Source organism: Solwaraspora sp. WMMD792 (assembly GCF_029626105.1).
Classification (GTDB): Bacteria; Actinomycetota; Actinomycetes; order Mycobacteriales; family Micromonosporaceae; genus Micromonospora_E.
On record NZ_JARUBH010000009.1, the window covers coordinates 2,994,771 to 3,051,493 of the forward strand.

General features: G+C 71.4%; 54 protein-coding genes and 1 CRISPR repeat array (2 of these 55 cut by a window edge). Of the genes, 17 read left to right on the forward strand and 37 right to left on the reverse strand.

Annotated elements, in window-relative coordinates; genetic code table 11:
- The 5 genes from csb2 to O7629_RS14575 all read right to left on the reverse strand — a co-directional run.
- On the reverse strand, window positions 1-315 hold the 5' end (the start) of the coding sequence (gene csb2, locus O7629_RS14555) for a type I-U CRISPR-associated protein Csb2 (RefSeq protein WP_278169790.1). Its footprint begins 1,212 nt before the window's first position; the window shows 315 of its 1,527 coding nt (coding positions 1-315); it begins with the start codon at window positions 313-315; its stop codon lies off the left edge, out of view.
- Window positions 312-1,547, reverse strand: a complete 1,236-nt coding sequence (gene cas7u, locus O7629_RS14560) for a type I-U CRISPR-associated RAMP protein Csb1/Cas7u (protein WP_278169791.1) — start codon at window positions 1,545-1,547, stop codon at window positions 312-314. The genes csb2 and cas7u overlap by 4 nt, the downstream gene beginning before the upstream one ends.
- 97 nt (window positions 1,548-1,644) lie before the next feature.
- Window positions 1,645-4,869, reverse strand: coding sequence for a DUF87 domain-containing protein (locus tag O7629_RS14565; RefSeq protein ID WP_278169792.1), 3,225 nt, complete (start codon window positions 4,867-4,869; stop codon window positions 1,645-1,647).
- Window positions 4,866-5,570 carry a hypothetical protein gene (locus O7629_RS14570; protein WP_278169793.1) on the reverse strand — a complete coding sequence of 235 codons (705 nt, stop codon included), beginning with the start codon at window positions 5,568-5,570 and terminating at the stop codon, window positions 4,866-4,868. Before O7629_RS14570 ends, O7629_RS14565 begins: the two co-directional genes overlap by 4 nt.
- Before the next feature lies 1 nt (window position 5,571).
- Window positions 5,572-6,537 (reverse strand): DUF559 domain-containing protein, encoded by a 966-nt coding sequence (locus tag O7629_RS14575; RefSeq protein WP_278169794.1) that lies wholly within the window; start codon window positions 6,535-6,537, stop codon window positions 5,572-5,574.
- 451 nt (window positions 6,538-6,988) lie between these two features.
- Between O7629_RS14575 and O7629_RS14580 the strand changes: the two genes are divergently transcribed.
- Entirely contained in the window at window positions 6,989-7,816 is an 828-nt protein-coding gene (locus tag O7629_RS14580; protein WP_278169795.1) for a DUF5753 domain-containing protein, read from the forward strand.
- Entirely contained in the window at window positions 7,813-8,007 is a 195-nt protein-coding gene (locus O7629_RS14585; protein ID WP_278169761.1) for a DUF397 domain-containing protein, read from the forward strand. The genes O7629_RS14580 and O7629_RS14585 overlap by 4 nt, the downstream gene beginning before the upstream one ends.
- 58 nt (window positions 8,008-8,065) lie before the next feature.
- A CRISPR array of direct repeats spans window positions 8,066-8,890; the repeat unit is 36 nt; unit sequence GCCTCAATGAAGGGCAGCTCCCGAGAGAGCTGCGAC.
- Window positions 8,891-9,144: 254 nt separating this feature from the next.
- Here the strand turns inward: O7629_RS14585 and O7629_RS14590 are convergent.
- Window positions 9,145-9,351, reverse strand: coding sequence for a hypothetical protein (locus O7629_RS14590; protein WP_278169796.1), 207 nt, complete (start codon window positions 9,349-9,351; stop codon window positions 9,145-9,147).
- Window positions 9,352-9,665: 314 nt separating this feature from the next.
- On the opposite strand from O7629_RS14590, the gene O7629_RS14595 reads away from it, so the two are divergent.
- Entirely contained in the window at window positions 9,666-9,803 is a 138-nt protein-coding gene (locus O7629_RS14595; RefSeq protein ID WP_278169797.1) for a hypothetical protein, read from the forward strand.
- Between the two features lie 48 nt (window positions 9,804-9,851).
- Here the strand turns inward: O7629_RS14595 and O7629_RS14600 are convergent, their stop codons facing one another.
- Window positions 9,852-10,418, reverse strand: a complete 567-nt coding sequence (locus O7629_RS14600) for a Uma2 family endonuclease (protein ID WP_278169798.1) — start codon at window positions 10,416-10,418, stop codon at window positions 9,852-9,854.
- A 284-nt stretch (window positions 10,419-10,702) separates the two neighbouring features.
- On the opposite strand from O7629_RS14600, the gene O7629_RS14605 reads away from it, so the two are divergent.
- Window positions 10,703-11,419: a GntR family transcriptional regulator gene (locus O7629_RS14605; protein ID WP_278169799.1), complete on the forward strand. Its 717-nt coding sequence runs from the start codon at window positions 10,703-10,705 to the stop codon at window positions 11,417-11,419.
- 87 nt (window positions 11,420-11,506) lie between these two features.
- On the opposite strand, the gene O7629_RS14610 is transcribed toward O7629_RS14605, so the two are convergent.
- Complete coding sequence (locus O7629_RS14610; protein ID WP_278169801.1) at window positions 11,507-11,926, reverse strand: hypothetical protein; 420 nt, start codon at window positions 11,924-11,926, stop codon at window positions 11,507-11,509.
- A gap of 58 nt (window positions 11,927-11,984) precedes the next feature.
- A complete protein-coding gene (locus O7629_RS14615) occupies window positions 11,985-13,367 on the reverse strand; it encodes an aspartate aminotransferase family protein (protein WP_278169802.1) in 1,383 nt (460 codons plus the stop codon).
- A 251-nt stretch (window positions 13,368-13,618) separates the two neighbouring features.
- On the opposite strand from O7629_RS14615, the gene O7629_RS14620 reads away from it, so the two are divergent.
- Window positions 13,619-14,707 (forward strand): phosphotransferase, encoded by a 1,089-nt coding sequence (locus O7629_RS14620; protein ID WP_278169804.1) that lies wholly within the window; start codon window positions 13,619-13,621, stop codon window positions 14,705-14,707.
- 83 nt (window positions 14,708-14,790) lie between these two features.
- On the opposite strand, the gene O7629_RS14625 is transcribed toward O7629_RS14620, so the two are convergent.
- The 12 genes from O7629_RS14625 to O7629_RS14680 form a co-directional block, all read right to left on the reverse strand.
- A complete protein-coding gene (locus O7629_RS14625) occupies window positions 14,791-16,266 on the reverse strand; it encodes an aldehyde dehydrogenase (RefSeq protein ID WP_278169806.1) in 1,476 nt (491 codons plus the stop codon).
- A 456-nt stretch (window positions 16,267-16,722) separates the two neighbouring features.
- Entirely contained in the window at window positions 16,723-17,802 is a 1,080-nt protein-coding gene (locus O7629_RS14630) for a DUF6346 domain-containing protein (RefSeq protein WP_278169807.1), read from the reverse strand.
- Between the two features lie 101 nt (window positions 17,803-17,903).
- Entirely contained in the window at window positions 17,904-19,229 is a 1,326-nt protein-coding gene (locus O7629_RS14635; RefSeq protein ID WP_278169808.1) for a hypothetical protein, read from the reverse strand.
- 65 nt (window positions 19,230-19,294) lie between these two features.
- Window positions 19,295-20,791, reverse strand: coding sequence for a CoA-acylating methylmalonate-semialdehyde dehydrogenase (locus tag O7629_RS14640; protein WP_278174530.1), 1,497 nt, complete (start codon window positions 20,789-20,791; stop codon window positions 19,295-19,297).
- A 5-nt stretch (window positions 20,792-20,796) separates the two neighbouring features.
- Window positions 20,797-22,122, reverse strand: coding sequence for an aminotransferase class III-fold pyridoxal phosphate-dependent enzyme (locus O7629_RS14645; protein ID WP_278169809.1), 1,326 nt, complete (start codon window positions 22,120-22,122; stop codon window positions 20,797-20,799).
- Between the two features lie 184 nt (window positions 22,123-22,306).
- Window positions 22,307-22,582 (reverse strand): hypothetical protein, encoded by a 276-nt coding sequence (locus O7629_RS14650; protein ID WP_278169810.1) that lies wholly within the window; start codon window positions 22,580-22,582, stop codon window positions 22,307-22,309.
- 77 nt (window positions 22,583-22,659) lie between these two features.
- Window positions 22,660-23,307, reverse strand: coding sequence for a transaldolase family protein (locus tag O7629_RS14655; protein WP_278169811.1), 648 nt, complete (start codon window positions 23,305-23,307; stop codon window positions 22,660-22,662).
- Entirely contained in the window at window positions 23,304-24,824 is a 1,521-nt protein-coding gene (xylB, locus tag O7629_RS14660; RefSeq protein WP_278169812.1) for a xylulokinase, read from the reverse strand. The genes O7629_RS14655 and xylB overlap by 4 nt, the downstream gene beginning before the upstream one ends.
- 1 nt (window position 24,825) lies before the next feature.
- A complete protein-coding gene (locus O7629_RS14665; RefSeq protein ID WP_278169813.1) occupies window positions 24,826-25,515 on the reverse strand; it encodes an SIS domain-containing protein in 690 nt (229 codons plus the stop codon).
- Window positions 25,516-25,546: 31 nt separating this feature from the next.
- A complete protein-coding gene (locus tag O7629_RS14670) occupies window positions 25,547-27,109 on the reverse strand; it encodes a sugar ABC transporter ATP-binding protein (RefSeq protein ID WP_278169814.1) in 1,563 nt (520 codons plus the stop codon).
- Between the two features lies 1 nt (window position 27,110).
- Window positions 27,111-28,103: a substrate-binding domain-containing protein gene (locus O7629_RS14675; RefSeq protein WP_278169815.1), complete on the reverse strand. Its 993-nt coding sequence runs from the start codon at window positions 28,101-28,103 to the stop codon at window positions 27,111-27,113.
- A 46-nt stretch (window positions 28,104-28,149) separates the two neighbouring features.
- Window positions 28,150-29,235 (reverse strand): ABC transporter permease, encoded by a 1,086-nt coding sequence (locus O7629_RS14680; RefSeq protein WP_278169817.1) that lies wholly within the window; start codon window positions 29,233-29,235, stop codon window positions 28,150-28,152.
- Window positions 29,236-29,421: 186 nt separating this feature from the next.
- On the opposite strand from O7629_RS14680, the gene O7629_RS14685 reads away from it, so the two are divergent.
- The 4 genes from O7629_RS14685 to O7629_RS14700 all read left to right on the forward strand — a co-directional run bounded on the left by O7629_RS14685 (window position 29,422) and on the right by O7629_RS14700 (window position 32,911).
- Window positions 29,422-30,399, forward strand: coding sequence for a sugar-binding domain-containing protein (locus tag O7629_RS14685; RefSeq protein WP_278169819.1), 978 nt, complete (start codon window positions 29,422-29,424; stop codon window positions 30,397-30,399).
- A complete protein-coding gene (locus O7629_RS14690) occupies window positions 30,396-31,040 on the forward strand; it encodes a hypothetical protein (RefSeq protein WP_278169820.1) in 645 nt (214 codons plus the stop codon). Before O7629_RS14685 ends, O7629_RS14690 begins: the two co-directional genes overlap by 4 nt.
- 109 nt (window positions 31,041-31,149) lie before the next feature.
- Window positions 31,150-32,508 (forward strand): hypothetical protein, encoded by a 1,359-nt coding sequence (locus O7629_RS14695; RefSeq protein WP_278169822.1) that lies wholly within the window; start codon window positions 31,150-31,152, stop codon window positions 32,506-32,508.
- A 58-nt stretch (window positions 32,509-32,566) separates the two neighbouring features.
- Window positions 32,567-32,911, forward strand: coding sequence for a hypothetical protein (locus tag O7629_RS14700; RefSeq protein WP_278169824.1), 345 nt, complete (start codon window positions 32,567-32,569; stop codon window positions 32,909-32,911).
- Window positions 32,912-33,002: 91 nt separating this feature from the next.
- On the opposite strand, the gene O7629_RS14705 is transcribed toward O7629_RS14700, so the two are convergent.
- The 4 genes from O7629_RS14705 to O7629_RS14720 are packed head-to-tail and all read right to left on the reverse strand — an operon-like array spanning window position 33,003 to window position 37,117.
- Entirely contained in the window at window positions 33,003-33,404 is a 402-nt protein-coding gene (locus O7629_RS14705) for a carbonic anhydrase (protein ID WP_278169826.1), read from the reverse strand.
- Window position 33,405: 1 nt separating this feature from the next.
- Window positions 33,406-35,181: a sulfate permease gene (gene sulP / locus O7629_RS14710; RefSeq protein ID WP_278169827.1), complete on the reverse strand. Its 1,776-nt coding sequence runs from the start codon at window positions 35,179-35,181 to the stop codon at window positions 33,406-33,408.
- Window positions 35,178-35,765, reverse strand: coding sequence for a rhodanese-like domain-containing protein (locus tag O7629_RS14715; protein WP_278169828.1), 588 nt, complete (start codon window positions 35,763-35,765; stop codon window positions 35,178-35,180). The genes sulP and O7629_RS14715 overlap by 4 nt, the downstream gene beginning before the upstream one ends.
- Before the next feature lie 23 nt (window positions 35,766-35,788).
- Window positions 35,789-37,117: an MBL fold metallo-hydrolase gene (locus O7629_RS14720; RefSeq protein WP_278169830.1), complete on the reverse strand. Its 1,329-nt coding sequence runs from the start codon at window positions 37,115-37,117 to the stop codon at window positions 35,789-35,791.
- A gap of 161 nt (window positions 37,118-37,278) precedes the next feature.
- On the opposite strand from O7629_RS14720, the gene O7629_RS14725 reads away from it, so the two are divergent.
- Complete coding sequence (locus O7629_RS14725) at window positions 37,279-37,548, forward strand: metal-sensitive transcriptional regulator (protein ID WP_278169831.1); 270 nt, start codon at window positions 37,279-37,281, stop codon at window positions 37,546-37,548.
- A 70-nt stretch (window positions 37,549-37,618) separates the two neighbouring features.
- Here O7629_RS14725 and O7629_RS14730 read toward each other — a convergent pair whose 3' ends face one another.
- The 3 genes from O7629_RS14730 to O7629_RS14740 all read right to left on the reverse strand — a co-directional run bounded on the left by O7629_RS14730 (window position 37,619) and on the right by O7629_RS14740 (window position 41,659).
- Window positions 37,619-38,287 carry a peroxiredoxin gene (locus O7629_RS14730; RefSeq protein ID WP_278169832.1) on the reverse strand — a complete coding sequence of 223 codons (669 nt, stop codon included), beginning with the start codon at window positions 38,285-38,287 and terminating at the stop codon, window positions 37,619-37,621.
- A gap of 42 nt (window positions 38,288-38,329) precedes the next feature.
- On the reverse strand, window positions 38,330-39,745 hold the full coding sequence (locus O7629_RS14735; protein ID WP_278169834.1) for a rhodanese-like domain-containing protein: 1,416 nt from the start codon (window positions 39,743-39,745) through the stop codon (window positions 38,330-38,332).
- A gap of 165 nt (window positions 39,746-39,910) precedes the next feature.
- Window positions 39,911-41,659 carry a PucR family transcriptional regulator gene (locus O7629_RS14740; protein ID WP_278169835.1) on the reverse strand — a complete coding sequence of 583 codons (1,749 nt, stop codon included), beginning with the start codon at window positions 41,657-41,659 and terminating at the stop codon, window positions 39,911-39,913.
- A 57-nt stretch (window positions 41,660-41,716) separates the two neighbouring features.
- On the opposite strand from O7629_RS14740, the gene O7629_RS14745 reads away from it, so the two are divergent.
- On the forward strand, window positions 41,717-42,505 hold the full coding sequence (locus tag O7629_RS14745; protein ID WP_278174531.1) for an RNA methyltransferase: 789 nt from the start codon (window positions 41,717-41,719) through the stop codon (window positions 42,503-42,505).
- Window positions 42,506-42,550: 45 nt separating this feature from the next.
- Here O7629_RS14745 and O7629_RS14750 read toward each other — a convergent pair whose 3' ends face one another.
- The 3 genes from O7629_RS14750 to O7629_RS14760 all read right to left on the reverse strand — a co-directional run bounded on the left by O7629_RS14750 (window position 42,551) and on the right by O7629_RS14760 (window position 45,122).
- Complete coding sequence (locus O7629_RS14750; RefSeq protein WP_278169837.1) at window positions 42,551-43,306, reverse strand: hypothetical protein; 756 nt, start codon at window positions 43,304-43,306, stop codon at window positions 42,551-42,553.
- A gap of 170 nt (window positions 43,307-43,476) precedes the next feature.
- A complete protein-coding gene (locus O7629_RS14755) occupies window positions 43,477-44,616 on the reverse strand; it encodes an SPFH domain-containing protein (protein WP_278169838.1) in 1,140 nt (379 codons plus the stop codon).
- A 47-nt stretch (window positions 44,617-44,663) separates the two neighbouring features.
- Window positions 44,664-45,122, reverse strand: a complete 459-nt coding sequence (locus O7629_RS14760; RefSeq protein WP_278169839.1) for an NfeD family protein — start codon at window positions 45,120-45,122, stop codon at window positions 44,664-44,666.
- A gap of 174 nt (window positions 45,123-45,296) precedes the next feature.
- On the opposite strand from O7629_RS14760, the gene O7629_RS14765 reads away from it, so the two are divergent.
- Complete coding sequence (locus O7629_RS14765) at window positions 45,297-46,595, forward strand: serine hydrolase domain-containing protein (protein WP_278174532.1); 1,299 nt, start codon at window positions 45,297-45,299, stop codon at window positions 46,593-46,595.
- Window positions 46,596-46,653: 58 nt separating this feature from the next.
- On the opposite strand, the gene O7629_RS14770 is transcribed toward O7629_RS14765, so the two are convergent.
- A complete protein-coding gene (locus O7629_RS14770; protein ID WP_278169840.1) occupies window positions 46,654-47,478 on the reverse strand; it encodes a DUF3097 domain-containing protein in 825 nt (274 codons plus the stop codon).
- Window positions 47,479-47,599: 121 nt separating this feature from the next.
- Between O7629_RS14770 and O7629_RS14775 the strand changes: the two genes are divergently transcribed.
- Window positions 47,600-48,391 (forward strand): hypothetical protein, encoded by a 792-nt coding sequence (locus tag O7629_RS14775; protein ID WP_123602363.1) that lies wholly within the window; start codon window positions 47,600-47,602, stop codon window positions 48,389-48,391.
- A 31-nt stretch (window positions 48,392-48,422) separates the two neighbouring features.
- Here the strand turns inward: O7629_RS14775 and O7629_RS14780 are convergent, their stop codons facing one another.
- The 4 genes from O7629_RS14780 to O7629_RS14795 form a co-directional block, all read right to left on the reverse strand.
- Window positions 48,423-49,202 carry an HAD-IIA family hydrolase gene (locus O7629_RS14780; protein WP_278169841.1) on the reverse strand — a complete coding sequence of 260 codons (780 nt, stop codon included), beginning with the start codon at window positions 49,200-49,202 and terminating at the stop codon, window positions 48,423-48,425.
- On the reverse strand, window positions 49,199-50,239 hold the full coding sequence (locus O7629_RS14785) for a ferrochelatase (RefSeq protein ID WP_278169842.1): 1,041 nt from the start codon (window positions 50,237-50,239) through the stop codon (window positions 49,199-49,201). The genes O7629_RS14780 and O7629_RS14785 overlap by 4 nt, the downstream gene beginning before the upstream one ends.
- Before the next feature lie 52 nt (window positions 50,240-50,291).
- Entirely contained in the window at window positions 50,292-51,059 is a 768-nt protein-coding gene (gene fabI / locus O7629_RS14790; protein WP_278169843.1) for an enoyl-ACP reductase FabI, read from the reverse strand.
- A gap of 87 nt (window positions 51,060-51,146) precedes the next feature.
- A complete protein-coding gene (locus O7629_RS14795; RefSeq protein WP_278169844.1) occupies window positions 51,147-51,854 on the reverse strand; it encodes a beta-ketoacyl-ACP reductase in 708 nt (235 codons plus the stop codon).
- Window positions 51,855-51,989: 135 nt separating this feature from the next.
- On the opposite strand from O7629_RS14795, the gene O7629_RS14800 reads away from it, so the two are divergent.
- The 4 genes from O7629_RS14800 (at window position 51,990) to O7629_RS14815 (ending at window position 56,076) form a co-directional block, all read left to right on the forward strand.
- Complete coding sequence (locus O7629_RS14800; RefSeq protein WP_278169845.1) at window positions 51,990-53,210, forward strand: histidine kinase; 1,221 nt, start codon at window positions 51,990-51,992, stop codon at window positions 53,208-53,210.
- A gap of 27 nt (window positions 53,211-53,237) precedes the next feature.
- Window positions 53,238-53,903 (forward strand): response regulator transcription factor, encoded by a 666-nt coding sequence (locus O7629_RS14805; RefSeq protein WP_278169846.1) that lies wholly within the window; start codon window positions 53,238-53,240, stop codon window positions 53,901-53,903.
- Window positions 53,904-53,977: 74 nt separating this feature from the next.
- Window positions 53,978-54,835: an alpha/beta hydrolase gene (locus O7629_RS14810; protein ID WP_278169847.1), complete on the forward strand. Its 858-nt coding sequence runs from the start codon at window positions 53,978-53,980 to the stop codon at window positions 54,833-54,835.
- Window positions 54,832-56,076: an acyltransferase gene (locus O7629_RS14815; protein ID WP_278169848.1), complete on the forward strand. Its 1,245-nt coding sequence runs from the start codon at window positions 54,832-54,834 to the stop codon at window positions 56,074-56,076. The genes O7629_RS14810 and O7629_RS14815 overlap by 4 nt, the downstream gene beginning before the upstream one ends.
- A gap of 304 nt (window positions 56,077-56,380) precedes the next feature.
- On the opposite strand, the gene O7629_RS14820 is transcribed toward O7629_RS14815, so the two are convergent.
- Window positions 56,381-56,723: the end of a VWA domain-containing protein gene (locus O7629_RS14820; protein ID WP_278169849.1), read on the reverse strand. Its footprint extends 608 nt past the window's final position; only the last 343 of its 951 coding nucleotides appear in the window; its start codon lies off the right edge, out of view; the stop codon is at window positions 56,381-56,383.

Here is a 56,723-nt window from a genome sequence, read left to right on the forward strand (position 1 = left end):
CTCCGCCAGCGGGCCGCGGCCTTCCTTGACGATCAAACCCTCCTGCCGGTACGCCGTCGCCGCCCCGCCGTTGGGCAGCGTCTGTGGCACGGCGATGCCATCCGGCGGGTTGGCCTCCAGCCAACGCAGCGCCTCCCGGTCGGTGTCGCAGGGCTGGAGGCTGTCGCCGTCGGGGACCGCCCGCACCCCTTGGGCGGCAGCGCAGAGCAGGGCGGCGTGCAGCCGGGCCGGCGACGGCAGCGGGTCGAGCTCGCCGCTGCCGACGTGCCCCTTGTAGACGCCGAGGACCGGCTCGGCGACGATCGCGAAGCTCACTGGTCGTCACCCGTTTCGAGCGCGCCGGAGACGATGTCCGGGTTGCCGTCGACCCGCATCGCCAGACCCGACCAGGTCACGTCGGCGACCTTCTCGGCGTGTGCGAGGGCCTCGCCGAGCAGCAGGTCGGCGGCGTCGATGCTCAGCGGCTCGACGTCGGCGAACGATCCGCCGCGCTGGTCGAGCCGGACCTTCGGCTGCTCGGCCTCGACCAGGTCGCAGTTGGCCCGCAGGCACAGCTCGGCGTCGGAACGGGCGAGCGCGTTGAGCGCCAACGCGGCCAGCAGCGCCCGGCAGGCGGCGTCACCGTCGACGCCGGCACCGAAGCGCATCTGCCGCAGCGTCGCGAACGACAACACGTGCGTACGGATGATGGTGTCGCAGGCGACGCCGGCCAGCTGGTCGAGGGTGGGCGGGATGCCGCCGAGGCCGAGCGCGGATGCCGATTCCGCGGTGCCGACCTTGATCGCGTTGGCTGCCTTGAGGATCTTGCTGTGCGTGACTGGGCTCAGCTCGGCCTGCTGCCGGTTCGCCGTCTCGGTCATCGTCTTCTTGTCGAGGTTGATCTGCATGCCGACCGGGTCGACCCGCGCCCCGCCCCGACGGCCGGGCTTGGGCTCCATCAGGGCGCCGGTCTCGTCCCGGCTCGCCGCGACGAAGCCGACGATCTCGCCGACCAGGGCGCTGCGCCAGCGACCCTGCCGGCTGCGTCGGCTCGAATCCCAGCCACCGAAGACCAGCGTGATCGGGCTGGTCTCCAGCAGCGCCCGCGCGTTCGCCGGGCTAGCGTCCCGCACCGCCCGGTACTCGGGAGTCTGCGTGGTCGGCACCCCGTCGATCGTGCCGGCGCGAATGTGACCGTCGAAGACCCGGTGCGGCAACGTCAGGTCGTAGTAACGCTCGACCGCGCCGTCCCGCTCATAGGTGACCTGCACGTGCGGCACCCGCGACAGCAGCGAGTGTCCGTCCTCGATGGCCTGAGCGAGGGCCTGCTCGGCCCGGTTCAGCTGCGATTGTTTGCTGTCGATGATCGCCGCGTACCGGCTCTCGTCACCAAGGAAGCGCTGCTCGTACGCGTACACCGACCCCTTCCCGCGCTCGGGTGCGAACTTGGCCGGCGCGACCGAGGTGTGCCGGCCGCCGGCCGGCTCCAACGTGGTCGTTGACGTCAGACAGCTCGACCCACCGGGCGACCCGGCGGCCAGCAACACATCAAGATCCAACGAACGCACTCAGAATTCCTTTCTCATTTGCATCGGCGCGGGGGCAGCACTCACCGAGGACGGATGTACTGAAGCGCCGATAGGGGATTACTCGGCGGGCGACACCCTATCGTCCGGTGGCGACATTCTTTGGCTGGGTGCGGACGAGGACGTCTTCGGCGGTGAGTGGGCTCGCCGGATGGTGGGTGAGGCAGAGCGGCGTACGGGCCTTGCGGAACGGCTGGCCTTCGACCGCGACGTAGAACTGTCCGCTGGTCAGCTGCGAGATGTCCGGCACGTCGCCGCCCTTGAACCGGGCCATCTCGCGGGCCGCTTCGATGTGCACCGGCGCGTTGAGCAGCCCGAAGAACTGCGTCGCCGCGTTGCCGGGGATCTGACTGTGCAGGCCCTTCGGCGCCTGGGTGGCGAAGACCAGGCCGAGGCCGTACTTGCGGGCCTGGGAGGCGAGCATCAACGTGCTGCGGGTGCAGGGCGTGATCGGCCCGGACGGGGCTAGGGTCTGCGCCTCGTCCATCACCAGCAGCCCGCCCAGCGGCCGGTCACCGGCCGGGTTCCGCTTGACCCAGGCGAAGAGGGCAAGCTGAAGCTGATTGACGAAGCCCTGCCGTTTCTCCTCCCCCGGCAGGCCGACGAAACTGATCACCGAGACGCGGGCGCGTTTGCCCGGGGCCGGGGTCAGCAGCGTGCCCGGGTCGGCCGACTCACCCGTACCGCCGAACAGCGGGTCGTTGATCCGCGCCGCCTCCAGATTCTCGGCCAGGTCGGCGGCGATCGCCGCCGCGCCGGCCAGCTCGCTCACCCCGTCGGGCAGATCGCGGAGCAGGGCGATCAGCCCGGCGAGGGTCGCCGTCGCACCGTGCCGGCCGTAATGGCGCAACGCCTGCCGCAGGACGGCCTGCCCACGCATCGCCTTGGCGGTGTTGGCGGCCACCTTGGCGCGCGGGGCCAGCGCGTCGACGGCGCTGTCCACCGCCTGGGTGAACTCGTCCGGATCATCACGTACGCCAGAGAAGTCCGGCAGCGGCTGGAACGTCAACGGCCGGCCGCCCTCCCGACCCGGCGTCCACACCACGACCTCGGTCGCGGCGAGATAGTCGGCGGCGGCCCGCGCGTCGCCGTCACCCCACGCGGCCGGCGGCTCCGGCCACGGGTCACCGAGCCGGGCCAGGTCGTTGTTGGGGTCCAGGACGATCGCGGACACGCCAAGCAGCGCGCACTCCTCGACCAGTCGCCGGATCAGGACGGTCTTGCCGGATCCCGAGCCGGCGAAGATCGCGACGTGTTTGCGCAGCGCGGCCAGCTCCACCCGTACCGGGTCGCCGTTGTCGAAGTCTGCGCCGACGCGCAGCCGCACTCCGGCCGGTTCAGCCTCGGCATCGGCGGCCGGCTCAGCCGCCGGTTGCTCAGCAGCCGGTTCGGATGCGACGGCGGTGCCGGGTCCGTCGGATGCGGCCGGTTCGCGGGACGCGTCGGCGAGCGCGGTCGACAACAACGCGGTACGCGAGGCGGGCCGCCGGTCGGCCAGCCAGGTCTGCAGTCCGTCCGGTTCCTCGGCGAGGAGTGTCCGCAGCGCGACCAGGCTGCGCAGGTCGTCCTCGGTGACCGGCAGCGTCCGCCCACCGGCGGCGACGAAATCGTCCGCCGCCTTGCGCACGGCAGGAGTTTGCGGCCACTCGTCGTTACGCAGGATGAACAGTCGACGGTCGGCGACGCCGTGTGCCAACCCGGCGGCGACGCAGGCGTTGCGCAGCCGGGCCAGCTCGGCGTTGTAGTGCTGCGCGGCGATGGCCCGGAACGCCCAGTGGGCCTCGTCGCCGGTCGAGTCGTCGAGGGTGCGCCGTAGCCGGGCGTGCAGCACCGGCCGGCGGGCCGGGATGGTGTCCTGCTCGAAGTCGGTGTCCGCGCTTTCCCAAGTCCAGGCGCGCAGGCCGGCGGCGAGCAGCTGCGGCACCTGGGTGTCCTCATTGGCCGGGTCGAGCAGTCCGGCTACCTGCGCGTTCGCGCGAAGTTCGGCGTACCGCTGATCGAGCGTGCCCAACGACGAGCCGTCAGCGGCCGGTGTCGTCGGCCTCGTCGGCGTCGGTTTCGCCTCGGCGGTCGGCTTCTCGGCGGCGGCCGGGGTGAGCGTGGTCAGCGTGGTCATCTCGGTGACCTGGCCGTCGCGAACGCACGCGCGGATGTGTTTCTCGACGTTGATGAGCAGCTGCCGTGGGGTGAAATCCGGGGCGTCGGCGAACGCTTCGGGTCGCACCGGCCAGCTCGGGTACGGCGGCACGAACCCGACGTCGGCGTAGTGTGCGGCGAGCCGGCGTTCGACCAGGGTCCGGCCGAGGTCTGCGTCCGGGATCGATTCGAGCGGGGCGGTTTCCCGGAACCGGTCCTGGGCGGTGTCGACCGCGTTGCTTTTGATCAACGCCCAGGAGACGGGTAGCAGCGACAGCACGGTCAGCGTCCGGTGGGTCAGCTCCCGCAGCTCCATCAGGCCGCTGGCTACCTGGTCGATCGAGACCGCCGCCCGCCAGCCGTCCTCCTCCGCGCCGGTGCTGGGCGGCCCGGAAGCGTGGCTGCGGTTGGCCACCTGCGCGATCAGGCCGTCGACCTGGTCCACCGCGATGACCGACGGTCCGGTCAGCGCCAGCAGGCGTGACACATCGGAGACGATCTCCTGCGGCAGCCGCCGGGCCGGCCGGATGCCCCAGGCGAGGCGTTCGCCGGGCTCGGCCTCATCGCCGGCGAGCAGGTACGAGTTGGCGACGTCCTGGGCTCGCGGGTCGATGCCGGCGAGCAGGGTCAGCGCGCGGGCGGTGTCCCGGCAGCCGATCCCGATCCGACGATTCGACCAGCTCAGCGCGGCCACGAACTCGTTGAGCCGGTCCACGGTCATCGGGGCCCGGCCGGTCACCGCCATCCGGGTCACCACGGACAGTTCGAGGCCGTCGACGAGCCGGTGCAGAAACATCTGCAGCTGGGTGGTGCCGTCGTCGTCCACCGGCTGGTGCAGACCGTCGACCATCGACACGGCGGCGCTGCGCCAGAAGGCGCTGGCGTCGAGCAGGTTGATCAGGAAGAAGTAGCCGCCGTCGAGCTGGGTCAACTCGCGGACCCGGCTGAGCAGGTGGGTCTTGCCCGCGCCGCGTTGGCCCTGCACAGCGACACCGATCGGGCTGGTGTCCGGGCTCCTCTTGGCCAGCGCCAGTCCGTCGAGGATGGTCCGGAGCACGTCCGGGTGCAGCCCGTCCACGTGGGACGCCGCCGGCCGCCAGACGTCGTTCATCGCCGGCGTGTAGTTGAACTGCAGATGGGTGAGTGCTTTCAGCGCTGCTTCGGTCATGACGCCGCCATGGTGATCATGTGCTTGGGCTGATCGCCGACCACGACGGCGGCGGCCCGGGTCCGGGCGTCGAGGGCCTTCTGGTTGGCTTCCGGCACCAGGGTGACGCCGGGTCGGCGGTGCAGCCGGCGCAGGGCGGCGTCGATGTCGGCCCGGTCGAGGTCGTCGACCAGGTCGCGCAGGTCGGCAAGATTGACCAGGTCGCCGGCCCGGCTGGCAACCTTGTGGTACGCGGACAGTACGCGCTCCTCGACGGTTGGCTCGTCCGCGGCTGACTCGTTCGCTTTCGGCGCGTCGGGCACGGCCGGTAGGTCCTCGGCGACCGGCAGGTCCTTGGCGGCGGGGGCGTTCGAGGCGGTCACGAACTCGCCGAGGCTGAGTCGCTGCGCGGTCAGAAAACGATCCAATCGCAGGAGTACGGCGTAGAGTGCACCGCCGATGGCACCCGAACCGGGTGGCGGCGAGCCCGCAGCAAGTTCGGTGCGGCAACGCCGCCAACCCGCTTCACTCAACGTCAGGACGAGCCGGCGGGGCGTACCGCCGACTTCGATCAGTTTCAACCGCGCCAGCTTTTCCCGGGAGGGCTTCTTCAGCTCACAGCGATGATCATTGGTGAGGCTCGCATTGGGCACCGGGCCTGCCTCGGCCAGGAGAATCAGCAGCGCCGACGTCTCGACCATGGTCAACTTTTCGTCCGACATGTCAGGGTCCTTTTCCGGTACGTCGACGGTTGGTGAGGAACTGTTGCAGGAGTACGAGCACGTTGTCGATGTCGTCGAGCACCTGCGCGTTGGTGAAGCGAAGTACGGCGTACCCGTTGAGCTGGAGCAGCACGTCGCGGTGCCGGTCCTCGGTGAACTTCCCGGGCGTACGGTGGTCGTCTCCGTCGATCTCGACGACGCACCGTTCCCGTTTCCACAGCAGGTCGACCCGGACGGGGTTGACCAGCGGACCGGGCCGGATGGTGTGGTTCCAGGCGCGGCCGGCGGCCCATGCCCGGCGGGCCAGAGCGGCTTCGAGCACTACTTCGGCGCGGCTGGTCGGGTGCGGCTTGCCGACGACGCTCGGCGTCCGTCGGGTGCTGACCCGCGGCGCACGACGCGTCCGGGCCACCGGCGGCATCGGGACCTGCGGAGGCTCCGTCGCTCGCGGCCGGCTCTCGATGCCGTACGGCGAATCGCTGTCGATCCAGACGGTCAGCCGGCCGTGGTCGACCAGCCACTGTGCCGCCTGGGCCAGCGCCAGCGTCGCCGATTCGTCGAGGTGATCGGGCGGGCGTAGCACCAGCGCACACGCCGGTCGACCGAAGCTGGCCGCGATGACCCGGGCCAGCCCACGCGCCCGCACCTCGGGCGGATGCCGGCGAGTGTGTGCGGTCGACCCGGTCAGGGCGGCGGCGGCCAGGTCTGCGAGGAACGGGCCGGACTGGGCGGTCGCGGCGGCGTGGGCGACGGCGAGCCTGCGTACGGCGACCGGCGCGGCACCGGCCGACGTCGTGATCCCTTCGGCCCCGGGCAGCCAGGCAGGGAACAACTGGCCGGCGGTCGTTTCCATCTCGTCGAGGACGGCGGCGACCGTCGTCTGCTGGCTGGATGACCCGGCGGTACGCTGAACGACGACGGCCGGTGCGTCCGGCGAATTCGCTACCACGCGGTCCCAGTCGCCCATGCGAAGGTGCCTGATCCACACCACCTGACCAGTCGGCATCTCCGAGAGCGAAAGGACCAATGACCCGCCTAACGTGAGAAGTCGGCACCCATAGTGGCGAAGCGTTGATCGAATCGGCAATCATCCGAACGTCGGTGTATCGCCGCCGCCCGGCACCGGCCAGAAGCTGATCAACGGGCGTCACGTCAGCCCACCGGCGGGCTCAGCTGCACGGTGCGGAGGATCGGCCAGGTCGGCGACCACCGGACCGCAATGATCAACTTTCTCGCGAATCCCGTCGATTTCCTCCTGGTGGCGGGCCACATTTTCCGCCCACATACGGCAGACTCGATCGTGGACGCCGATCTGTCACGGGTCTGACGTGCGAATTCGGCGGCCAACCCAGCCCGGTGTTTCATTGTGAAACATCGACGCGGGTGGTGAGTGCGTCGGATGAGAGGAAGGTGAAGCGATGCCGGTCACCGGACCGACTGTGGTGCGCCGCCAACTGGGGCGGCGACTGCGCCGGCTACGGGAGGAGGCGGCCCGCACCGAGCAGGAGGTGGAGCGGGCCAAGGTCTGTTCCCGTACGACGTTGTGGCGCATCGAGAACGGCAAGTTCCCGGTCAAGATGAACATTGTACGAGGTCTCTGCTGGTTCTACGGTGCGGACCCGGAGACGACGGACGCGTTGACCCGGCTCGCCGCCGCGTGCGACGAGCACGGCTGGTGGGAGTCGCACGGCGACGCCGTACCGGACTGGTTCCGCTTGTACCTCGGCCTCGAAGCCGCCGCCACCGAGATCCATCTTTACGATCCTGAGCTGATCCACGGTCTACTCCAGACCCCGGACTACATGCGCGCGGTGTTCCGCGCCGCCGACCGGCAGGCATCCGAGCAGCAGATCGAGCGCCTGGTGTCGCTGCGGCTGGATCGGCAGATCTCCTACTACGACCGTGCCGAGCCGGCGAGGATCGTCGCGGTCCTTGGTGCCGGTGCACTGGCCCGTGAGGTCGGCGGCCCGGCGGTGATGGCCGAGCAACGCGCCCATCTGGTCAGCGTGGGTCGGCGGGTGCGGGTGGAGGTGCGGGTTCTCCCCTGGTCCGCCGGTGCCCACGCGGCGATGGTCAGCCCGTTCATTCTGCTCGACTTCGCCGACCCCGACGACCCCGACATCGCCTACGTCGAGTCCCATGTGGGCGCTCGCTATCTGGAGCGTCCGGAGGAGTTGGCGGAGTACCGTCGGATTTTCCGAGAGGTCCGCGAGCAGTCGATCCCGATCGAGGAGCACCTGGCATGAAGCCTGACACCCCCTGGTTCACCTCCAGCCGCAGCGGCGGCAACGGCGGAGCGTGCGTCGAGGCCCGCCGACACGCCGGCCACGCCGAGGTACGCGACAGCAAGGACCGCACCGGCCCCACCTTGACGTTCAGCACCGCCCAGTGGGGCACCTTCACCACCGCCCTGCAGTCCGGCGCCCTCCCCCACTGACCCAAACCCAGGGCGGTGGGGCACCTCGGGTACCGAGGTGCCCCACCGCCCTGCCTGCATCTCAACGAAGGGCAGCTCCCGAGGAAGCTGCGACAAATCAACCTCGACGACGCCGACCCGGCCGACACCAAGCAGCCTCAGTGAAGGGCAGCTCCCGAGAGAGCTGCGACGACGTCTACCCATGTACGGCGAGGTACCGCGTCCGGCCTCAATGAAGGGCAGCTCCCGAGAGAGCTGCGACCCAGCACGTGATCATCGCGCTGGTCGACTGCGAGAAGCCTCAATGAAGGGCAGCTCCCGAGAGAGCTGCGACCTGAGCGTTGAGTGTGATGCGTTGGCCGGGCGTGCCTCAATGAAGGGCAGCTCCCGAGAGAGCTGCGACGCGAAGAGCGCCGCCGGGAACCGTGCGGTCACGCCTCAATGAAGGGCAGCTCCCGAGAGAGCTGCGACGTTTGCGATGCTCCGGTAAAGCGAACTCAATATCGCCTCAATGAAGGGCAGCTCCCGAGAGCTGCGACCGCTCATCCCGGACGGTGGCGACATGGAGAACGGCATGCCTCAATGAAGGGCAACTCCCGAGAGAGCTGCGACAAGAGCTGCACGGGCCGGAGGGCGACGAGTAGCCGTGCCTCAATGAAGGGCAACTCCCGAGAGAGCTGCGACAAGGGCTCAACCCCGGCCTGCACACGTTCACCGCCAAGCCTCAATGAAGGGCAGCTCCTGAGAGAGCTGCGACATCCCCGACGCCGAGCACGCCGCTGCCGTCGCAGGGGCCTCAATGAAGGGCAGCTCCTGAGAGAGCTGCGACCGACGCTGCCGTACCCGGCGAAACCCTCGACGCCAGCGTGCCTCAATGAAGGGCAGCTCCTGAGAGAGCTGCGACAGGGTCCAAATCTTACCTCTCCTGACCTGCGGCGGAACCACCGGCTCGCGAGAGGTCCTCCGATAGATGGCTCCTCGACCACCCAAAACCCGCGTTCATCCACAAGCGAATGGCGTCTGATCAGGGAAAACAGCTCCGCGAGAGGTCCACGCTCACGGCCGTCACGACGGACCTCTCGCGGCGGACAGCGGTAGCGCGGACGGCGGGGCTACAGATGGCCGGACCGTGACCGGTGATCGGGCGACCCTGACCGGTCACATCAAGCGGCCGGCGGCACGCTTCGGCAGCTTACCCAGGTCGCGAAGCAGGATCGAGTCCGTACCCTGGTTGATCATCTCGGTGAGCGCGGCCCGCTGCCGCAGGATCTCCGCCGGACTGGCCCCACGCGAGACAAGGACGCTACCAAGAGGGACGGCCGCCTCGACCGCCGTCAGCTGATTACGCAGCGGCTGGTCGTGCACGTCAAGAAGCCCCGGACGGCGTACCTTGCAGTCATGAGTTCGGAGGCGGTCGGCAGGCACATGCCCACGGTCGTGACGCTGGACGACCTCACCGCGATGATGACTGCGGACGAATCTCATCGATACGAGATCAGCCCCGAGGGAATGCTCTCGATCGCGCCGCCCCCTGGACACGCTCATGCGATCATCGCGACCCGACTCACGGTGTGGCTTGCCGCCGCCGGTGTCCCGGCGGAGCGGATCACCCAAGCGGTTGGACTCCGCATCCCTGGTCGCGGTGGTGCGGTCGGTGGCCGAATCCCGGACCTGGTCGTGTGGAGCAAGCCGTCGACCAGGATCCGGCCCGGACCGTCACAATGCATCGCCTGACCGGTGATCACTTCACGGTGCACGCGACGATGCCGCTTGCCTGGGTGCTCAACACGAGACCGGGCGAGCAGGACCTCGGCTGATCGTCAACGATCGAAGTATGCCGCCGTTGCCAGGCGGGCCAGGACCAGTCACATCTCGCCGAGATCGACCTCGACGGGGAAGGGCACGGTCAGCTTTACGAGGCCCGTGGAGATCTCGTCGTCGCGGTAGCGGCCCGTTGCCGGGTCGAGCACGTACGTGTAGACGATAGGAGCGCCAGTGACTGCCTGCTCTACGCGCCAGTAGAACTGGATACCGGCGCGCGCGTACTGATCAGCTTTGACGATCCGATCGGTCGTCTCCGAACCGGGAGAGACCACCTCGACGACAAGAAGAACATGTTCAGGGCGGGTCGGCGTGACGTCGATGGCATCCGCCCGGTAGACCGCCACGTCAGGCCGACGGTTGTTCAGCGGCACGTCCTGGAGCCGGACATCGAAATCTGTGTCAGCGTTCCATTCCGACCCAGCCGCCCCGTCCAGGGCGTTCGCCAGGATCCTGGCCTGGCGGTTGTGTCGCTTTGAGGCGCGCGGACTCACCTGGACCATCCCATCCACGATCTCGATGCCCGCGCACTGTTCTTCTGTCCACGCCGCGTACTGCTCGGCCGTGACCTGCTCGCGCATCCAGGCTGGCACGACCATCTCGACAGTCACACCCACCTCCAGGTCGCGGCTAGCACCCGAAAACACTGTAGCGACGCGGACAGTCCGCCACCCCGGACCTTTTGCCCAATTCGGTAGATCGTCCGGCAGCGACCACCAAGCAGACCTCGCGTCAGAGCACACCGACTGTCACCAGTGGCAGCGACTGCCATAACCGCCGTACGCTGTAGCGGCAGCTCGGTTGGGGTGTGCAGGCTCGCGACGTGGGGGCGGTGCGAAACGTGCTAGACCAGGACAGACCACGCTCGTCAACGGGCGCTGCGCGCGAGGAGATCGTGCAGCGCGTTCGCGGGATGATCAAGCGCGAGCAGCTCCGCCCCGGCGAGCGCCTCGGCTCGGAGCGAGGGCTGTGCGCGGCGTTGGGGGTCGACCGCTCACCGCTGCGTGCCGCCTTGGAGGTGCTTGAGCGGCGCGGTGAGATCCGGCGCACGATGGGCCGCCTCGGCGGCGTCTTCGTCAGCGACGGCAAGGTGACCCGACACCTGAACACGATCCAGGGTGTCCCGGACATGCTCCGACAGCAGGGCCTGCGGCACGACACCAGCCTGCTCCGGGCGGAAGTGGGCACCCCTGACCGCCTGGAGTGTCGCCAGCTGCGCCTGGCCGAGCGGGACCCGGTGATCCGGCTGACCCGAAGACGCGACGCCGCCGGCGTCCCGCTGTCCCTGGACAGCATGGCCATTCCCGCCCGGCTGCTGCCCGGGTGGACCCGACTCGATTTTTCGGTGAGTGTCTACGAGATCCTTCGCCGGGAGTACGGGATCGAACCGGCGCGGGCGGCGGAGACGATCGAGCTGGGCGCCGCGACCGACGCGCAGGCCCGGATCCTGCAGGTGCCGGCCGGTGCTCCGCTGTTCGACATCCGTCGCCTCACCGTCGATACGGCCGATCGCCCGATAGAGCTGTCGCGTGACCTGTTCCGCGCCGACCGGACCCGGATCTCACTCGAACGCCTGGGTACGAACTGGAAGCGCGCGGTCCGCCCGAAGTGACCGGTCCGGTCGTACGCCCGGAAGCGCCCAGACGCACGGCAGGGCGGGGCTCGCACCTGACGAAAGCCCCGCCCGCGCCGCTCCTCGTCAGGCGAAGAAATTGACGAACGCGGTCGTGTCGGCGTAGTACTCGGTCAGTGTCGCGATCTTCCCGTCGGCGAAGTCGTACCGTTCGATGATGGAGGTACGCCAGCCGTCCGGGTAGCCCTCGCGGGGCGAGAACTCGATGTCGTAGTAGTGCAGCACCGTGTCCCCGTTCTGGAAGTACTGGGAGTTGCTCGCCGCGAACTGGATGCCCGTACGGACAGCCATGTCGGCGGCACCGCGACGCCACGTGTTCCACCCGTCGATTCCGACGAGGCGGCCGAAGAGGCTGTCGGGTTCGGCGAGGACCGACTCATCGGTGATGTAGTCCGGCAGCTTGGCCAGGAACGTCGGCTCATCGAGAATCGTGGACTCGATGAACTCGCTGTACTCCTTGATGAACTCGACGTACGTACTACTCATGGTCTTTCTTCCTTCTGTCGCGAATGGTTGGCGAAGTTGGTGGGTTACAGGGACAAGGTCAGGCGCCGGAGGCGGTCAGCGCGCCGTCGAGCGCTTCGATCAGCTGTGGGATGTCAGCGGCGGCGAACGGCAGCGGCGGGCGCAGTTTCAGCACGTTGTTCGCCGGGCCGCACACGCTGGTCAGCACCCGCCGGGCGCGCAGCTCCTCGATGACGTCCAGCGCCAGGCCGGTCGCCGGCTCGCGGGTGGTGCCGTCGGGGACGAGTTCGACCCCGGTGTACAGGCCGACTCCGCGTACGTCGCCGATCGCGGGGTGCGTACCGGCAAGTTCCCGCAGGCCGGCGCGCAGTGACTCACCGGTGGCCAGGGCGTGTGACTGCAGTTCGTCGTCCCGGATGACGTCGAGTACGGCCTGCGCCGCGGCGATCGCGACCGGGTTGCCGCCGAAGGTGTTGAAGTAGGGGCGGGTGCCGGCGAACGGGGCGAGGACCTCGGACCGGGCCGCGACGGCGGCGATCGGGAAGCCGTTGCCCATCGGTTTGCCGGTGGTGACGATGTCTGGGTCGAGCCCGTGCCGCTGGTAGCCCCAGAACGACTCGCCGGTCCGGGCGAAACCGGGCTGGACCTCGTCGGCGATGACGACGCCGCCGCGCCCACGGACCAACTTGACCGCCGCCCTGATCATGCCCGGGTCGCCGGGGTAGATGCCGTCGGACGAGAACGACGTGTCGAGGATCAGGCCGGCGAGGCGGTCACCGGACGTTTCGATGTCGTCGATCGCCGCCCGGACGGAGGCGAGGAAGGCAGCGCCGGCGGCGTCCGACGAGCCGTACCGGTAGGTGTCGGGCGGATCGACCACCCGCAACGCCGGGTCCATCGGCTCGCAGTCCGACAACGCCGGCGAGTGGGCCGACACCAGGGCGGTGTTGCCGTGGTACGCCTCGCTCGTCGCGATGTAGGCCTGCCCGCCGGTGTACGCCCGGCCGACGCGCAGCGCCAGGTCGTTCGCCTCGGACCCGGTGCAGACGAACATCACCTGGTCGATCGGTCCGGCAAAGGTCGTCAGCAGGTCGTCGGCGTACCGCAGGATCGCTTCGTGCAGGTAGCGCGTGTGGGTGTTCAACAGCGACATCTGCCGCTGCACGGCGGCGACGACCGCCGGGTGGGCGTGCCCGACCGACGGGACGTTGTTGTAGAGGTCGAGGTACTCCACGCCGTCCGCGTCCCACACCCGCGCCCCTCGGCCCCGGACCACCTCGACCGGGTTGCGGTAGAAGAGTCGGTACGCGGGGCCGAGAACCCTCCGGCGGCGCTGCACGAGCGAATCCGTACGGGCGGTCAACGACGGGGCGTTCTCGGCACGGAAGCTGTTTCCGTCGAGGATCGATGCCTTACCGGTCAGGCCGTGCCGTGACCCGTTTCGAAGCTCCGTAGACGCCATTCTTCGATCGTTTTCCTTCGCTGACATCGAGACAACTGGCTTTGTCACGGGCGGGTGCGTCCGGCCGGGTGACTGGTGATGTCATCGAGCGTACGGAGCTGATCTGCCCGATGGGAGGGCCACTTTTTCCGGCGTGTAACAGATCCCCCGGTATCCGTGAATGGCGTGTTACCTGCACCCCGGCCGTATCGCCATTCGCACCACCGGCGGATATTCTCGACCTGCGTCCGGCCCTCACGGAGGGTCTCCTGATGTTCGAAGTCGTTGACGGAACCGGCACCGCCGCGCAGCCGACCGGGCTCGCGTCCTTCGCGTCCCTGCGGCGCGGCGACGACGCGCCCGACTGGGTACGCGATGGTGTCGTCGCCGCCTGGGGCCTCGCTTCCGACACCGTCGTCCGTCTCATCGTGCTGTCGGAGAACGTCACGTTCCGGGTGGACGTGGCCGGCCGCCCGGCGCTGGTGGTCCGCCTGGCCCGGCCCGGCTACGCCACCAGCACCGTGCACCTGCGCTCGGAGCTGCGGTGGATCGAGGCGCTGCGCCGCGACGTCGGTCTGTCGACGCCGACGCCGGTGCCCGGGGCCGACGGCGACCTGCTGCAGCTCGTCCGGGACGAGGCAGGGGGCACGTGGAGCGCGGTGGCGTTCGAGTTCGTCGCCGGGACGGTGCTGGAGGACCGGGACGACATTCCCCGCTGGTTCCAGGAGATCGGGGCGGTCACCGCGGTCCTGCACCGGCATGCCCGGCAGTGGACCCCACCGGCCGGTTTCGGCCGGTTCACCTGGGGGCTCGCCGACCTCGTCGGCCCGACGGCCCGGTGGGGTGACTGGCGTCGCGCCGACCTGTCCGCGACGCAGCGGAGCGTTCTCGAACGGGCCGAGGCGCGGGCCTGCGACATTCTCGCCGACCGGACCGGCTCACGCGATCCGGCCGAGAGCGTCGGGCTCATCCACGCCGATCTGCGTCCCTCGAACGCCATGACGCACTCGGACGCCATGACCAACGCGGATGCGCTGACCGTCATCGATTTCGACGACTGCGGGTACGGCTACTACCTCTACGATTTCGGGGCCGCGTTGACGTTCTACGAGCATCGTGCGGAGGCCCGCGAGATGGCGGCGCGGTGGCTGGCCGGCTATCAGGAGCACGTACCGCTGCGCACCGCCGACCTCGACGTGGCCTGCGCCCTGTCGATGCTGCGCCGGCTCACCATGCTGGGCTGGGCCACCACCCATCGCGAGGACGCGTTGCCGGCGGATCTGTGGGCGGAGAACCAGCCCGGCACGGTGGAGGTGGCTGCCCGCTATCTCGCCGACCCGCTGTGGCTGGTACGCCCCTGACGACGGCCCGTTCCGCGTGCAGCGTGGGCCGCCCGGTCCGGTGACCCCGGCGGGCGGCCCACAAACTGGCTACGGCTTGCGGCTCAGCCGATCGCCACGGCGTCACCGAGGATGACGGTCTTGGTCTCCAGGTACGCCCGGATGCCTTCCCGGACGCCTTCGCGCCCGATACCGGACTGCTTGAAGCCGCCGAAGGCGATGCCGAAGTCGGGCTTGAAGCCGTTCTGCCCGACGGTGCCGCTGCGCAACTGCCGGGCCACGGCGAGGGCCCGGTCGGTGTCCGGGGTGAACACGGCGGCGTTGAGGCCGTAGATGGAGTCGTTCGCCAGCCGTACGGCGTCCTTCTCGTCCTGCGCCGGGATCACGCTCAGGACCGGCCCGAAGATCTCCTCCTGGGCGATCACCGACGAGTTGTCGACGTTGCCGAACACCGTCGGCTCGACGAACCAGCCCCGGTCGAGTTCCTTCGGCCGGCCGCCGCCAGCGGCGAGGGTGGCCCCGCTCGCGACGCCCTTGGCGACGTACCCCTCGACCCGCTCCCGCTGCGCGGCGGACGCCAGCGGCCCCATCTGCGTCTGCGGGTCGAACGGTGAGCCGACCCGGACCTCCCGGAACACGGCGGCGATGGCCTCGACCATCTCGTCGTGCCGGCTGCGCGGCACGATGATCCGGGTGAGTGAGGCGCACACCTGGCCGGACTGGAAGCACTCGATGCCGGCGAGCGAGCGGGCGGCGCCCGCGACGTCGGCGTCGTCGAGGATGACGGCGGCCGACTTGCCGCCGAGTTCCAGGGTCACCCGGGCGACCCGCTGGCCGCCGAGCGCGGCGATCCGCCGGCCCGCTGCGGTCGAGCCGGTGAAGGTGATCTTGTCGACCCGGGGGTCGGTGACGAGTTGCTCGCCGACGGTCCGGTCCGCCGTCACGATGTTGAGGACTCCCGGTGGCAGGCCGATCTCGTCGGCGATCTCGGCGACGAGGTACGCCTCGCCCGGGGCCTGGGAAGGTGACTTCAGCACGACCGTGCAGCCGGCGAGCAGCGCCGGCCCGGCCTTGTGCACGATGTACTCGAGCGCGCCGTTCCACGGGTAGATCGCCCCGACCACGCCGACCGGCTCCCGGATCAGCATCCCGGAGCCGCCCCACATGCTGGGCAGGCCCGGTTCCTCGAAGGCGAACGTCTCGGCGAGGTCCGCGTAGCCGTTCAGGCTGTGCTCGGCCATCGCGCCGATCCGTACGGCGAAGTTGTAGAGCACGCCCGTCTCCCGTGCCCACACGCCGGCGAAGTCCTCGGTCCGGGCCTTGATGCCGGTGGCGAGTTTGCGGAGGTAGTCCGCCCGCTCCCGGTGTGACAGGCGGGGCCAGGGGCCCTCGTCGAACGCCCGGCGGGCGGCGGCGATCGCCCGGTCCATGTCCGGTGGCTGCGCCGCCGCGACCCGGAGGAACGGCTCCTCGGTCGCCGAGTCGATCACCTCGATCATGGCGTCCGAGCTGGGTTCGACCCACCTGCCGTCGATGTAGAAGCGGTCGTGGACCCGGACGGTCTCTGCTGGTTCGGCCATCACACTCTCCCTGGGTTGCCGATCTCTCGTCAGCTAGCGCCATGTGTGTCAGCTGCTGACAAGGGCTACAGTACATGACAGCTCCAGGTAGGTGCTCTGGTCGACGTGCCACGGCGGCCCAAGGCCCGTGCGTCCCAGCGTTGGGCCCGCCCGTTCGGTTGCTGTGGCCCAGCTGCCGCCGATGGGAGCTACAGCCGGGCACTCGACCGCGCCGGAGGCAACCCCCGAGGGAGTTACGACTGGGGCGAAACTTCGCCCCTTCTGACCTGCGGCCGAGCGACCAGCCCGCAAAGGGCCCCGAGAGAGGGCCCGGCGACGCGCTCAAAGAGCCGCAATCATCCACCATCGAATTCCTGTTGATCAGGGAAAATTGCTCTGTGAGGGTCCGCGCTCACGGCCGTCATGACGCAGCCTCTGCGGCGGGCAACGGCAACGCCGCAAGCTACCTAGCCGCGCTCAAAGGTGGTCGAAGTAGCGCGCGAACCACGTGGCCGGGTATGTCGGGCATGCGTGGCGCAACGCATCGCTCGTGCCGTCGTAGGGACGCGACAAGGCGTCCTCCAACAGGACTACATAGCCATGATTGGTCAGCACCTCCAGAACCTTCCGCCAGTCTGCATACGCGATGAGAATCCGCGTCTCCTCATCGTCGTAGACCCCGGGACGCTCGGCACCGAGCAGAGCCAGCCCACCGAAGTTGCTCACCCGAACGAAGATCTCGGTTTCCGTGGCCGTCGCGGACGCCGGGATCTCAAACTGCCCGAGATAGCTGGCGTCCTGGACGTTCATGCCAGCGTCGACCGTGCAGACACAACCGAGGCGAGCCTCCACAGCGGCGACGAGCGCCGCGAACCGAGCCTGCTCAGCCGCGTAGTCGAACCCGGCCGGCCGCTCCAGGTGCACCGGATCATCCAGCTGCCGTAGCAGCGAATCGATCTCGTTGCGACCGCTCAACGTCATGTCCTTACCCTGCCGGGCCGTCACCGTTGCCCCAACCCGCTTGACACCAGGCCCATCCTTCATTTCTCGCCATTTATCAACTAGCAGGAAATAGGTCGGGGCACCCACGACCGCCCGGAACAGATAGAGTGCAACCATAAACAGTAGGACAAACCCAAATGCCCTACCAAGCATACCAAGAATTCCATAGAGAAGTTCAAATATACGAGAAACCGGCTTACCGTAACCGCATTCTGTTCTATCCGGGTCACGGCACGCCTCGTTGAGGGTGACGACTTTCCCTATCTGCCCTGGGCCGACTATGGAATGACCCACGACAGCCTCTAGGCTTTTCTCGCCCTCTCGCTCGACAATGATCCGGCAGACCCACCAGTAGCCCAGCCCATGGGTGCTGACCGGCCCTATCCGACGACACTCCTCGACCGTCGCTTGGACCGGCCGCCCGGTTGGGCCGTACGGACGAATTGAACCGGTGCCCGGGTAGAAGGAAACAGCCGTGAGGTAAATGAGCGAAAACACGTACGCCACAGCCAGGGTGACGACCGCGAAGAACAGCAGGCGGAGCCGGTAAAGCACCGGTCCGTACCGCTGCCAGATCAAGATCTCGCGCGATCGAGCGTCACGTTCGATCTTGTCGAGATCCTGTCTGTTGCTCAGTGAACTCCCCCCTGTCCGGTCTACTGTCCACGGTTCCGGAGTTGGTCCTGGCTTCGTAGGTGCTCCGCGAACGCTTCCTGGCTGCCCAATGCGAGGTAGATCGCGTTGCGGTAGGCGACCGAAGCCCACAGGTGCAGCTCGACGTCGTCGATGCGGCCGAACGGCTCCGCCAGCGCCTTGCGTTGCCGCCGGTTGAGCACCCGCTCCGGGCGGTCGAGCAGCTCGCCGGTGTGGCGCAGCTTGGCGAGGAAGACGTTCACCGCCGCCTCGTACCCGCCACCAAGGGCGCTGAGCAGGCCGAACTCGAAGACGTGCAGTGCCGCTTCGGACTGCCAGTAGCCGGGAGGCTTTCCGGGGCCGACGGGTACGGCGTGGACGTTCATCGTGTGGCGGACCTCGAACAGCAGCAGGACGCCCCGGCCGCGACGGCTCAACGGTGCGCTCCCGGTCGGCAGCCGCAGCGTACGGATCGGTTCGCCGGACGCCACGTCGAAGGACCCGCCGGAGGTCGGAAACCGGCCCGTCGTCGGCTCGGGGAGCAGGCACGCGAAGCGGTGATACCGCTGCCCGGCCAGGCTGGCACCGCCCAGCTTTCCACCTGCGGCACCCAGCAGGTCGAGCAGCGTGCTGGTGCTGCTGAGCTCGCCGGGCCGCAACGCGAGGACCATCGCGTCCGACAGCGGCAGGGCGAGTGGGCAGCGGTCCAGGAACGCCCGGGTCGCCTCGGTCTCGGCCCGCCCGCCGGTGACCTCCTCGGCGGCGTCGCGCCAGTCCCGGGCCACGGCGAGCCGGGCCGCGACGTCGCGGACGGCCGCCTCCGGTTCGGGATACCGCTGCTGTACGGCCAGCGGCAGCGGGTCGGCCATCGTGAGCGGGTCGCCGCAGTCGACGGGGTCGGTTGACCGGTGGGCGGCGCAGTCGGCCGGCGTGTGCGGGTCACCGTCGGCGGCGTGGCAGTCGCCGGCCCAGCTGGTCGACGGGTCCCACGAGCGCCGGCCGAACGCCAGCGACGGCAGCCGTCCGGTGGACAGCACCGCCTCGTACTGGGGTCGCGACCGCCCGAGGCGCAGCGCGTCGAGCGGCAGCACCGGTGCCAGCTGTGCGACGCCTTCGAGGATCGTGCAGTGCGGGCAGGCCGGCCCGGTCGGGTCGACGATCCGGTAGCGGCGGGGGTGGTCGATGCCCGGCTGCTCCCACTGCACCCAGATCCGGCCGCCGGCTTCCAGGTTGAGATAGAGATAGGTCGACGCGTCGCGCTGCCAGGTTACCGCGACAAGCTCGTCGAGGAACTCCGCAGTGGTAACGGTGCGCGCCTCGCCGTCGGCCATCCGGATCGCCTCTCGCACCGACTCCTGTGTGCAGCCCAGATGCTATCGGCGATCGTCAACCTTGGACGGCACCGGCGGCTCGGTCAGGTCTGGGTGGGAAAGCCCAGGTTGACGCCGCCGTGGCTAGGGTCGAGCCAGCGGCTGGTCACCACCTTGCCCCGGGTGAAGAAGTGCACCCCGTCGCGGCCGTGAGCGTGGCTGTCGCCGAACAGCGACGCCTTCCAGCCGCCGAACGAGTAGTACGCCATCGGCACCGGGATCGGCACGTTGATGCCGACCATGCCGACCTCCACCTCGTGCTGGAAGCGCCGGGCGGCACCGCCGTCGTTGGTGAAGATCGCCGTACCGTTGCCGTAGGGGTTGGCGTTGACCAGCTCCAGCGCGGCGTCGTACGAGTCGACCCGCAGCACCGACAGCACCGGGCCGAAGATCTCGTCGGTGTAGACCGACATCTGCGGCGTCACCTGGTCCAGCAGGGTCGGGCCGAGCCAGAAACCGGCGGCGGCGCCGTCGACCGGCACGCCCCGGCCGTCGACCACGATCTTCGCGCCGTCGGCGGCGCCGGCGGCCACGTACCCGGCGACCCGGTCGCGGTGCGCGGCGGTGATCAGCGGCCCCATGTCGCAGCCGGGCCGGCGGCCGTCCCCGGTACGGATCTTCCCGAGCCGTTCGACGATCCGGGCGACCAGGTCGTCGCCGACCGGCTCGACCGCCACCAGGGCGGAGATCGCCATGCACCGCTCCCCCGCCGAGCCGAAGCCGGCGTTGACCGCCGCGTCGGCGGCCAGGTCGAGGTCGGCGTCGGGCAGCACCACCATGTGGTTCTTCGCCCCGCCGAGGGCCTGCACGCGTTTGCCGGCGGCGGTGCCCCGGGTGTAGACGTGCCGGGCCACCGGGGTGGAGCCGACGAACGACACCGCCCGTACGCCCGGGTGGTCCAACAGCGCGTCGACGGCTTCGCGGTCGCCGTGCACCACGTTGCAGACCCCGGGCGGCAGGCCGGCCTCGGTGAACCACTGGGCGAGCAGCACCGCCGCCGACGGATCCTTCTCGGACGGTTTGACCACGACGGCGTTGCCGCAGGCGACGGCGATCGGCACGAACCACAGCGGCACCATCGCCGGGAAGTTGAACGGCGAGATCACCGCGACCACGCCGAGCGGCTGACGCAGACTGTACGAGTCGACCTCGGTGGAGACGTTCTCACTGAAGCCGCCGGTGAGCAGCGAGGGGATGCCGCAGGCGTACTCGACGACCTCCAGGCCGCGTTGCACCTCGCCGGCGGCGTCGGCGAGGACCTTGCCGTGTTCGGCGGTGATCACGGCGGCGAGTTCGTCGCGCCGGGCGTTGATGATCTCCCGGAAGGCGAACAGCACGCTGGTGCGCCGCGCCAGCGACACGTCCCGCCAGTCGCGGGCGGCCCGCGCCGCGACCTGCACGACGGCGTCGACCTGCGCGGCCGAGGCGAACCCGACGGTGGCGGCGACCTGCCCGGTCGCCGGGTCGAAGACCTCACCGTGGCGACCGTCGCCGCCGGCTTCCACCACAGTGGTACGGGCACCGTCGACGAAATGCGGGATCCGGTTCACGCCACACTTCCTTCCACAGTGGTCGACACCGAGGCTGACACCGACGCGATCGCGTCGACCAGGATCGCCAGCCCTTCCCGGGCCTCGTCGTCGGTGAGCGTCAACGGTGGACCCATCCGTAGCACGTTGCCGTACAGTCCGCCCTTGCCGACCAGCAGCCCGCCGGCCCGGCAGGCCTCGAACACGGCGGTGGTCGCGGCCGGGTCCGGGTCGCGGGTGCCGGGCCGGACGAACTCGACGGCCAGCATCAGGCCCTTGCCACGCACCTCGCCGACGATCGGATGCCGAGCCGCCGCCTCCACCAGTCCGGTACGCAGCAGCTCGCCGGTGCGGGCGGCGTTGGCCTGCAGATCATGGTCGCGCAGGTAGTCGAGCACGGCGACGCCGGCGGCGGTGCTGACCGGGTTTCCGCCGAACGTGGAGAACGAGATCGCCGGTACGCAGTTGAGCACGTCGGCGCGGCCGACGACGCCGGCCAGGGCGAAGCCGTTGCCGATGCCCTTGGCGAAGGTGAGCAGGTCCGGCACGACGCCGTGCGCCTGATAGCCCCAGAAGTGCTCGCCGGTACGCCCCCAGCCGGTCTGCACCTCGTCGGAGATCAGCAGGATGCCGGACTCGTCGAGGACCTTCTTCCACTCGCCGAACAGCCCGTCGGGGCCGTGTACGAAGCCGCCAACGCCCTGGATCGGTTCGGCGATCAGGCAGGCGACGTCACCGGCGGTCTGGGTGGCCAGGACCTCGCGCAGATCTTCGACGGCGGCGTCGAGCTGGGCGTCCGGGCCGAGCCGGGCCAGCAGGCCGCGCAGCCGGTCACCGGAGTGCAGCCAGCTCACCTGCAGCGGGTTGAGGGCGCTCGCCGACCAGCTGCGGTGCCCGGTGATGCCCATCGTGGCGTACGACCGGCCGTGGTAGCTGTTGCGCACGGCGAGGATCTGATGCGACCGGCGGTAGTTGGTGGCGGCCAGCAGCGCCGCCTCGTTGGCTTCGGTGCCGGAGTTGGTGAAGAAGACCCGGGCGTCGGCGATGCCGGACAGCGCGGCGATCCGTTCGGCCAGCTCCACCTGGTGGCGGATCAGGTAGAGGGTGGAGGTGTGCACCACGCCGGTGGCGAGCTGACGCTGTACCGCTTCGCGGATCTCCGGGATGTCGTAGCCGATCATGTTGGTCAGGACGCCGCCGAAGAAGTCCAGGTAGCTGCGTCCGTCGGCGACGGTGACCCGCCGGCCGGAGCCGGCGACGATCTCCAGTGGTTCGGCGTAGTAGAGCGGCATCCAGTCGGGCATCACGGCCCGGTGCCGGGTGAGCAGGTCGTCGGCGGTCATCTGCGGCACCACGCTCCCTGGGTCGTCGATGGGAGCACCTTCCCACCGTGACCGGATGAGGAGCAACTGGCATCGTGTAGCGGCTGGCCCGGCCCGACCTGACACTGCGTCGCCTGACCGGCCGGACCGGCGGCCCGAGGCCTACCCTCAGTCGTTCCTCGGCCTCGGTCGTTCCTCTCCGGTCTCAGTCGCCCGAGCCGCCCGCATCTGCCCCCGCCTCGGATCCTGACTCCGATCCCGCGTCGGACTCTGCCTCCCCGTCCGGGTCGGTGCCCCCGGAGCGTCGCCGCGTCGAACGTGTCCACAGCCAGACACCGACCAGGGCGCTTACCACGGCGGCGAACATGACCACTGACCGCGTCACAAACGGTATCTCGATGAACGGGTCGACCCGCTGCATCACCAACCCGGCGAGAGCGACGACAAACAGCAGGCAGGCGATTAACCGGTCGCGAAACATGCCGTCCTATATAGCACCCGACGCGTGGTTCAGCCCATCCGGCCCAGGCTATCGCCGGGCGTAAGGTCAGCTGACGCTCAGCTGTTGCGTGCCGCGGCCGCCAGGAACTCGGCCACCGCCCCGTCGGTCAGTTCGTCGCGCATCAACTCGTCGGCGAGCGCTGGCCCGATGGTGAACGACGGCACCCCGGCCGCCGCCAACCGCACCAGGTCGTCGACCGATTTGATGCTCGCCACCAGGGTCTGCGTCGGGCCACCGGCGAGGATCCGGTGCATGGTCTGGATCTGCGCCAGTCCGTCGCGGCCGGCGGCGGTCATCCGCCCCAGGTACGGCGCGATGTACCGGGCACCCGCCGCTGCGGCGAGCACCGCCTGCGCGGCGTGGTAGACGGCGGTGACCAGCACCGGCACCTGCTGGTCGGCGAGCCGGCGGGTGGCGGTGAGGCCGGACCGGGTGGCCGGCACCTTCACCACCACCCGGTCGCTGAGCTCGCGCAGCCGCAGTCCTTCGGTGACGATGCCGTCCGGGTCCTCGGCGAGGGTCTGCAGGAAAACGGTGCCGGCGCCGGCGGCGACCGCCCAGTCGTGCAGGGCGGGCAGCTCGGCCTGGCCCAGCCCGGCCCGGTCCAGCAGCAACGGGTTGGTGGTCACCCCGGCGAACAGCCCGGTGGCGAGCAGCGGGGCCAGTGCGGCCCGGTCGGCGGAGTCGAGATACAGCACGGTCACACGAAGTCCTCAGTGGATAGGCTGATGGGTGGATCTGCGGGTGAGTCGAGGCCGTCCCAGTCGGCCAGCCGCGCGTACCGCTCGCTGACGTCCGGCCGGGCCGGGGTCCGGGGTTCGGTGACGGTCAAGGTTGCCGGCCGCCAGGCGTCGCGGACCTGACGTATGTCGGCACCGGCCAGCACCGCCGACGCCTGCAGGCAGGCGCCCCGGGCGGTCGCCTCCGGCGCGTCACAGGTACGCACCGGTGTGCGCAGCAGGTCGGCGAGGAGCTGCCGGTACGCCGCCGAGCGGGCGGCCCCACCGGTGACCAGCACGTCGCCGTCGGCCGGGGCACCGGCGACGCGGAGCCGCTCGTGCCCGCGTACCAGGGCCAGCAGCACGCCCTCGACGGCGGCCGACGCCAGCTCCTCGCGGGTGGTGGCGGTGGTCAGCCCGGCGAGCACGCCGCGCGCCCGGGGCCGGTCCGGGGAGCGTTCGCCGTCGAGGAACGCGGCGAGCACCGGACGGTCCGGGTTCGCCGGAGCGGCCAGGGCGAGCCGGGCCAGCTCGTCGTGGTCGACGCCGAGCAGCCGGGCGAACGTGTCGGTCACCTTGGCGCAGTTGAGCACCGACACCAGCGGCAGGTAGCCGCCGGCCGCGTCGGCGACGCCGTTGACCCAGCCGCTGGCGTCGTGCACCGGATCGTCGGTGGTGGTCAGCACCACCCCGGAGGTGCCGAGGCTGTAGACCACCTCGCCGGAGCGGATGCCCAGGCCGAGGGCACCCGCGTGCTGGTCGCCGGCGCCTGGCCCGACGACCACGTCCGGCCGCAGCCCGAGCTGGCGTGCCACGTCCGGGATCAGCGTGCCGGCCGGTTCGGCGGGGCCGAGCACGGTGGGCAGCATGGTGGCCCAGTCGAGGTCCGCGTCGACGAACCGGGTCAGCAGATCGGTCCGCCACCGCTGTTCGTGTGCGGCGTAGTAGCCGGTGCCGGTCGCCTCCGAGCGGTCGGTCACCGTCCGGCCGGTGAGCCGGTAGGTCAGGTAGTCGTGTGGCAGCAGTACGGTGGCCAGCCGGCGCAGCAGCTGCGGTTCGTGCTCGGCGACCCAGGCCAGTTTGGTGATGGTGAACGCGGCCGTCGGCACCGATCCGACCGCCTCCGCCCAGCCGGCCGCGCCCAGCTCGGTCACCAGCGCCGCCGCCTGCGGCGCCGACGTGGTGTCGTTCCACAGTTTGACGTCGCGCAGCACCTGTCCGGCGGCGTCCAGCATGACCAGCCCGTGGCACTGCCCGGCCACGCTGATCGCGCCGATCGACTGCGGGGTCACCGCGGTGCCGCGCGTCGCCGCGTCGGCGATGGCGGCCGGCAGCGCCGTGGTGAACGCCGACCACCAGGTGGTGGCCGGCTGCTCGGACACCGGCGGGAAGGTGGGCGGGTGCGGGGCCCGGCCGCTGCCCAGCAGCGTGCCGTCGACGGCGTCACGCAGCTCGACGGTGCATGACTGGGTGGAGCTGTCCACTCCGGCGACGACCGGCATGTCAGCTGTCCCCAGCCGGGGCGTCGCCGTCGGCGGTACCGCGACGGCCGGTATCGGCGGTGGCGGTCAGGCCGGGCAGGGCTGCCGGCAGTTCGGTGATCTTGCCGACGGCACCGGCCGGATGGGTCTCCAGCACCTGGTCCCAGCCGTAGCCACGGCGGCGCATCAGTACGTACGCCAGGGCGTCACCCCACACCGACACCGCCAGGGTGCTGCCCATCGCGATCACCCCGCCCGGGTCGGCCTGCTCGTCGTCGGCCAGCACCACGGCCAGGTCGGCGAGCCGGCCCAGGGTGGAGTCCGGCGCAGAGGTGAGCACCACGATCGGTACGTCGCGGCGGCGTACCCGTTCGGCCAGGTCGCTCAGCTCGGCGGTCTCGCCGCCGTGTGAGATCGCAATGAAGATGTCACCGGCGACGATCGCCCCCATCGAGCCGTGCAGGGCGTCCATCGGTGACAGGTACAGCGCCGGGGTGCCGCAGACCGACAGCAGGTGGGCCATCCGGCGGGCCACCGAGCCCGAGGTGCCGGATCCGGTGACGAACACCTTGCCGGTGCAGTCGGCCAGCAGGTCGACCGCGCGCAGGAACGTCTCGCCGAGCTGGTCGGCGACGGCGAGTACCCCCGCTGCCTCCCGTCGGATGGCGGCCTGGCCGGCCAGCAGCGTCTCGGCCGGGGCGTCGACTGTCATCGTGTCCTCATCTTCTCGTTCTGGCGATTCATCAGGCGGCCTCCCACGCCGCCTGGCGCAGTGCCCGTGGGGTGAGGTCCCGGGCCGGCAACAGTTCGCCGGTGGACCGGCCGTGGACGATCACCGCGACGTCGTCGGCGATCTCGCAGATCTCGTCCTCCTCGCTGGACACCACGATCACGGTGAGCCCGTCGCGGTGTGCGAGGTCGCGCACCATGCGGTGGATCTCCGCCTTGACGCCCAGGTCGACGCCCTTGGTCGGTTCGTCGAGCAGCAGCACCTGCGGGCGTTGCGCCAACGCCCGGGCTAGCAGCACCTTCTGCTGGTTGCCGCCGGACAGCCGCACCACCGGCGCCGACCGGTCCCCCCGTACGTGCAGCTTCTCCAGCAGGGCGGTGGCGTCGCGGCGCATCCGCTGGTGGTCGAGCAGCCCGAACCGGCGGTAGCGGGACAGCACCGGCAGGGCGACGTTCATCACCGAGTCGAGTTCCGGGACGATCCCGTCGCTCTTGCGTTCCTCGGTCACGTACACCACGCCGGCCCGCTGCGCCGGGCCTGGGCCGCGCGGCCGGTAGCGTCGTCCGTGCAGGGTGATGGTGCCGGCCCGGACCGGGTCCAGCCCGACGAGGGTACGCAGCAGTTCGGTGCGCCCGGAGCCGACCAGCCCGTAGATGCCGAGCACCCGGCCCTTGCCGGCCTGCAGGGTGACGTCGTCCAGCACCGCGGTACGCAGGTTGCGTACCGCGAGACCGACGTCGTCGCCTGCCCCGTCACCGGGCCGACGGCGGTCGCCGCCGGCACCGGTTCGGTTCTCGGCCCCGGTCTCGGTGCCGGTCCCGGCGTCGGAGCCGGCGATGGCCCTGACCACCTCTTCGCGGGGGATCTCGTCCACCGCGCCGTCGATGCGGACCCGACCGTCGACCAGGGCGACCACCCGGTTGGCGACCGCGTAGAGCTCCTCCAGCTTGTGGTCGACCAGCAGCACGCCGACCCGCTGGTCACGAACCAGGTCGCGGACCGTGTCGAGGAACTTCTCGACCTGCCCGCCTTCCAGGCTGGTGGTCGGCTCGTCGAGCAGCAGGTAGCTGACGTCGCGGTGGATCGCGATGGCGATCTCCAGCAGTTGCCGGGTGGCGACCGGGTAGTCGCCGAGGCGGCGGTCCACGTCGACCGCCAACCCGAACCGGTCGACCAGGTTCTGGGCCTCCTGCCGCATCGCTCTGCGCCGCAGCAGCCCGGCGGTGGCCCGTTCGTCGCCGAGGAACGCGTTCTGCGTGACGGTGAGGTTGGGCAGCAGGGACAGTTCCTGGTAGACGGCGGCCACCCCGGCCCGGCGGGCGTCGGCCGGCGAGCCGAAGTGCTGCACCCGCCCGTCGACCCGGATGGTGCCGCCGTCCGGGCGGATCGCCCCGGCGATGCTTCTCAGCAACGTCGACTTGCCGGCCCCGTTGTGACCGACCAGCCCGACCACGTCGCCGGGCCGCACGGCGACGGTGACCCCGTGCAGCACCGGCACGTTGGCGAATCGTTTGACGATGCCCCGTGCCTCGATGCCTGGTGCCGGGGTCACCGCCGTCGTCGGCGAGCTGGTCATCTCAGCCGACCTCGCCCGGGGCCGGGGTCTCGCCGGTGGTGAACATCTTCAGCGGGCGCAGGATTTGCGCCTGCGGCGTGCCGCCGTCGACCCAGTCGCGGACCTGCTGCACGACCCGGCGGCCGTAGTCCTCGGGCTCCTGGGCGACGCAGCCGGCGTACTGCTCGGTCAGCGGCTCCTCGGCGGCGCAGAACCCGTACACCTTGACGTCCTTGCCCTGCACGGCCTGCAACGCGCCGTACGCGGCCGGACCGGTGTTGGCGTAGATCACGTCGAGGTCCGGGTTGCCGGAGAGCATCTCGGTGGCGGCCTTGAGGCTGTCGTCGGGCTTGACGTTGCCGTCGACCTTCGCCACCACCTCGGCGTTGGGGTTGGCGGCGATGGCTTCCTCGAAGCCCTCGTCGCGCAGCAGGGTCGGCACCTCGTCGGGTTCGGTGACGAAGCCGATCTTCAGCTCGGCGTCCGCGCCGAAGTCCGCCAGGACCTGCTCGGCGATCTGGGTGCCGCCGGCGACGTTGTCCGCGCCGAGGTACTGCACGATGCTCGCGCCCTGGTCGGTGAGGGCCTCCTCGGAGACGGTGACGTTGACGGTGAACACCGGCACCCCGGCGTCGTTGGCGGCCTTGACGATCGCCGCCGCCGGCTCGGACTTCACCGCGTTGAGCGCCAGGGCACAGGGGTTCTTCTGCAGCATGGCCTGGACCTGGGCGAGCTGGGCGGCGTCGTCGTCGTTGGCGATCTGCACCTCGACGTCGAAGCCCTGCGCCTCGCCTTCCTCCTCGAAGCCGCGCTTCATCGCCACGTAGTACGGGTTGGTCAGGTTCGGCAGCGCGACGGCGAGGTAGGGGTTCTCCTCGTCGCAGGCGGCCGGACGGGCGTCGCCGTCGGTCTGGTCGGCCGACTGGCCGGTTCCGGTGTCGACGGCCCCGCCGCAGGCGGACAGCGCCAGGGCGGTGCCGAGGGCACCGACGGACAGCATCATCTTGCGGTGCATCGAAATTCCTTCCATTGGTGACGGGTGCGTGAGTGCGGGTGAGGCATCAGGTGGCGGTGGTGGCGGGCGTGGCCCCGGTGGCGGTGCCGCGCTGCCCGGCCGGAGCCGGCCCGCCGGTCGGCTGCCCCGGCCCGCCGCCCGGGTCGGGTGCGTCGGGGGCGTTGCCACGTCGCAGCAGGCTGCGGCGGATCAGTTCGCCGAGTGTGGTGTTCCGCCGGTAGGTGTCGACGGTGACGCCGGCCAGGATGATCAGCCCGATGACCAGTGGCTGCCAGTAGCTCTGCACGCCGACGACGTTCATGCCGTTGGACACCGTGGCGATCAGGACCGCGCCGAACAGGGCCCCGGGCATGCTGCCGATGCCGCCGAACAGGCTGACCCCGCCGACGACGGCAGCGGCGATGGAGTAGAACAGCTCGTTGCCGGATCCGGCGCTGGGGTAGCCGACCATCAGCCGACTGGTGGTGATCAGCCCGCCCATGGCCGCGCAGACACCGCTGATCGCGTACACGAAGATCGTCACCCGACCGATCCGCACGCCGGCGAGCCGGCTGGTGGCGGCGTTGCCGCCGACGGCGTAGACATGCACGCCGGTCGCGGTGAGCCGCAGCAGCGCGGTGAACAGCAGGGCGGCGACGGCGACCAGCACGACCGGCATCGGTACGCCGAACAGCCCGCCCCGGCCGATGATGGCGAACAGCGGGTCCTTGACGGAGACGGAGCTGGCGCCGGTGAGGATGAGCGGAATGCTGGCCGCGACACCGAAGGTGGCGAAGGTCACGATGAACGGCGGCAGGTGGAGAAAGTGCACGCAGGCACCGTTGAACACGCCGACGAGCGCACCGACCACGATCGCGGCCAGGGCGGCGAGCCACCAGGGCAGGCCGTTGCTCATCAGCAGGGCGGCGGTCATCCCGGTCAACGCCACGTTGGAGCCGGTGGACAGGTCGATCCCGCCGGTGAGCAGGACGAACGCCTGCCCCATGGCGAGGAAGGCGATCACGGCGCCGTTGAGCAACAACAGTTGCGCGTTGTCGAATGTCCGGAATGTGGGCGAAAGCGCGCTGAAGGCGAGCCCGACCAGCACCACCACAGCCAAAATGCCGGCTTCATCAGGTATGCGCCGTTTCACGACGGGCCTCCTTGCAAACACTGCGTGGGGTGGATTGGCAATTCTGCTCATACGAGCACTAGACTGCGCTCATACGTGAACACTAGGTCACGTGACGAGCAATCGACAAGAGGAAGAAACAAAATGAGCGCTGGCGATGCTCAAACGAGCGCCGATAGCTTGACGTCCACCGAGCGGTGGCTCCTCGTGACGGTCGCCCGTCGCTTCTACCTTGAGGACCGCAGCAAGGTGGAGATCGCGAAGGAGCTGGGCCTGTCCCGTTTCAAGGTGGCCCGACTGCTGGAACAGGCCGTCGCCACCGGTGTCGTGACCATCACCCTGCACGACAGCGGCACCGTCGACCCTGCCCTGTCCGCCCGTCTCGCCGAGCACCTCGGCCTGCGTGAGGCGCTCGTCGTCGAGGCCGCCGGCGGTGAGGCCGAGGTCCGCAAGCAGATCGGCCTGACCGCGGCCGGCCTGCTCAGCGACAGCGTCGGTGCCGGCGAGGTGCTCGGCCTGGCCTGGGGCCGCACGCTGAGCGCGATGACCCAGTCGCTGCCGGCCCTTCCCCCGGTGTCGGTGGTGCAGCTGACCGGCGCCATCGGCAGCAACCTCGACGAGTCCCCGGTGGAGATCGTCCGCAAGGTGGCGGTCAGCTCCGGCGGCTCCGCCCACCCGATCTTCGCCCCGCTGGTCGTCGACGACCCGGCCGCCGCCACGGTGCTGCGCCGCCAACCCGACGTCGCCCGCGCGCTGCGCATGTTCGACGACGTCACCACCGCGGTCGTCTCCGTCGGCTCGTGGGACCCGCCGAACACCCAGCTCATCCCGGCGATCTCCGCCGAGGAGGTGACCAGCCTGCGGGCCCAGGGCGTCCGTGCCGACATCGCCTCGATCCTGGTGACCGAGGACGGCACGATCGTCACCTCCGACTTCGCCGCCCGGTGCATCTCGGTCACCCCCGAACAGATGCGCCGCTTCCCCCGGGTCATCGCGGTGGCCGGCGGTGCCGACAAGGCGGGCGCGGTGGCCGCGGTGGCCCGCGCCGGTCTGATCACCGGCCTGGTCACCGAACGGGCGTTGGCCGAGGCGGTGCTCGGCGCCGAGGGCGTCGCGCCGACTGTGCCGGCACAGACCACCCAGTCGGACCGACCGGCGCAGCAGGCAAAGGGGGTTCGGGCGTGACGAGGGTGCCACGGGTGGCCGGCTCGCTCTGGTCGGCCGACCGCGCCCGGGTCGGCGAGGAGGCCGCCCGGCTGGCCGACGCCGGCCTGCGGCATGTGCACTGGGACGTCACCGACGGGGACTTCGCCGTGGCCGGCGGGTTCGAACCGGCCCAGGCCGAGGCGCTGACCGCGTCGACGGGGGTGGTGGCCGAGGCACACCTGATGGTGCGCCGACCGCTGCGCCACGTCGACGCCTGGACCGAGTTCTGCGACGTGGTCACCGTGCACGTCGAGGCGGACGGCTGGCAGGCGGCCGTCGACCGCATCGCGCGACGGGGCCGTACCCCCGCCGTAGCCGTGTCACCGGACACCGGACTGTCCACCATCGACGCTCTGCCGGCGTCGGTCGGGGTGCTGGTGATGTGCGTCGAGCCGGGCAACGCCGGCGGCGCCTTCCGGCCCCGCTCGGTGCAGCGGGTCCGCGCCCAGCGCGGCCGGCCGCTGCTCGGGGTGGACGGCGCGGTCACCGCCGCCCGCGCCGCTGAACTGGCCGGCGCCGGCGCGACCTGGGTGGTCAGCGGCACCGACCTGCTGCACGCCCCCGACCCGGCGGCCTGGCTGACAGCGGTGCGAGCCGGCGACGGACGGCCGACCGGGTGAGGGCCGCACCAGGCGACCCCACCGCCGGCCGGCGGGGTCATCGGGCCCCGGATCAAGGGCACAGGCTGGGGCTAGTATGTCTGGTCGGTGAGCTGTGGAGGAGGTACGGGTGGAAAGCGACGAATTGCGACGTTACACCGCGTTTACCTTCCCTAGTCTGGAATTCGACCCGGTGACCGGGGTGGCCGAGCTGGGCTACGCGCTCACCGGCGACGACGGCGCGGAGCTGACCTTCGTCGAGCGGATCACCTTCCCCATGCCGCAGGACGGCACCCCGCCACCGAACGGGCCCGGGTCGACGTTCCGTCGGGTCCTGGAGCTGCTGCACCTGGTCGCCGGGGTCAGCTACTACAAGGCGGCGGCTCCGCCGTCGCTGGTGGCGCCGGCACCGCTGGGGCCCGAGGCGGTCGCGCTGGTCACCGCCGTCTACACCAAGGGCCTGGCCGAGTACGCGTACCGCAACGGTCTGCCGCACGTGCTCGACCTCGCACCGGTCGTGCCGGACGGGGAGCCGGCACCGCCGGAGCCGGTGGACACCGCCGACCGGCGACCGCTGTCGGCGGTCGGCGGCGGCAAGGACTCGATCGTCACCCTGGAGGCGCTGCGCCGAGCCGGGTTCGACCCGGTGCCGTTCTCGGTCAACCCGAACCCGGTGATCGTCGCGGTCAACGCGGCCTCCGGGCTGCCGGCGCTGGCCGCCCGCCGGGCGTTGGACCCGCGGCTGTTCGACCTCAACGCGGCCGGTGCGTACAACGGCCATGTTCCGGTGACCGCGATCAACTCGCTGATCGCGGTCGGTACGGCGGTGCTGCACGGCCTCGGGCCGGTGGTGATGTCCAACGAACGGTCCGCCTCGGACCCGAACCTGATCTGGAACGGACACGAAATCAACCACCAGTGGTCCAAAGGTGTCGAGGCCGAAGGGATGCTGCGGGCCGCGCTGCACGGCCACGCCGGGCTGACCGAGCCGTACTTCTCGCTGCTGCGCACCCTGTCCGAGCTGCACATCGCCAAGCTGTACGCCCGATCGACCGGCTACGACCCGGTGGTGACCAGCTGCAACGCGGCGTTCAAGCTGCGGGACCGCAGTGAACGCTGGTGCGGGGCGTGCCCGAAGTGCCGGTTCGTGTTCCTGGCGTTCGCGCCGTTCATGGACCGGGACCGGCTGGTCGGCATCTTCGGCGTCGACCTGCTCGCCGACCCGGCCCAGCTGGCCGGCTACCGGGAGCTGCTCGGCCTCGACGGGCACAAGCCGTTCGAGTGTGTCGGTGAGGTCGAGGAGTCCCTCGTCGCGTTGCGGATGCTCGCCGGGTCGCCGCAGTGGCGCGACGCCCCGCTGGTGCGGGAGCTGATGGCGGTGGTGCCGGAACAGGCCTGGCCGGCGGTCGACGCCTCCGACGTACTGCTGCCCGGCGGGCCGCACCACGTGCCGGCGGCGTACGCGAAGGTCCTCACCGCGCTGGCCTGAGATCCGGCTCGCTGCGGAGCCGTACGTGCGATGGACAACCGCTCCCGGAACATAAAGGATGTCGCATTTCGCGGACGGCTGCCGATCCACGCTCTTCTTCTTTATCCTCAACGACAGCCGAGCATTGCTCCAGAAGGGACCGGGCATGATCAGGTTCATCCGGAACGCTGTTGTCGTCATGGTGCTGGCCGTCTCCACCAGTCTCGTCGCCGCCGCACCGGCCCAGGCTTATTTCCCCGCCCCACCGGTCGGTTCGATGATCGACGTCACCTTCTGGACGAACTCCGGTCATACCACCGAGGTCGGCCGCTGGCTCTATGGAATTTGTGACGGCACCTACACGGATGAGCTGTGGGGCCAACGGACCAAGTACTACAGCTGGCGAGAGTATCCCTGCCTCTGATCACGCAGAGACGGCCTACGGGCACGCATACCGGCGAACACGCTCTACAGAGCATGCCCTGTGGGCCGATCCCATCGGTTGCCGATACCGCCTACGTGTGGCGGTCGTCGACCAGGTGCGGCTGCCAGCAGCCGGCTCCACAGCTGCCGGTGTGTACGGCGAGGATCCGCAGGCCGGGCAGCCGGGCAGCGAGCCGGTCGGCGGCGTGGCGCAGCTGATCGTGGTGCTCGGCCTCGCTGACCGGGTTGCCGGCGCAGTCGGCGTGCCCGGCCAGCACCAGGGTGCCGCTGCCGTGCGCGGTCCGGGAGACGCCCACCGCGTCCAGCAGCCGGGTCAGGTCCGCCGGGTCGGCGGTGGCCAGCACCCGGTCGGCGCCTGGTTCGGTGATCAGGTCGAGGTGGTCGACGCCGAGCCGGTCGCGGACCCACTGCCCGAGCGGCCCGTGAATCCGGCCGTCGATGCAGGTCACCACGGTGGCGAACCGGTCCGGCACGTCAGTACACCTCCTGCGGCAGGCGGGGCGTTGAGCCAGTATCCGCGGTCCCGTCACCGCCGGTCGCCCCGCCTTCGCCGGTGGCGGCGTCGACCGCGCCGACCACCTCCGGATGCAGCTGCCCGGCCTCCCGCATCGTCGGCCACAGGCCGGAGCGGGTGAGCAGGTCCCGCACCGGTCCCCGGACGGTGGCCAGGTGCAGCGCGACGCCCCGGCTGGCCAGCCGATCCCTGGCCTGGGCCAGGGCGTGCGCGCCGTCGGCGTCGGCGTCGCCGATCGCGCTGGCGTCGACCACCACCGCCCGTAGCGCTTCGCGGGTTTCGGCCAGCGTCAGCAGCCGGTCGGCGAGGTACTGCGCGTTGGCGAAGTACAGCGGCCCGTCGATGCGCAGCACCACCACCTGCGGATCGGTGACCAGGCCCTGGTAGCGGGCCACGTTGCGGAAGGTGGCGGTGCCGGGCACCCGGCCCAGTTCGGCGGTGTGCGGGCGGGCCGACCGGCGCAGGAACACCGCGAGGCTGAACACCACCCCGGCGGCCAGGCCCGGCTCCACCCCGGCGACCAGGGTGACCGCGAAGGTCAGCGCCAGGGTGAACCCGTCGACCCGGCGAAGACGCCAGGCCGTCCGGGCGCCCCGGTAGTCGACCAGCCCGAGTACGGCGACCACGACGATCGCCCCGAGCACCGCCTTGGGCAGGTGGTAGAAGGCCGGGGTGAGCAGCAACGCGGTCAGCCCCACCACGCCTGCGGTGACCACCGACGCCACCGGTGTGCGGGCTCCGGCGGAGAAGTTGACCGCGCTGCGGGAGAAGCCGCCGGCGACCGGGAAGGCGTGGAAGGCACCGGCGGCGGCGTTCGCCGCGCCGACCGCGACGAGTTCGGCGTTCGGGTCGACGTGCTGGCGGGACCGGGCGGCCAGCGACTTGGCCACCGCGATGCCCTCCATGTAGGCGACCAGGGCGATCGCGATCGCGGCCGGCAGCAGGGACCGCAGGTCGGCCAGGGCGAGCGCCGGCAGGTCCGGGGTGGGCAGCCCACTCGGCACATCCCGCAGGATGGGTACGCCCCGGTTGCCGAGGGCCAGTACGGCGCTGACCGCCGTGACGGCGGCGACGACCAGCAGCGCCGCCGGCACCTTCGGGGCGTACCGACGCAGCAGGACCAGCCCGGCGATGCTGGCCGCGGCGACCGCCACGGTCAGCGGGTGGATCGTGGCGACGCCCTGCCACAGGCTGGCCATGATGCCGGGCAGGTTCTCGGCCCGCTCGACGCGCATCCCGAGCAGGTCCTTGACCTGGCTGGCGGCGATGACGAGCGCGGCGGCCGAGGTGAACCCGGACAGCACCGAGTGGGACAGGAAGTTCACCAGAGCGCCGAGGCGCAGCACCCCCATCAGGATCTGGATGGCACCGACCAGCAGGGCGAGCAGGCCGGCGAGGGCGGCGTACCGACCGGGGTCGCCGGCGGCGAGGGGGGCGAGCGCGGTGGCGGTCATCAGCGCGGTGATCGCCACCGGGCCGACGGCGAGCGAGCCGGAGGTGCCGAGCAGGGCGTACACCAGCACCGGCACGATCGCTGCGTACAGGCCGGTGACCGGTGGCATGCCGGCGAGGGCGGCGTACGCCATGCTCTGCGGCACCAGCATCACCGCGACGGTGAGGCCGGCGATCAGGTCGTGGCGCAGCACGTGCCGGTCGTATCCGCGCCGCCAACCGAGGATGGGCAGGACCCGCGCCGGACCGGTGCGCTCCTGGCGGGGGTACGCGGTAGTGGTCATTTCGTCGCGCCGGCCCGGCTGATCCGGGTCAGTGAGGCGTCGACGTCACACCCGGTGCCCTGGTTGTACGGCAGGCGGGCCAGCAGCATGCCCATGGCGCAGGTGTTGGTCAACGCGGCGACGGTCAGCCCGGCCCCGATGAGTCCGGCGACGTACCGGGCCGGCGGGTACCAGATGCTGGCCAGCACCGAGACCAGCACGATCGCGCCGGCGACCAGGCGTACCTGACGTTCCAGGCTCCACCGCTGGCGGCCCCGGTTGACCGGGGCGCCGGCGGAGATCCAGGCGTTCATCCCACCGTCGAGTACGGTCGCGCCGTCCAGCCCGGCGCCGGCGAGTTTCGCGCAGGCCTGGTTGGCCCGGTTGCCGGACTGGCAGATCAGCAGGATGCGGCCGCCGGCGTCGGCGACGATCCGGTTGAGGTGGGCGTCGACCTGGTCCAGCGGCAGGTTGATCGCCCCGTCGATGTGGGCGGTCTCGAACTCGGCCGGGGTGCGCACGTCGACGACCAGGGTGTCGGGGTTGTCGGCCAGCAGGGCACGGGCGGCGGGCACCTGGATGTTCGGGTTGATGGTGGGGGGCATGTCGTTCCTCCGTGCGGTGATGGTCAGGCTTCGGTGGCCAGGTCGGCGACGCCGGCCCCGCTGAGCACGGCGGGCCGGTGGCCGGCGCGGACCAGCAGACTGGCGGCGATGGCGGCCCGCCGACCGCTGCCGCAGGCGACGAGGACCGGTCGCTGCGGGTCGAGTTCGGCGGGGATGCCGTCGGTGACCAGGTCGGCGAGGAAGCGTTCGACCGACCCAGGCCAGCTGACCCGCGCCCGCTCGCTCGGCATCCGTACGTCGAGCAGCTGCGCGTCGGGCTGGGCCAGCCGCTGCCGGAAGCTGTCCAGGTCGAGCAGTTCGTAGCCAGGGCCGAGCTGGTCGGCGGGGGCCGGCCGGTGGACGCCCTGGACGGTGTCGAGCCCGATGCGGGCCAGCTGGACGACGGCTTCGGTGACGTCCTGGCCGGGTTCGGCGATCAGCACGACGGGTGCGCCGTACGGCAGCAGCCAGCCGGCCCAGCTGCCGAAGTCGTCGGTGAGCTCGATGCCGACGGAGCCGGGCAGCAGGCCGGCGGCCTGGGCGGGCCGGGGCCGGATGTCCAGCAACTGGGTGTCGTCGGTGGTCGGCAGGTCGGCGGCGGTGATCTCCGGGATCTCGACGGCCGGCATCGGCTCGCCGCCACGCAGATTGGCCGGGCCCATGTACTGGTAGAAGGCCGGGATCGGCATCGGCTCGGCGAGCAGCCGGTCGGCGAACGTCTCCGGGTCGCCGATGCCGAGCAGCGGGTTGGTGTCGACCTCGTCGCCGATGGTGGAGGTGAACCGGCCGGCGCCGGTGGCGGTGCAGAATGAGCCTTCACCGTGGGTCGGGTAGAGCTCGACGGCCCGGGGGAGACCGGCGAGACGGTGCAGCGAGCCGTGCTGCAGCCGGGCCAGGGTGCGGGCCCGGTCGGGGCCGAGCAGGTCGGGTCGGCCGGCGGAGGCGACGAGCAGGCTGCCGCCGGAGAAGACGGCGACCGGCTCACCGTCGATCAGCACCAAGTAGCTGGTGTGTTCCGGGGTGTGACCGGGGGTGTGGACGGGGCGCAGGGTGAGGTTGTCGGCCTTGATGTCCTCAAGGTGGAAGGCGGGGGTGTGCCGGTAGGTCGGTGCCGCGCCGGCCGGCAGAACCAGCTCGGCGCCGGTCCGTCGGGCGAGCTGCGGCCCGCCGGAGACGTAGTCGTTGTGCAGGTGGGTCTCCAGGACGAACCGCAGGTCGACATCGCGTTCGGCGGCGGCGTCGAGGAACCGGTCGATGTCGCGCTGCGGGTCGACGAGCACCCCCTTGCCCTCGTGGACCAGCAGGTAGGACTGGTCGCCGAGGCCGGGGGTACGGAATGAGATGAGTTCCATGGGTGCTCCTCCGCTCTCGCGTATACCCCTGGGGGTATCTACGGACCCAGTATGTTCGAATGAACGGACATCTGCAAGTGATACCCCCGGGTGTATCGTGTAAACCCAGCTGGGCAGGCCCGAAGCACCAGCGGGAGACCCCGGACCAGGAGGAACTCGCCATGCAGGTCGAGGAGAACACCACGGCGGACGTGGTCAAGCGGCTACGCCGGGCCGAAGGGCAGATCCGCGGCATCATCGCGATGCTGGAGTCCGGCCGGGACTGCGCCGAGGTGGTCACCCAGCTCGCCGCCGTCTCCCGGGCACTCGACCGGGCCGGCTTCAAGGTCATCGCCAGTGGGCTCGAACAGTGCATGGGCCCCGACAGCGACGCCACCGAGCGCAAGGCCAGCCTGGAGCAGATGGAGAAGCTCTTCCTCTCCCTGGCCTGACACCGGGCCCGACGGACCGGCCTGACACCGGGGCCCGGTGGGTCGTCGGGCCCCGGGCAGGGTCGCCGGGTCAGCCCCGGTCCGGCCGGGTGGCCAGGTACCAGTCGGTCAGCTTGACCGTGTCGTCGGTCAGCCGCGCATCCAGATCGGCCTCGGTACGCGGCGCACCGAGCACCACGTCGTCACCGGGTCGCCAGTTCGCCGGGCAGGACACCCCGTCACGGTCCGCGGTCTGCAGCGCGTCGACCAGCCGCAGGATCTCCGGGATCATCCGGCCGGCGTTCATCGGGTAGTACAGCACCGCCCGGACGATCTGCTCGGCGTCGATGACGAACACGGCCCGTACCGCCGCCGTACCGGACGTGTTCGGGTGCAGCATCCCGTACGCGTGCGACACCACCATGTCCAGGTCGGCGATGATCGGAAACGGGATTCGCACGCCGAGCTTGTCGTGGATCGACCGGGTCCAGGCCAGGTGGCTGAAGACCGAGTCCACCGAGTTGCCCAGCAGCGCCACGTCGCGGGCGGCGAACTCGTCGGCCAGTTCGGCGAAGCCGACGAACTCGGTGGTGCAGACCGGGGTGAAATCGGCCGGGTGGCTGAACAGCACCAGCCAGCGGCCGGCGTAGTCGGCCAGCCGGACCGGGCCGTGGGTGCTCTCCGCCGTGAAGTCGGGTGCCCGGTCGCCGATCAGCGGCAGTCGCGGTGCCGGAGCCGGTACGGAGACGGTGTCGCTCATGATCGTTGATACTCCTTCACTGGTAGGTAGATGGCCGAGGGCTCAGACGGTGCCGACCGGCTGGCGCAGTGCCCGCCAGGCCTGGTAGCCGCCGAGCAGGTCGGAGACGTCCGGGTGGCCGTTGGCCCGCAGCAGGCTGGCCGCGACCGACGAGCGGTATCCGCCGGCGCAGTGCACCACCACCGGCCGATCGGTCGGCACCTCGGCGATCCGCCGGGACAGTTCGGCCAGCGGGATGTGCAGCGCGCCGTCGATGACCCCGGACTCGCGCGTGCCGTCGGTCACCCCGGCGGCCCGCTCGCCGGCGTTGCGCACGTCGAGCACCACCGGTGGCTGCTCGCCGTCGAGTGCGGCGGCCAGCTGCGCCACGGTCAGCCGGCTGGCCCGGGTCAGCTGGTCGACCATCTGCAGGAACGCCTGCTCCGGCTCGCGCAGGTAGCCGGCGACGGTGTCGAAGCCGATCCGGGCCAGCCGGGTGACGATCTCCTCCTCGCGGTCCTGCGGGGCGACCACCAGGATCTGCGTGCCGGGGGCCAGCACGCTGCCGGCGGTCTCGGCGAACCGGCCGTCGGCGGGGACGTTCAGCGCCCCACGCAGGTGGCCAGCGGCGTACTCCTGCGGGTCGCGGGCGTCGACCACGACGGCGCCGGCGGCCTGCCGGGCGACGAACTCCGCCGGGTTCAGTGGCGTGGGTGCGGCGGTGACGTCGAACAGGGCGTGGTCGCGGCGGTTGAGCACCGCGTCGTAGCCGAAGTACGCCGGGGCGGCCGGCTGGCCGGCGGTGACGATCGCCAGGAACTGCTCGGCGTCCATCGGGGCGCAGGCGTAGTTGGTGGCCCGCTGCTCGCCGATGGTCGACGAGCGCTCGGTGGACAGGTTCTTGCCGCAGGCCGATCCGGCGCCGTGGGCCGGGAAGACCCGCACCGGGTCGGGCAGCGTCATCAGCTTGTGCTGCACGCTGTCGTAGAGCATCCGGCCGAGTTCGTCGGCGGTGACGCCGAGCGAGGCCAGCAGGTCGGGCCGGCCGACGTCGCCGATGAACAGCGCGTCGCCGGTGAGTACGCCGTACGCGACCGGGTCGTCGGCGTGTTCGTACACCAGGATGCTGATCGACTCCGGGGTGTGCCCGGGGGTCTCCATGATCTCCAGGGTCACGTCGCCGAGGCTGATCCGGTCCCCGTCGGCCAGCTTGCGGATCGGGTAGTCGGCCTCGGCCTGCCGGCCGTAGCCGATCCAGGCGCCGGTGCGCGCGGCCAGTTCCAGGTGGCCGGCGATGAAGTCGGCGTGGAAGTGGGTGTTGACGACGCCTTCGATGGTGAGGCCGTGCGCCTGGGCGTCGGCCAGGTATTCGGTGACGTCGCGACGCGGGTCGACCACGACGGCGCGCTTCGTGGTCTCGTCTGCGATCAGGTAGGACGCCTGGGACAGGCAGTCCAGGTAGTACTGGGCGAAGAACATGCCCGGGACCTCCTTCGGCGGGTGGTTCACGGTTGCCGGATTCAGTCCGAACATACCCCCGGGGGTATATGGGAGGCGGTAGCTCAAGGTCCCGAAGATTCAGGACCTTCGACCCGGTACGACGCGAGCCCCGCAGGCCAGGCGGGCGGTCAGCACCGCGACCGGTCAGGCCGGTGGGCGGGCCCGTACCTCGTCCAGCGCCAGCACCGCGACGTGCAGCGACAGGCACGCCTGCACCGAGTCCAGGTCGACGCCGAGAATTTGCCCCAGCCGGGTCAACCGCTCGTAGAACGCCGGCCGGGACAGGTGAACCGCGGCAGCCGCCGCCGACTTGTTGCGGCCATGATCCAGGTACGCCCGCAGCGTGGCCAGCATCCGCTGCCGGGGATGACGGGCCTCGTACGCCAGCAGCGCGCCCAGCTCACGTTCGACGAAGACCTGCAACCGGGGTTCCTCCCGCAGCAGGTGCAGCAGCCCGGCCAGGCCGACGTCCGGCAGCCGCAGCACCTGGTCCGCGCGGCGGTCCCGGCGACCGGCCTCGGCCACCTGGCGGGCCTCGACCAGGGTCCGCCGGGCCTCCCGGACGCTGTCCACCCCGCTGCCGGCGGCGACCACCACCGGCACCGGCTCGGACCGGCGCAACCGGTGCAGCGCGGCCAGCAGACCGTCCAGCGCCGGGTCCGCCGCCGTGGCGTCGCGGACCGCCAGCAGTACGCCGACCGCATGCTCGTCCAACGGGCTGGCCAGGCCGGTCAGCCCGGCTTCCCGCAACGCCAGGCCGACCGTCTCGGCGAGGTCGCGCAGCCGGGCCTGGACCGTCTCGGCGCTGTCGGCCGACGGCACCGCCACCGCCGGCCCGACCCCGCCGACCCCGGTGGCCGCAGCGGGCTCGGCACCGGAACCGGCGTCGCGGAACCGGACCGCAACGCCGACCAGATGCCGCCGGTCCAGGCCGACACCGAGCGCCCGGGCCCGCATCGCCACCTCGTCGACCGGCTGCGACCCGTCCAGCAGCGCGGTCAGCAGCGTCCGGTGAATCTGCCGCTCCAGCCCTTCGGCGTCGCGGCGGATCAGCCGGCCCAACGCCAGGGTCGACGCGGCCCGTTCGAGCAGGATCGACCACCGCAGCGGCGGCCCGCCCGACCCGCTGAACCCACCCGACCCACCCGACCCGCCCGAGACACCCGGCCCGGCAGCCGGGCAGCGCAGCAGCAGCCGACCCCAGTCCTGGCCTCGGGCGCCGACCATGGTCACCAGCCAACCGGTGTCCGCGTGGTACGCGGTACGCCCGGTCGGCTGGATCCGGCGCGAATGCTGCTCCCAGCCGTCCAGCAGCAGCCGGGGGTTCTCCCCGGCGGTGTGGTAGGCCAGCACCCGGCGGGACAGGTTCTCCAGCACCACCGGTGCACCGGCCAGCTCGGCCGCCTGGCGTACCACCTCGGTGGCCTCCGCGCCCTCCACGGACAGCTCGGTGAACCGCTGGTGGATCTCCTCGGTGGCCCGCAGCTCGGCCAGCTGGGCGTCCACGATCAGGGCGTGCACCGCCTCGGTGATCAGCACGAACGGGGTCTCCCGGCGCAGCTCCACCAGCGGCAGCCCGTGCCGGTGCGCCGCCGCGGCCATCACCTTCGGCACCCCGCCGTGGTAGCGGCGGCCGAGCTCCACCACCAGACCGGCGACACCTACCTCGGCCAGGTCGGCGATGAAGGCCCGCACGCCGGCGTCGTCGGCGGGCAGCCCGATCCCGGTGGTCAGCACCAGCTCACCGCCGCGCAGCAGGCTGGCGATGTCCGGCACCTCGGTGACGTGCACCCAGCGCACCGGTCGGTCCAGGCCCTCCTCGGCGGCGACCACCCGGGGCCCGCCGTTCCGCACCGGGTCGAGCGCCAGCACCTCACGGACGGTCGGGAACACCCGCAGAACGCTACCCGGGCGACCGGCACAATGCCCGGTGTGCCAACAACGGAGATCATGGACCCGGACGACGAGCGGATCGCCGACTACCGGGCGCTGACCGACGTCGAGCTGCGGACCCGGTGGGAGCCGCCGAACGGCCTGTTCATCGCCGAGGGCGAGCTGGTCATCGGGCGGGCCCTGCGGGCCGGCTACCGGCTACGGTCGGTGCTGGTCGACGCCAAGCGCGTCGACCAGCTCGCCGACCTGCCGGCGGAGGCGACGGTCTACGCGGCGACCCCGGCGGTGCTGGAGTCGATCACCGGATTCCACGTACACCGAGGGGTGCTCGCCTCGTTCCACCGCCGGGCGCTGCCCAGCCTGAACGAGGTGCTCGACCGGGCCCGCCGGCTGGTCGTCTGCGAAGGGATCAACACGCACACCAACCTGGGTGCGCTGTTCCGCAGCGCGGCGGCGCTCGGCATGGACGCCGTGGTCCTCTCCCCCACCTGCGCGGATCCGCTGTACCGGCGGTCGGTGCGGGTCAGCATGGGCGAGGTGTTCGCGGTGCCGTACGCCCGGGCGGCGGCCTGGCCGGCGGCGCTGGCCACCATCCGTACCGCCGGGTTCCGGCTGCTCGCGATGACCCCGGCACCGGACGCGGTGCCGGTCCAGCGGCTGGACGCCGCGGCCCGGGCCCGGCCGGCGCTGCTGCTCGGCGCGGAAGGGCCGGGGTTGAGCACCGCGGCGGTCCAGGCCGCCGACGTACGGGTGGCGGTGCCGATGCGGCGCGGTGTCGACTCGCTCAACGTGGCGACGGCGGCGGCGGTCGCCTTCTGGGAGCTGTGCCGCGCCGACCCGGCCTAGCGGGAGCTGGCCGGGGTGCGGCCGGCGGACTGGCAGGGCCGGCTGTCAGGCGCGGGCCGGGGCGGTCGCCGGCACCTGGACGCTGGGCACCATCCGGCCGGCGGACCAGGCCAGACCGATCCCGGCGGTCAGGGTGAGGACCGCGCCGACGGTCTGCAGCGGCCCGGAGAGCAGCCCGACGAGCCCGAGCAGCGGGGACGCGACGATCAGCAGCCAGCCGTCGAGCCGGTTGAACAGCTCCGAACGCAGCACCGCGGCACCGGCGAGCAGCCAGCCGAGGCTGTACAGCGCGGCGCCGACCAGGGCGATCGACCGGGCCGACGTGCCGTAGACGGCGGTGCCGTCGGGCAGCCCGACGAACGGCACCGTCGACGCCGTACCGGCCAGGCCGACCAGCAGCGCGGAAACGGCGGTGCCCCGGCTGCGGGCGGCGGCGTGGATCCCGGCGATCGCCACCAGCGCGACCAGCCCCAGCCAGCTGGCGATCACCCAGGAGACCAGGTACGCCGGCCGGCCGTCGACCAGGTCGGGCGCCGGGCCGCCGCCGCGCAGTCCGCTCAGGCTGCCGATCCCGAACGCGATCGCGTATGCCGGCAACGTCCAGATGGCGACCCGGCTGAACCGACGGATCGACCACGCCCAGGCGGCGTTGGTGGCCGGGCCGGCCGGGGTGTTCTCCGGTGCGGCGGCGGCCACCACGGCGACCCCGGCGTCGCTGCGGGAGACCACCCGAACCGGGCCGGACCGGCCGGCGTTGGACGCGGTGGTCCGGGGCCGGGTGTTCCTGACGGCGCGCGTCACGGTGTCGCCTCCCCCGCGCTGCGGGGCCGCACCGGGCCCCGTCGGCTGTGCTCACTGACCGACCGATCGTGGCAGCCGACGGCGGCGGTACGCGGGGGTTCCTCGGATTTCAGCCGGTCGGGTCAGCCCGGCCCGGCCTCGATCGGCTCGGGCCGGGCCCCGGCTGTGGGTCAGCCGCGTTCGGCCTGCGGGCGCTGCTGCTCGGCGCTCAGCTCGCCGAGCAGCTCGGACGCGGGCACCGGCTCGGGCGCGGGCAGCCCGGCCGGCCGGGCCTTGGCGCCGCCGGTCGCCGTACCGCCGCTGGTGACCTGCTCGGCGGCCCGCACCTCGTCGTTGACCCGCTGCGCCTCGGCGGCGGCGGCCTCGGCCGCCTCGGCCGCCTCCCGCTCCACGGCGCTGGAGTCGACCTCCTGCGACGGCGCGTCACCGACCATCTGGCTGAGCCCGCCGAGCGCCCCGCCCAGACCTTCGAGGGCCTTGGTCAGCTCGGCCGGGACGATCCACATCTTGTTGGACTGGCCGTTGGCGATCTGCGGCAGCGCCTGCAGGTACTGGTAGGCGAGCACCTTCTGGCTCGGATTGGCCTGGTGGATGGCGTCGAATACGGTCCGGATCGCCTTCGCCTGGCCTTCGGCCTGCAGGATCCGGGCCTGCCGGTCACCGTCGGCGCGCAGCACCGCGGCCTGCTTCTCGCCCTCGGCACCGAGGATCTGCGACTGCTTGTGCCCCTCGGCGGTGAGGATCGCGGCGCGGCGGTCCCGCTCGGCGCGCATCTGCTTCTCCATCGAGTCGCGGATGCTCGGCGGCGGCTCGATCGCCTTGATCTCCACCCGGGTCACCTTGATGCCCCACCGGCCGGTGGTCTCGTCCAGCACACCGGACAGGTGCTGGTTGATCTCCTCACGGCTGGTCAGCGCCCGCTCCAGGTCGAGCGAGCCGATGACGTTACGCAGCGTGGTGACGGTGAGCTGCTCGATCGCCTGCAGGAAGTTGGCGATCTCGTAGGTGGCGGCCCGGGGGTCGACGACCTTGAAGTACAGGACGGTGTCGATCGACACCACCAGGTTGTCCGAGGTGATCACCGGTTGGGGCGGGAAGCTGACCACCTGTTCCCGCATGTCGACCTTGGCCCGTACGGTGTCGACGAACGGGACGAGCAAGTTGAGACCGGGAGTCATGGTGCGCTGGTACCGGCCGAGCCGTTCGACCAGGTCCATCCGCTGCTGCGGAACGATCCGCACCGCCCGGATCAGGGTTATCACCGTGATCAGGGCGACCGCCCCGACCAGCACCGCGATCACTAAGTCCATCGTCGTTCACCTTCTCGGCTCGGGATGTTGATGCCGGCCCGGGGTGTTCATGCCGGTCCGCCGCCGGTGACGTCGTCCCGCCAGACGAGCGCGGTGACGCCCTTGACCTGGATCACCTGTACCCGTTCGCCGGGGGCGAAGACCTGGGTGCCGTCGTACGAGCGGGCGCTCCACAACTCGCCGTCGATCTTGACCTGGCCGCCGTCGGCGTCCACCCGCTCCAGCACCAACGCCGACGCGCCCTCGATCGCCTGCACGCCGAACGGTTCCTCGCCACCGCTGAGCGCGGACTGCCGGTGCCGCTGAATGACCGGCCGGACGGCGACCACGGTCAGCGCCGAGACGGCGGCGAAGACCAGGGCCTGGGCGGCGACCGGGGCACCGAGGGCGGCGGCGATCGCCGCGGCGAACGCGCCGGCGGCGAACATGACGAGGAACAGCGTCGCGGTGAATAATTCCGCGACCGCGAGTACGACGCCCAATACGATCCACAGGACGGGTTCCACACACCGATCGTGACATGTCCGCGCACCACCGGCGACCCGGGAACCGACAAATCGGGCACTTATCGGCGCGCCGTGCCCGACCCTTCCACCCTGAGTCACGCACCAGTCGCATCTGAGTCAACGAGCAAGGAGCAGGTACGCGTGTCCGCACCCCTGTCCCCCGACACCATCAGCATGATCGACACCGCGGTCGCCGAGACCCAGTCGTACGGTCGGGCGCCCTCCGTCGTCCTCGGCGTGCTCCGGGACCGGCGGCTGGTGCACGTCGCGTCCGCCGGTGACCACCCGCCGCCCCACCCCGACCTGCAGTACCGGATCGGCTCGATCACCAAGACCTTCACCGCCACCCTGGTGCTGCGGCTGCGCGACGCCGGCCGGCTCGACCTCGACGACCGGCTCCGCGACCATTTGCCCGACGTCCCGTTCGAGCGGATCACCCTGCGTCAGCTCCTCGGCCACGCCGCCGGACTGCAACGCGAACCGGACAGTGACGGCTGGTGGGAACGCGTCACCGGCACCGACGTCGCCACCCTGCTGGCCGGGCTCGGGCCGGACAAGGTGGCCTTCCCGCCACACCGCACGTACCACTACTCGAACCTGGCGTACGGGCTGCTCGGCGCCGCCCTGCACCGGATCACCGGCACGCCGTGGGCCGAACTGGTCGCCACCGACCTCCTCGGCCCGCTCGGCATGACCCGCACCACCTACCACCCCACCGACCCGTACGCCGCCGGCTACGTGGTGCACCCGTGGCACGGCACGCTGCGCGAGGAGCCGCGTACCGACACCGGCGCGATGGCCCCCGCCGGCCAACTCTGGTCCACCGTCACCGACCTGAGCCGGTGGGCGGCGTTCCTCGCCGACCCGGACCCGGCGGTACTGGACCCCGACACGATGGCGGAGATGTGCCTGCCGGTGGCGATCAACGACCCGCAACGGTGGACCGGCGGCCACGGGCTCGGCCCCGAGCTGTACCGGGTCGGCGAGCGGGTCTTCGCCGGCCACGGCGGCTCGATGCCCGGCTACGTCGCGCTGCTCGCCGTGCACCGCGACACCGGCAGCGCGGTCGTCGCCTTTGCCAACTCCTACGGCTTCACCCGGGGCAGCATCCGTGAGCTGGGGCTGCGGGTGCTGGTCGAGGTGCTCGACCGGGAACCGGTCGCGCCACGACCGTGGCGGCCGGGCACCCTGCCGCCGCCGGAGATCGACGCCATCTGCGGCCGGTGGTGGTGGATGGGACGGGAGATGCAGGTCTCCTGGGACGCCGACGCCGCCGAACTGGTCCTCACCCTGCTCGGGCCGGTGCAGCCGGTGACGTCGCGGTTCGTCGCGGCGGGTACGGACCGCTGGCAGGGCCGCAGCGGCGCCCAGCAGGGCGAGATCCTCACCGTACGGCGTGGACCGACCGGCATCCCGACGGCGCTGGACCTGGCCACCTTCGTCCTCACCCGCGACCCGGACGACCTCGGCTGACCGGCCGCCGGCACACCACTGCGGCGGCACGGTCGGCTCGCTGTCACCGCACGCCGGCTCACTGCGGCGGTACGGTGACGAAGTCGATCAGCCGCTCCATCGCGTTGATCAGCGGCGTCTCCACGTCCTGATAACTGTGCACACTGGACAAGATGCGGCGCCACAGCTGTGCCGGATCGGATACGCCGACCGCCGCGCAGACGCCTTCCTTCCACGGCTGTCCGGGCGGGATCCGGGGCCACTGCCGCAACCCGATCCGGTCCGGTCTGACCGCCTGCCACACGTCCACGTACGGATGCCCGGTGACCAGCACGTACGGCGAGGTGACCGTGGCGACGACCCGGCTCTCCTTGGACCCGGGGACCAGGTGGTCGACCAGCACGCCGAGCCGGCGCTGCGGGCCGGGCGCGAACCCGGCCACCGCTGCGGCGAGGCCGTCGATGCCGTCCAACGGTTCGACGACGACGCCCTCGACCCGCAGGTCGTCGCCCCAGATCCGCTCGATGAGCGCGGCGTCGTGCACCCCCTCCACCCAGATCCGGCTGGCCTGGGCGACCCGGGCCGGCCGGTGGCCGACCGCGACCGACCCGGACGCGGTGCGCTGCCGCTGCCGGGGCGCCGTCGGCTCGCGGGGCGGCCGGCGCAGCGTCACCGGCTGGCCGTCGAGCAGGAAACCGGCCGGGACCAGTGGGAAATGTCGTCGGCGGCCGTGCCGGTCCTCCAGCGTCACCGCGCCGGACTCGAAGCCGACGACCGCGCCGCAGAACCCGGAGTCGGCGTCCTCCACCACGAGGTCGGGCTCGGCGTCGACCTCCGGCACCACCCGGCGGCGGCGCCAGTTGCCCGCCAACACGTCGTCGCCGTACCGCCGGTCACCGCCCACGTCCGGCAGGCTAACCGCACCGGCCGGCGATGGCCCGCCGACGCGCCGACCGGACACCCCCGACGGTGACCTGCCGCCCGGTGTCGAGACAACCGGCAGCGCGGCACGTACCCTAGCGTGCATGTCCCCCGCAGCAGGCGCGGCGACCCTCGCGACGCGCCGCTCCAGCCGGTTCGTGGCCTGGGTGCGCGCGTGGCGCGCCGGCCTGGTGCCGTACGACGAGATAGCCGACGAGATAGCCGGCGACGAGGAGCATCTGGTCGCCGACGCACCCGGTGCCTGGACCGACCTGCCGTTGCGCGACGCACTGTCCTGCTTCGCGAAGCTGCCGCCGGACGAGATCCGGCTGGCGTTGCCGGCGCCCGGCGACCCGCGTGGCCTGCCCGGTCCGGGCGAGTTCACCGGCGCGGCGCTGCTGGCCGGCGAAGCGGTGGTGGCGCGCGGGCTGGGCGTCATCCCCGAAGTACGCTCGCACACGTCCGGGTCCGGGGTCACCTTCGAGACGGTGCTGTGGCGGATCTACCCGCTGCCGCAGGAGCTGCCCGCCGCCGGGCACGCCGGGCCGAGCGCTGCCGAGGCCGAGGCCGAGTTGTCCACCGCGCTGGCCGAGACGACCACGGCGCTGACCCGACTGGACGTCGCCCACTGGCGGCCGGAGCTGGCCGGGGCGCTGGCCGCGCTGCGCCGCCCGGACGGCGGGATGGACCTGCCGCCCGGATTCGATCCGCGGGCCCGCCGGCTGTTCGCCCGGGCCAGCGTGCTGGACCAGGTCCTGGCGCTCGCCGAGCACGTCGCTCCCGGCGGTGCCGTCAACGGCTACGAGGCCCAGCAGCGCGACGCCGCGCTGCGACCGCTGACCACCGCCTGCCGCCGGGCGCTGGTCGCCGCCTGCAACGCCCCGCTGCGACCCTGACTGCCGATCGCGGTCGGACGGGGCGGTGGCGTCAGATCTCGTCGATCAGGTCGGCCACCGACGGGACGATCCGCGACGGCCGGTACGGGTAGCGGTCGATGTCGGTGCGGCTGCTGATCCCGGTGAGCACCAGGATCGTCTGCAGTCCTGCCTCCAGCCCGCACAGCACGTCGGTGTCCATCCGGTCGCCGATCATCGCGGTGCTCTCCGAGTGCGCGTCGATCGTGTTCAACGCCGACCGCATCATCATCGGGTTCGGCTTGCCGACGAAGTACGGCTCCACCCCGGTCGCCTTCGAGATCATCGCCGCGACCGAACCGGCCGCCGGCAGCGCACCCTCGGTCGACGGCCCGGTCGGGTCCGGGTTGGTGCAGATGAACCGGGCCCCGCCGTTGATCAGCCGGACCGCCTTGGTGATCGCCTCGAAGCTGTAGGTGCGGGTCTCCCCCAGCACCACGTAGTCCGGCGCGTAGTCGGACAGGATGTAGCCGACCGCGTGCATCGCCGTGGTCAGCCCGGCCTCACCGATGACGTACGCGGTGCCCCCCGGCCGCTGGTCGGCGAGAAACTGCGCGGTGGCCAGCGCCGCCGTCCAGATCGCCTGCTCCGGCACGTCGAACCCCATCCGGGTGAGCCGGGCCTGCAGGTCGCGGGGGGTGTAGATGGAGTTGTTGGTCAGCACCAGGAACGGTTTGCCGGAGGCGCGCAGCCGGTTGATGAACTCCGGCGCACCGGGGACCGGTTGGCCCTCGTGCACCAGCACACCGTCCATGTCGGTCAGCCAACTCTCGACGGGCTTACGGTCGGTCACGAGGATCTCCGGGGGGTGGAAGAGGCAATGCAGCAGTTCACCGGGCAGGTGTCCCAGACCGGCAGCGTACCGAGCCGCGCCCGGGTGACCGCGCCGTCCGGGCGCAGCCGCTCCGACACCAGATCCCGGACCATCGACACGAAGGCCGGGTGGGTGCCGGGGCTGGCCGCCCGGGCGTACGCCAGACCGAGCTCCTTGGCGGTCGCCGCCGCCTCGGTGTCCAGGTCCCAGACCACCTCCAGGTGGTCGGAGACGAAGCCGATCGGGCTGACCACCACCGCGGCGACCCCCTGACCGGCGAGTTCGCGCAGGTGGTCGTTGACGTCCGGCTCCAGCCAGGGCACCTGCGGCGGGCCGGACCGGCTCTGCCAGACCAGGTCGTACGGCAGGTCCGGGGCGGCGTCGGCGGCGACCAACCGGGCGGTCTCGGCCAGTTGGGCCTGGTAGCGCCCGCCCTCCGGGCCGGCGGCGGCAGCCGCGCTGGTCGGGACCGAGTGGGCGGTGAACACCAGCCGGGTACGCCGACGCAGCGCCGGGTCGACGGTGCCCAGCGCGGCCCGGACCGCTTCGACGTGCGGGCCGACGAACCCGGGATGGTCGTGGAACTGCCGTAGCTTGTCGATCACCGGGGCGTCCGAACCGACCGCCGCCCGCGCCGCGGCGATGTCCTCCTGGTACTGCCGGCACGACGAGTAGCCGCCGTAGGCGCTGGTGGCGAAGGCGAGGGCGCGGCGGACCCCGTCGTCGCGCATCCGGGCCACCGTGTCGGCCAGCATCGGATGCCAGTTGCGGTTGCCCCAGTACACCGGCAGGTCGATCCCGTGGGCGGCGAAGTCGGCGCGGATCGCGGCCAGCAGCTCCCGGCACTGCTGGTTGATCGGCGACACGCCGCCGAAGTGCTGGTAGTGCTCGGCGACCTCGGCCAGCCGCTCCGGCGGCACGTTGCGCCCTCGGGTCACGTTGCGCAGGAAGGGCAGCACGTCCTGCGAACCTTCCGGGCCGCCGAACGACAGCAGAACCAGTGCGTCGTACGCCATGGGCCCTATTGTTCCTGGTCGGGCGGGGCCGGGCGGCGGCGCATCCCGAAGATCAGGCGCCGATGGCGTGGAAGCCGCCGTCGACGTGCACGATCTCGCCGGTGGTCGCCGGGAACCAGTCCGACAGCAGCGCCAGGCAGGCCCGCGCCGCCGGCTCCTGGTCGGTCAGCTGCCAGCCCAGCGGCGCCCGCTCGGTCCAGGCCTGCTCGAAGGCCTCGAAGCCGGGGATCGACTTGGCCGCCATGGTGCGCAGCGGGCCGGCGGAGACCAGGTTGCTGCGGATGCCCTTCGGTCCCAGGTGCAGCGCCAGGTAGCGGGACGCGGACTCCAGACCGGCCTTGGCGACGCCCATCCAGTCGTAGACCGGCCAGGCCAGGGTGGCGTCGAAGGTCAGCCCGACGACCGCGCCGCCGGGACGCATCAGCGGCAGCGCCGCCATCGCCAGTGACTTGTACGAGAAGGTGGAGATGTGCAGCGCGGTGGCCACGTCGTCCCAGGGCGCGTCGAGGAACCCGCCACCGAGGCAGCTCTGCGGGGCGAACCCGATCGAGTGCACCACCCCGTCGAGGCCGTCGACGTGACCGCCGACCTTGTCGGCCAACCCGGCCAGGTGCTCCGGGTTGGTCACGTCGAGCTCGATCACCGGCGCCTCGGCCGGCAGCCGCTTGGCGATCCGCTCCACCAGCGACATCCGGCCGAACCCGGTGAGCACCACGGTGGCGCCGTTCTCCTGAGCGAGCTTCGCCACCGAGAAGGCGATCGACTGGTCGGTGATGACGCCGGTGACGAGCAGCCGCTTACCGGCCAGCAGTGCGGACACAGGTTTCTCCGTTCGGTGTTCGGTAGCCAGGTCGGGTCGGTGCGGTATCGCGGTCGGTACGGCTTCGCAGGTCGGTACGGCGCGAGGTCAGTGCCCCATGCCGAGGCCGCCGTCGACGGGAATGACCGCCCCGCAGATGTAACCGGCGGAGTCGCCGGCAAGCCACGTCACCGCGGCGGCCACCTCGTCGGCGGTGGCGAACCGGCCGGCCGGGATCGACTTGCGGTACTCGGCCTTGCGCTCCTCGGGCAGCGCCGCCGTCATGTCGGTCTCCACGTAGCCGGGGGCGACGACGTTGGCGGTGATGTTGCGTCCGCCGAGTTCGCGAGTGATCGACCGGGCCATGCCGACCAGGCCGGCCTTGCTCGCCGCGTAGTTGACCTGACCGGGCGAGCCGAGCAGGCCGACCACCGACGAGATGAAGATCAGCCGGCCCCAGCGGGCCCGCAGCATCTTCGTCGAAGCGCGCTTGGCGCAGCGGTACGCACCGGTCAGGTTGGTGTCCAGCACCGAGGTGAACTGCTCCTCGGACATTCGCAGCAGGAGCGTGTCGTCGGTGACGCCGGCGTTGGCGACCAGCACCTCGACCGGTCCGAGCTCGGCTTCGACCGCGCTGAAGGCCTGGTCGACCGAGTCGGCGTCGGTGACGTCACAGCGTACGCCGAACAGGCCGGCCTGCTCGTCGAAGCCGGACCGGTAGGTGACCGCGACCCGGTCGCCCTGCTTCGCGAACGCCTGCGCGATCGCCAGGCCGATGCCCCGGTTACCGCCGGTGACCAGTACGGTGCGGGCCACGTTCCCCCCTCGTCATTGATGATCCGGCTTTGGAGACTAGGTGCTACCGCCGGGTAAGCAGTAACCCGGGGGTGCTAGCTCCCCGGTGTCATGACACCAGGTCGGTCCGGTCGTAGCCTCGCGGTGGTGGCAGCGGTGAGCAGCAGTGTGATCGAGCAGGTCCGGCAGACGTGGCGTCAGCTGATCTCCGGGCCGGACTATCCGCCGCGGCCCGCCACCGCCCCACCCGACCGGCGGCGGACCATCGGACGGTGGCTGGCGTTCGCCCTGTTCCTGCTCCTCAGCGCGGTGGCGGCGTACGACCTGCACGAGATCAGCCACCTGCCGGGACCGCTCGGGCCGGTCCTCGGCTTCGTCAGCGTCGCACCGGCGGCGCTTGCCTACCTCCGGCCGTTGCGGGCCTGGCAGATCTCGTTCCTGCTGCTGTTCCCCGGCATGGTCCTCTATCCGTACGGGGTCCCGTGGAGTCCGTTCCAGCTCCTCGCCCTGCTGTCCGTGCTGGCCACCCTCGCCCTGCGGGCCGAGCTACGGGTCTCGGCGACGGCCGGGGCGGTAACCGCGTTGCCCGTACTCGTGTTCACCGGCTCGGACGTCATGTACGTGCTGGTCGGACTGATCGCGCTGGTCATCGCCGTCGCTGACCAGGTACGCCGACGTCGGGCCAGCCAGCACGCGCTGGCCAGCCAGACCGTCGTCACCCAGCAGGAGCAGCAGCGCCGGGCGGTGCTGGAGGAACGGGCCCGGATCGCCCGGGAAATGCACGATGTCGTCGCGCATCACATGTCGATGATCGCCGTGCAGGCGGAGACCGCGCCGTACCGGCTGTCCGGGATGACCGCGCCGACCCACGACGAGTTCACCGCGATCGCCGGTGCCGCCCGTGCCGCGCTCGCCGACATGCGCCGGCTGCTCGGCGTGCTGCGCAGCGAGACGGAACGGGCCCAGCGCAGCCCGCAGCCCGGCCTGGCCGACGTCGCCGAGATGGTCGACTCCGCCCGCCGGGCCGGGCTCGACGTCGACCTGCGGGCGGACCCGCGCCTGGCCACACACGCCGTGGCCGAACCGGTCGGGTTGGCGGCCTACCGGATCGTGCAGGAGGCGTTGACCAACGCCGGCCGGCATGCACCCGGGGCGAAGGTCCAGGTCGAGCTGCAGACCACGGTCGCGCGCCTGGTGGTACGGGTCAGCAACGGGCCGGGCCGGCTGGCCGCCGATCGCGACCGCTCCACCGGGGGGCACGGGCTGGTCGGGATGCGGGAACGGGCCGAGCTGCTGGGCGGCACCTTCACCGCCGGTCCGGACGACCGGTCCGGCTTCGTGGTCACCGCCTGGTTGCCGTACCGCCCGACCGGGTAGCGTGCCCGACGACGACCGAAGGATGACATGATCAAAGTGCTGATCGCCGACGACCAGGCGATGGTCCGGCAGGGTTTCGGTGCCCTGCTCGGCGCCCAACCGGATCTTGTGGTGGTCGGTGACGCCGCCAACGGTGCCGACGCGGTCAGCGCGGCCCGCCGGCTCGACCCCGACGTGGTGCTGATGGACGTACGGATGCCGGTGCTGGACGGAATCGCCGCCACCCGGCAACTGCTCGACGGGCGGTCCCGTGACGAACCGCCCCGGGTGCTCATCCTGACCACGTTCGACCTCGACGACTACGTCTATGAAGCACTACGGGCCGGGGCCAGCGGGTTTCTGCTCAAGGACGCACCCGCGGCCGACCTGGTCAACGCCGTACGGGTGGTGGCCGCAGGCGACGGGCTGCTGTCCCCGTCGGTCACCCGCCGACTGATCGCCGAGTTCGCCACCCGCCCGGGGCAGCACCGTCCCCGACCGGTGTCGCTGGCCTCGCTCACCGACCGGGAGACCGAGGTGCTGCGGTTGATCGCCCGCGGCCGGTCCAACAGCGAGATCGCCGCCGACCTGGTCGTGGCCGAGCAGACGGTCAAGACCCACGTCGGACGGATCCTCAGTAAACTCGGCGTCCGCGATCGGGCACAGGCGGTCGTCGTCGCCTACGAGTCCGGTCTGGTCACCGCCGGCGAATAGCCCACGGGTACGACGCCGAAGCTGGCTCTGTGGCCCGACGCGGGTGGGTACACCGGCGTCGCAGGCTCACCGGTATGCGTATCCGACTGATCGCCCTCGCGACGTTGTGCGGCGTCACCCTGGGCACCGCGCCGACCGGGCCCGGCGGACCGTGGCCGGACACCACCGGCCGGCGGTTCCTGGCCTTCGACACCAGCGGCGACGGCACCGCCGTCGAAGTGGTCGGCGACCTGTCGACCGCCCGTCGGATCGCAGTGCTGGTGCCCGGAACGGACAACACCCTGGCCACCTTCGACCGTGGCCTCGACGGGGTCACCCACCGCGCCCCGGCGGTGCAGGCCCGGGTGCTGTACGGGGCGGCGCAGCGCCGCGAACCGCGTACCGCCGTCGTCGCCTGGCTCGGCTACGACCCGCCGGAGGGGTTCGGGCCGGCGGCGCTGCGTTGGGACCGGGCCGAGGACGGCGCGGCCGCCCTGGTCGGGTTCGTCGCCGGCCTGTGCCGGCGGCGACCGGCCGCCTCCGTCGTGGTGATCGGGCACAGCTACGGCGCGCTCGTGACTGGGCTGGCCGCGGCGCGGCTCGACGGCTGCGTCACCGACCTGGTCGCGCTCGGCGCGCCCGGGATGGGCGCGTCGCACGTCGACGGTCTGGGCACCTCGGCCCGGGTCTGGCAGGCCACCGCCGCCGACGACTGGATCCGGCGGGTGCCGGCGGTACGGCTGGCCGGGTTCGGCCACGGGACGGCACCGTCGACGCCGTCGTTCGGCGCCCGGCCGCTGCCCACCGACGGTGTCGACGGACACGACGGCTATCTGCGGGCAGGCAGCGGCACCCTGGCCGCGCTCGCCGAACTCGTCGCGGGCGACCCGGCTGACCTGGTCGCCGCCGACCCGGCCGGTTCCGTCCCGCAGGCGATGGCGGTGACGCGGTGAACGGGGTGCATACAGAGGCGGCGGCGACGTCCCAGCGGGACCCGGTCGTCGACCTGATCCGGGCGTTCGCCATCGTCGGCGTCGTCGCCGGCCACTGGTGGGTGACCGCCGTGGTACTGACCGACGACGGGGTGCTGCAGGCCGCCAGCCCGCTGACCGACCTGCCCTGGCTGAGGCCGCTGAGCTGGCTGGCGCAGACCCTCGGCCTGCTGTTCTTCGCCGCCGGGTTCGCCGCCGCGCGCAGCGGTCGGTCGGGCCGGTCGACCGGGTCCCGTCCCGGTGAACTCCGGACGCCCGGTGGGCGGCAGACGCCCGGCGAACTCCGAGCGCTTCGTGGACCGCTGACCGGGCTGGCCGGGGGCCTGGCGCTGGCGCTGGTCGTCGGCTACCTCGCCGGCGCGCCGACCGGCAGCCTGGTGACCGTCGCGACGCTCACCGTCAGTCCGTTGTGGTTCCTCGTGGTGCTGCTGGTCCTGCGGGCGGTCAGCGGCCCGCTGCTGCGCGGCGTTCGGCAGGGCCCGGAACGGGCGCTGGTGATCGTGACGCCGCTGGTGACGGCGGCGCTCACCGTGGTCACCGCCGCCGATGTCGGTCATCTGCCGCCGGTGCTCGCCGTCTTCGCCGCCTGGCTGATGCCGTTCCTCGCCGGGCTGCTGATGGCCGAGTACGGTCCACCGCCGGCACGCTGCGCGGTTGGCCTGCTGGTCGGCGGCGTGGCGGTGCTGGCCGTGCTGACCATCGTCGGCGGGTACCCCGCCAGCGCGGTCGGCGTACCGGGGCAGGTCCGGTCGAACCTGAACCCGCCGTCGCTGGCGACGCTGGCGTTGGTGGCCGCGCAGGTCGGTGCGGCCGGGCTGGCGATCCGGTGGTGGCGAGGGCGGATCGACACCACCGCCCGGTGGTGGTCGGTGGTCGCGGCGGTGAACCGGCACGCGCTCGGCGTCTACCTGTGGCACCAGCCGGTACTGGTCGGGCTGACGGTCGCCGCGCTGTGGCTCGCCGGCGGGACCGCCGTCGCCGGGGTGCACACCGCACCGGAGCATCCCGGGTGGCTTCTCGACCGGGCCGTCTACCTGCCGGTTCTCGCCGTCGGGCTGATCACGTTGCTGCGGATTGTGCCGACCCGCCGGCCCGGGTGTACGCTCTTGCCCGGTTCAACGGCCGGACGACCTGTGGAGGTGATCGCTGTGCGAGATAGCGATCCTCCTAGTCGTCGCCGGGCCACCGGTCGAGCGCGCTGAGGTCGGCGCGGCTCCCGGTGCGCCCGCGCGATCTGCCCGTGTCGCCCCGTCAGCCCGCCCGCCGGTCACCCTGATCCACAGGTGGCCGGCCCGTCGCCGGAGTCCACCCTCGATGAACCGTTACGTCGCACCGCTGGGGTTCACCCTGGCCGCCGTCTGGATCGCCGTCATCTTCGTACTGGCCAGCGGCGCACGGTGACGGGGCCCGGCCGGCGGGTGTCCGTCACCCGCCGGCCGGGCCCCGTCACCGTGTCGACCGTCGCCCACTGCCCGGCCTGTCACCCACCGTTGCGGCCGGGCCGTCTCACGGCAACCGCGAAGTCCACAGCAGACTGAGCACCGCCGCGCCCAACGCCAGCAGCAACGCCAGGGCCGCGTACCACTGGGTTATCTCGCGCGGCACGGTCCGCTGCCCGATCGACGAACCCATGTCCTCGTACACCTGGTTCAGCTCGCCCACCGACGCCGCCTCGTAGAAGAAGCCGTTGGTCGCCTCAGCCAACTCGGCCAGCGCGAACCGGTCCACCGGCACCCGCTGCACCTGGTTGCCGATCTGCACCTGGCCGTCGTCGGTGCCGAACGCGATCGTCGACACCGGTACGTTGGCCGCCGACGCCGCCGCAGCGGCCTCCTCGACCGACCGGCCC

Excerpts from the sequence above, each read along its gene's own strand:
- O7629_RS14580 (WP_278169795.1), top strand. The coding sequence starts at position 6,989 with ATGCCGGTCACCGGACCGACTGTGGTGCGCCGCCAACTGGGGCGGCGA.
- O7629_RS14570 (WP_278169793.1), bottom strand. The coding sequence starts at position 5,570 with ATGTCGGACGAAAAGTTGACCATGGTCGAGACGTCGGCGCTGCTGATT.
- O7629_RS14670 (WP_278169814.1), bottom strand. The coding sequence starts at position 27,109 with ATGACCAGCTCGCCGACGACGGCGGTGACCCCGGCACCAGGCATCGAG.
- xylB (WP_278169812.1), bottom strand. The coding sequence starts at position 24,824 with ATGCCGGTCGTCGCCGGAGTGGACAGCTCCACCCAGTCATGCACCGTC.
- O7629_RS14735 (WP_278169834.1), bottom strand. The coding sequence starts at position 39,745 with ATGTTCTTCGCCCAGTACTACCTGGACTGCCTGTCCCAGGCGTCCTAC.
- O7629_RS14565 (WP_278169792.1), bottom strand. The coding sequence starts at position 4,869 with ATGACCGAAGCAGCGCTGAAAGCACTCACCCATCTGCAGTTCAACTAC.
- O7629_RS14585 (WP_278169761.1), top strand. The coding sequence starts at position 7,813 with ATGAAGCCTGACACCCCCTGGTTCACCTCCAGCCGCAGCGGCGGCAAC.
- O7629_RS14715 (WP_278169828.1), bottom strand. The coding sequence starts at position 35,765 with ATGCCCCCCACCATCAACCCGAACATCCAGGTGCCCGCCGCCCGTGCC.
- O7629_RS14745 (WP_278174531.1), top strand. The coding sequence starts at position 41,717 with ATGGACCCGGACGACGAGCGGATCGCCGACTACCGGGCGCTGACCGAC.
- O7629_RS14645 (WP_278169809.1), bottom strand. The coding sequence starts at position 22,122 with ATGACCGCCGACGACCTGCTCACCCGGCACCGGGCCGTGATGCCCGAC.
- O7629_RS14650 (WP_278169810.1), bottom strand. The coding sequence starts at position 22,582 with ATGTTTCGCGACCGGTTAATCGCCTGCCTGCTGTTTGTCGTCGCTCTC.
- O7629_RS14615 (WP_278169802.1), bottom strand. The coding sequence starts at position 13,367 with ATGGCGTCTACGGAGCTTCGAAACGGGTCACGGCACGGCCTGACCGGT.
- O7629_RS14620 (WP_278169804.1), top strand. The coding sequence starts at position 13,619 with ATGTTCGAAGTCGTTGACGGAACCGGCACCGCCGCGCAGCCGACCGGG.
- O7629_RS14610 (WP_278169801.1), bottom strand. The coding sequence starts at position 11,926 with ATGAGTAGTACGTACGTCGAGTTCATCAAGGAGTACAGCGAGTTCATC.
- O7629_RS14720 (WP_278169830.1), bottom strand. The coding sequence starts at position 37,117 with ATGGAACTCATCTCATTCCGTACCCCCGGCCTCGGCGACCAGTCCTAC.
- O7629_RS14575 (WP_278169794.1), bottom strand. The coding sequence starts at position 6,537 with ATGGGCGACTGGGACCGCGTGGTAGCGAATTCGCCGGACGCACCGGCC.
- O7629_RS14665 (WP_278169813.1), bottom strand. The coding sequence starts at position 25,515 with ATGACAGTCGACGCCCCGGCCGAGACGCTGCTGGCCGGCCAGGCCGCC.
- O7629_RS14755 (WP_278169838.1), bottom strand. The coding sequence starts at position 44,616 with ATGGACTTAGTGATCGCGGTGCTGGTCGGGGCGGTCGCCCTGATCACG.
- O7629_RS14785 (WP_278169842.1), bottom strand. The coding sequence starts at position 50,239 with ATGGCGTACGACGCACTGGTTCTGCTGTCGTTCGGCGGCCCGGAAGGT.
- O7629_RS14700 (WP_278169824.1), top strand. The coding sequence starts at position 32,567 with ATGTCGCATTTCGCGGACGGCTGCCGATCCACGCTCTTCTTCTTTATC.
- O7629_RS14775 (WP_123602363.1), top strand. The coding sequence starts at position 47,600 with ATGTCCCCCGCAGCAGGCGCGGCGACCCTCGCGACGCGCCGCTCCAGC.
- O7629_RS14765 (WP_278174532.1), top strand. The coding sequence starts at position 45,297 with ATGATCGACACCGCGGTCGCCGAGACCCAGTCGTACGGTCGGGCGCCC.
- O7629_RS14625 (WP_278169806.1), bottom strand. The coding sequence starts at position 16,266 with ATGGCCGAACCAGCAGAGACCGTCCGGGTCCACGACCGCTTCTACATC.
- O7629_RS14805 (WP_278169846.1), top strand. The coding sequence starts at position 53,238 with ATGATCAAAGTGCTGATCGCCGACGACCAGGCGATGGTCCGGCAGGGT.
- O7629_RS14675 (WP_278169815.1), bottom strand. The coding sequence starts at position 28,103 with ATGCACCGCAAGATGATGCTGTCCGTCGGTGCCCTCGGCACCGCCCTG.
- sulP (WP_278169827.1), bottom strand. The coding sequence starts at position 35,181 with ATGACCACTACCGCGTACCCCCGCCAGGAGCGCACCGGTCCGGCGCGG.
- O7629_RS14810 (WP_278169847.1), top strand. The coding sequence starts at position 53,978 with ATGCGTATCCGACTGATCGCCCTCGCGACGTTGTGCGGCGTCACCCTG.
- O7629_RS14730 (WP_278169832.1), bottom strand. The coding sequence starts at position 38,287 with ATGAGCGACACCGTCTCCGTACCGGCTCCGGCACCGCGACTGCCGCTG.
- O7629_RS14725 (WP_278169831.1), top strand. The coding sequence starts at position 37,279 with ATGCAGGTCGAGGAGAACACCACGGCGGACGTGGTCAAGCGGCTACGC.